We start from the raw sequence: 57,203 nt of genomic DNA, 5'->3' as shown, positions 1-57,203 counted from the left end.
TTTGGTACCACCTCGCGGCCGAGACGGCCGACTGCGGCGCGAACGCGCCGTCTCCGGTATCCGACGGAGCGTTCGTGCGACGGTTCGGTACAGCGCTGGGGATCGGGAAAACCGGACCGACGGCGAAGCGGCGGCCGCGGACGCGCTCGAGTGCTGCGGCTACGACGACGACCTCGCGTCCGAACGGCTGGTTCGTCCGGTCCGTCTATGACGATACTGTCGGGTCAATGCTCCTATAGAAAACAATTGCTTACCGATCCATCAAACCGACCGACAGCCCGGCAGCCAAACCCGATTCGTGGGCTGAGCAACCGGTTACTCGGTAGTTCAACTCCGTTCTGAGATAGAAAACATAGGCTGGATCCGCTTCTTTTACCACTCCATAGCGACGAGAGGATATCAGCATATTTACAGCAGTATTTTTGTAATTCATTTCGGTCCCGTCCGTATCAGTGCCGGATATTCTGAAATAGAGAACCCGAGCGAGCAAACTGTACTGATTTGTCATCCTGGTCCGACCGATCGCCGTTCGGTTCGTCGGCACTGTCGCTTCGCGGAGGCGAGTTCCGCCGAGAAGAAGGGAAAATCGGTCGTGCAGCCGCTCCGCCGCGGCGAGTGCGTGTTGATCCGTTAGTCGAGCGATTCGACGAGTTCGACCTTCCGTCCGTCCGGATCGTAGACGAACGCCGTTCGGGCGCCCGCTTCGGGCTGGTCGCCGGGCTCCTTCTCGACGCCGTAGTGGTCGATCTCGTCGAACACGCTGTCGACGTCGTCGACGCCGATCGCGAGGTGGTCCCACGACGACCCCTCCTCGAAGCTCTCCTCGCCATCGGTGTCCGATAGCTGGAGTTCGACGCCGTTCTCGTCGGCGATGTAGCGGTTCTGGGTCTCGCCGTCGGGCGTCTCGAACTCCCAGCTCTCCTCGAAGCCAAACTGTTCGTAGAACGCGATCGTCTCGTCGGCGTCGGCGACGTTGATGTTGATATGGATGAGCTCCATACCGTTTTCCCGGTCGACCACGGTATTAAAGTCACTGGATGCTACCGATCGACACTCCGGGTTCGCAGAATGCAGGGACACTCGTCAGGTGGACGAGGAATCCTTGACCCTTTCCGAGTCTTTTTGATGGTCGAGCGGTATCGGTTCCCATGGCATACGAGATAGCGAGTATTCCAGGTGACGGTATCGGTCCCGAGGTCGTCGACGCGGCCCGGCCGGTGTTCGAGGACGTCGCCGAACAACACGGGTTCGAACTCTCACTAACGCGGTACGACTGGGGAACCGAGCGACACCTCGAGGAGGGGGCGATGATGCCCGAGGACGGCCTCGATGAACTCGAGGGGTACGACGCAATTTTGCTGGGGGCGGTCGGCCACCCCGACGTCCCGGACCACGTCACGCTGAACAACCTCCTCCTGCCGATCCGCAAGGGGTTCGACCAGTCGATCTGCAAGCGTCCCGCGATCCTGTTCGACGGCGTCGAAAGCCCGCTCGAGGGGTACGACGGCGGCGACATCGAGTTCGTCGTCTACCGGGAGAACACGGAGGGTGAGTACGCCAACATGGGCGGCCAGGAACACCCCGGCCACGACCACGAGGTCGCGATCCAGAGCGCGGTCTTCACCCGAACCGGAACGGAGCGCATCGTCCGGGCAGCATTCGACGCGGCGACCGAGCGCGAGGGTCACCTGACGAGCATCACGAAATCGAATGCCCAGGCTCACAGCATGGTTTTCTGGGACCAAATCGTCGAGGAGGTCAGCGAGGAGTACCCCGACGTCACCGTCGAGCGCCTGCTCGTCGACGCGGCGAGCATGGACTTCATCCGCCGTCCCGAGGAGTTCGACGTCGTCGTCGCCTCGAACCTCTTCGGCGACATCCTGACCGATATCGGTGCGATCATTACGGGAAGTATGGGGCTCGCACCCTCGGCCAACATCGACCCCTCGAGGACCTATCCGTCGATGTTCGAGCCCGTCCACGGCAGCGCCCCCGACATCATCGGTGAGGGCGTCGCGAATCCGATCGCGACGGTCCTCTCCGGCGCGATGATGGTCGACTACCTTGGCGAGGAAGCGGCCAGCGACGACCTCTGGGACGCCGTCACCGACCAGCTCGCCGACGCGGACGCTCCGCGAACGCCCGACCTGGGCGGCTCGAGCGGAACCGAGGACGTAGTCGAGAACCTCCGCAGTCGCCTCTAACGGATCACCCGGTGTCGTCACGGTCGCCGCGAAAACAGCAATTTTTGTCGGCGCTACTCGTTGAGCCAGAGGTCCAGACCCGTCGTCTCGTCGAAGTTCCGGACGAGGGGCTCCTCGAACGCGCGGAGGTGGACCTCGCCGGCGAAGACGGTCCCGCCCTCGAGGTGGCCGGCGAGGGTCTCGCCGTCCCGTCGGGAGAGGACGGCGTGGGTGTGAGCGAACACGTCGCCGTCGAGTTTCGCGACGTTCCCGACGCAGGCGGCGACCTCGAGCGGTTCGTCAAAGGAGACCGACTGGTACTCCTCCTTGTCCTGGTCGTAGAACCAGATCTCGGCGTCCTGGACCGCGCCCATCGCGTTGAACCAGCCCGCCTCGACCTCCTCCGCCCGGGCGAGGCTCTCGATCTCGTCGCGCCAGTCCTGTCCGGTCTCGAGTCGCGCGAGGAACTCCCGCGTCGCCTCCACTTCCTGGTACTCCATACCGCAACACGCGCAACGTTGCTCAAAAAAGATTGCGGTGACGGCGACGCGAGCGTCGCGTCCCGGGATCCGTGCCAACTGTATTCACTCTCTCGAGGTGCTGAATAATACGCAACATTCAATTCCCCTCCACGGAAGGAGTAGCGTATGACCGAGCGCCACGAGCTCGAGCAGCTGTACGTCCACGAATCGGTCGAAAACGTGATCCCGCCGGAAGCGTTCGTCGAGGCGTTCGACGACCTCCCGATTCCGGCCGAACTGGTCGGCGACGGCCGCGAGTACGGTCCGACGGACGCGGTGGCGACCTACGTTCCGCGGCCCGAGTACCTGGACGCGGGCTGGGTCCACTGCATTCGCGCCGGCTACGACGAGTTCGACACCGACGAGTACGAGCGGGAGGGAGTTCCGCTCACGAACAGTTCGGGGATCCACGGTTCGACGGTCAGCGAGGTCGCGCTCAACTGCATGCTCTCGCTGGCGCGACTGGGCCATCGCTACCGCGACCACCAGAACGACCGCGAGTGGTGGGAGCCGCCGTACGAACGACCGTTCACCCTCGAGAACGAGCGCGTCTGCGTGATCGGCCTCGGCACGATCGGCGAGGCGACCGCGACCCGCTGTGACGCCCTCGGCATGGACGTCGTCGGCGTTCGTCGCTCCGACGAGCCGGTGCCCGGCGTCTCGGAAATCTTCTCGCCCGATCAGCTCCACGAGGCGATCGAGGACGCCAGGTTCGTCGTCCTCACCGTCCCGCACACGCCGGCTACCGACGACATGCTGAGCGACGCGGAGTTCGAGGCGATGCGCGAGGACGCCTACGTGATCAACGTCGCCCGCGGCCCCGTCGTCGACGAGGACGCGCTCGTCGAGGCCCTCGAGAGCGACGAGATCGCCGGCGCCGGACTCGACGTCTTCGAGACCGAACCGCTCCCGGAGGAGTCGCCACTGTGGGGCTTCGACGACGTGATCGTCTTCCCGCACAAGGGGTCTGCGACCAATCGGTACCACCTCGACATCGCCGAACTCGTCGCGGAGAACGTCGAGCGCTACCAGTCGGGCGAGGAGCTGAAAAATCGCGTCGCCTGAGACCCGGGTCGATCAGTTCTCCGTTCGCTGTGCGTCGACGACCGCTACGGCCGCGAGGTTGACGATATCCTTGACCTCGTCGCCTCGCTGGAGGACGTGGACGGGTTTGTCCATCCCCGCGAGCATCGGCCCGGTCGCCTCGGCGCCACCCAGCCGCTGGAGCAGCTTGTAGCCGATGTTACCCGACTCGAGGTTCGGGAAGACGAGCACGTTCGCGGGCTCCTCGAGTTCCGAGAACTCGTAGGTGCCGTTGAGGATTTCCTCGACGACGGCGGTGTCGGCCTGCATCTCGCCGTCGACGGGGAAGTCGACGCTCGGGTCGGCCTGCAGCCGCTGGGCGGCCTCGCGGGAGGGTCGCGTGCGCTCGTTGTCGACGCTGCCGAAGTTCGAGTACGACAGCATCGCCGCGCGGGGCTCGACGTCGAACCGGCGGGCGACGTCGGCGGTGTGGCGGGTGACCTCCTCGAGAACGTCCGCGTCGGGATCCTGGTTGACCGTCGCGTCGGCGATGAAGACGACGCGGTTCTTGAACGCCAGCATGTAGACGCCGGCCGCGTAGTCGGCGTCGTCGCCGGTGCCGATCACCTCGAGGGGCGGGCGCAGCGCGGAGGGGTAGTGGTGGGTCAGCCCCGTCAGCATGGCGTCGGCGTCGCCGACGTCGACCATCACGCTGCCGAGGTAGTTCGGATCGCTCCGGACGAGTTCGTCGGCCTCGTTGCGGGTCATTCCCTTGCGCTGGCGCTGCCCGTAGAGGTGGTCGGCGTAGGACTCGTAGTCGCCGGTCGACGGATCGACGATCTCCGGTTCGAACTCGAGGCCGAGCCGGGTGACCGTCGTCCCGATCTCGTCGCGGTCGCCGAGCAACACCGGCGTCGCGATCCCCTCGTCCTGGATCTGGTAGGCCGCCCGAATCATCTTCTCGTCTTCCCCCTCCGAGAGGACGACGCGCTTGGGGTCGCTCTTGGCCTTATTGAGGACGACCCGCATCATCTCGCGGGACTTGCCCAGCCGGGCCTCGAGCCGTTCCCGGTAGCTCTCGGGATCGACCTCGCTGCGGGCGGCCCCGCTCTCGACCGCCGCCTCGGCGACCGCGGGCGCGATCTCGAACAGGACGCGCGGATCGATCGGCTTCGGCAGGATGTACTCCGGACCGAAACGCAGCGGCTGATCCCCGTAGGCCTTGATGACGGCGTCGGGGACGTCCCGTTTCGCCAGGTCGGCCAGCGCCTCGGCGCAGGCGACTTTCATTGCCTCGTTGATCTCGGTCGCGCGGACGTCGAGCGCACCGCGGAAGATGAAGGGGAAGCCGAGCACGTTGTTGACCTGATTCGGGTAGTCCGAGCGTCCCGTCGCCATGATCACCGTATCGTCGCGGGCGGCTTTCGCCTCCTCGTAGCCGATCTCGGGATCGGGGTTGGCCATCGCGAAGATGATTGGGTCGGCGGCCATCGAACGAACCATCTCCTGGGAGACGATGCCCGCTGCCGACAGCCCGACGAGAACGTCGGCGCCCTCCATCGCGTCCGCGAGTCCCCCCTCGGGCAGGTCGCGGGCGAACTCGCGTTTGTACTCGTTGACGTCGCCCGCCTCGGCGCGCTCCTCGGTGATGATCCCGGTCGAATCACACATCGTGATGTTCCCCTTCCGGACGCCGAGCGAGACGTAGAAGCGAGCCGTCGCGATCGCGCTCGCGCCCGCCCCCGAGAAGACGACCTCGAGGTCCTCGAGGTGTTTCCCCGCGAGTTCGGCGGCGTTCAGTAGCCCGGCTCCGGAGATGATCGCGGTGCCGTGCTGGTCGTCGTGGAAGACGGGGATATCCATCCGCTCGCGGAGTCGCTCCTCGATCTCGAAGCAGTCCGGCGCCGCGATGTCCTCCAGGTTGATCCCGCCGAACGTCGGCTCCATCGCCGCGGTCGCCGCGACGATCTCGTCGGGATCGTCGAGTTCGAACTCGAGGTCGAAGACGTCGATGTCGGCGAACCGTTTGAACAGGACACCCTTCCCTTCCATCACCGGCTTTGACGCCTGCGCGCCGATGTCGCCCAGCCCCAGTACGGCGGAGCCGTTCGAGACGACGCCGACGAGGTTCCCCTTCGCCGTGTACCGGTAGGCGTCGTCCGGTCGCTCGTCGATGGCGCGGCAGGGGCCGGCGACGCCGGGCGAGTACGCCAGCGAGAGGTCCCGCTGCGTGCTCGTCGACTTCGTCGTCGCGATCTCGATCTTTCCTGGCGGTTCCTCCTCGTGGTACTCCAGTGACTCGTCCTCGAGGGACATATGCCATCATATATCGTACGGATCGTAAAGCTGTTTTTACTACCAACAATTATGTATAACCGACGACGGACGCGGGAGCCGCGGGCGATCCAGGAAAGCTACATACCGCGGTCCGTCCATTGGAACGTATGGTCACGATTGCGAACCGCGACGCGCTCGAGCGATCGCGCGCCCACGAGGTGGCACTCGACTGTCTCGTCGCCGGCCTCGAGGCCGCCCATCCCGAGCGGATCGTCGACGAGACGCTAACCGTTCGCGAGGGCGTGCTCGCGGTCGAGAACGCCGCCGGAGACGAACGCACCGAGTACGATCTGGACCGCTACGAGAACGTCTTCGTCGTCGGGGGCGGCAACGCCGCGGGCCACCTCGCCCGGACCCTCGAGGACGCGCTCGGCGACGCGCTCACCGGCGGGGTCGTCGTCACCGACGATCCGGCCGGCACGTCCGTCGTCGAGGAACACCCCGGCGACCACCCCATCCCGAGCGAGGACGGCGTCGAGGGCGCCCGGCGAGTGCTCGAGGTCGCCGACGGTGCCGGCGAGGACGACCTCGTGCTGGCCTGTATTACCGGCGGCGGAAGCGCCCTCCTGCCGGCTCCCGCCGGGTCGATCTCGCTTGCCGACCTCCAGTCGGTTACCGGGTCGCTGCTCGAGTGTGGGGCCTCCATCGACGAGATCAACGCCGTTCGCAAACACTGCTCGTCGATCAAGGGCGGCAAACTCGCCCGCCGGGCGGCGCCGGCGACGGTCGCGACGCTCGTCCTGAGCGACGTCGTCGGCGACGATCTGAGCGTGATCGCCAGCGGCCCGACCGCCCCCGATGCCTCCACCTACGCGGACGCTCTCGAGGTGCTCGAGCGATACGAGCTGTCGGTTCCCGAAACCGTCTCGACGTACCTGGCGGCCGGCGAGCGCGGCGAGAACCCCGAAACGGTCTCGCCGGACGATCCGCTGCTCGAGTCCGTGCGGATCCACGTGCTCGGAAGCGGCCGGACCGCGATCGAGGCGGCCCGCGAGGTGGCAAGCGAGCGGGGGTATGATCCGCTCGTCCTCTCTTCGAGAGTCCGGGGCGAGGCCAGCGAGTCCGCGATCACCCACGTCTCGATCGCCGAGGAGTGCGCCGAGACCGGTGATCCGATCTCGCCGCCCGCGGTCTTGCTCTCCGGCGGGGAGACGACCGTGACGCTCGCCGAGGATCACGGCAAGGGAGGCCCGAATCAGGAGTTCGTGCTCAGTGGTGCCGTCGAACTCGAGAGCGACGAGGTCGTCGTCGCGAGCGTCGACACCGATGGGATCGACGGCGCGACCGATGCCGCCGGCGCGATCGCAGCGGCTGGCGACGTCCCGGCCGCAGAGGGTCGGCGTGCGCTCGCGCGAAACGACGCCCTGCCCGCGCTCGAGGACGCCGACGCCATCGTTCGGACCGGACCGACCGGAACGAACGTCAACGACCTCCGGATCCTCGTCGTCGAACCCGAGGACTGACTGCCGGATTTTCCTCGTAAGGCAAGCCTTGCGGGAACCGCCAGTTCGTGTGAGTGTCTATCGGATTTCATGGGGAGGACAGACACAGGATTTATCATAATCGATCCCTGAGGGTCGGGTAATGGCTGTTGAAAAGCCACGCGGTGGCTTAGCTAACTACGAGGAGTTCCGTGACGAACTCGATCACGAGTACGACGACGTCGACGAGTACGTGGAACTCGCGAGGGATCTCCGATCGGTCGTCACGGGCGAGGTTCGGTTCGACGAGTACGCCCAGGTCCTGTACGCGACCGACGGCAGCATCTACAAGGCCAAACCCGCCGGCGTCGTGCTTCCGCGAGACGCCGCCGACGTCCAGAACGCGGTCCGCGTCGCGGCCGAACACGACGTGCCGATCATGGCCCGTGGCGCGGGCTCGTCGCTCGGCGGCCAGGCCGTGGGGCCCGGCTGCGTCGTGCTCGATATGACGACCTACATGGACGACATCCTGGAGATCGACGCCGACCGCCAGCGGGCGCGGGTCCAGCCCGGCGTCGTCCAGGACCACTTCGACGAGGCGGCCAGGGAGTACGGACTCAAGTTCGCTCCCGACCCGGCCTCCTCGAACCGTGCGACGATCGGCGGCGGCATCGGGAACAACTCGACCGGCGCCCACTCGGTCCGGTACGGCATCTCCGACGCCTACACCGAGGAACTGGACGTCGTGCTCGCGGACGGCTCGCTGATCCATACTCGCGAGGTCGTCCTCGACTCTCCCGAGTGGGAGGAGATCGTCTCGAAGAACGACCGCGAGGCCGAAATTTACGAGACCGTCCGCGGCCTCGTCGAGGACAACCGGGAGGAGATCGAGAAGCGCTACCCCGATCTCAAGCGCAACGTCTCGGGCTACAACCTCAACAAGGTCGTCTACGAGAACGACGACGGCGAGGAGGTCATCAACCTCTCGAAGCTGTTCGTCGGCGCCGAGTCGACGCTGGGCGTGATCGTCGAGGCCGAGATCAGCCTCGTCACCCTCCCCGAGGAGACCGCGCTCGTGCTGTACTGTTTCGAGGACCTCATCGAAACCCTCGAGGCCGTCCCCGAGGCCCTGGAGTTCGAACCCAGCGCCGTCGAGCTGATGGACAGCGAGGTGTTCCGGCTCGCCCGCGAGTCCGAGCAGTTCGCCCAGTACGAGGAGCCTATTCCCGACGGCACCGAGGCGACGCTGATGCTCGAGTACGACTCCGAGCTCCACGACGACTTCGAGGAGGCCATCGGTCGGACGAACGAGCACTTCGTCGAGAACGGCGACGCCTTCGACGCTCTGGAAGCGTACACCGAGGAGGATCAAGCTGACATCTGGAAGCTCCGAAAGGCCGCGATCCCGCTGCTGATGGGCCTCGAGGGCGACCCGAAGCCGTACCCCTTTATCGAGGATGCGACGGTCCCCCCCGAGGAGCTCGCCGAGTACGTCGAGAAGTTCATGGACGTCCTCGAGGACCACGACACCTCCGCCGCCTACTTCGCCCACGCGGGCAGCGGGACCCTGCACATCCGGCCGATCCTCAACCTCAAGGACGACGGCGGGATCCAGACGATGCAGTCGATCACCGACGCCGTCACCGACCTCGTCCTCGAGCACGAGGGATCGTTCTCCGGCGAGCACGGTGACGGGCTCGCCCGGACCGCGTTCAACCCGAAGATGTACGGCGAGGACCTCTGGCAGGCGTTCAAGGACGTCAAGTCCGTGTTCGATCCCGACTGGCGGATGAACCCCGGCAAGGTCGTCTACACCGACGAGGAGCCGACGGACATGCGCGAGAACCTCCGCTACGGGCACGCCTACGCCTCGATCGAGCCCCAGACGAAACTCGACTTCTCCGACGAGGGCGGCTTTTCGCACCTCGTGGAGCTGTGTAACGGCTGTGGGACCTGCCGCCAGACCGACGACGTGATGTGTCCCACCTACCGCGGGATGAAAGACGAGATCGCGACGACCCGCGGGCGGGCAAACATGCTCCGGTCGGCGATCTCGGGCGATCTCCCCGAGGAGGAGATGTACTCCGAGCGGTTCCAGAAGGAGGTGCTGGATCTCTGTGTCGGCTGTAAGGGCTGCAAGAGCGACTGCCCGACCGGGGTCGACCTGGCGAAACTCAAGGCCGAGACGAAACACCAGTACCACGAACGGGAGGGGATCGGCCTGCGCTCGCGGCTGTTCGGCAACATCGACACCCTCTCGAAGGTCGGCAGCGCGCTCGCTCCGCTGTCGAACCTCGGACCGAAACTCCCCGGAAGCCGTCTCGTCATGGAGAAAGTCGCGGGAATCGCCGCCGATCGGGAGCTTCCCAGCTTCCAGCAGGAGTCCTTCCAGGACTGGTTCGCGAAGCGGGGCCCGCGGGTCGACCCCGACGCGGCCGACCGGAAGGTCGTCCTGTTCCCCGACACGTACACGAACTACAGCTACTCCCGGCCCGGAAAGGCCGCCGTGCGCGTCCTCGAGTCCGCGGGCGTCCACGTCACCGTCCCCGAGGACGTCGGACCGAGCGGCCGCGCGGCGTTCTCGGTCGGCATGCTCGATGACGCCGAGGAGCGCGCGGTGGCGAACATCGAGCGGTTCGCCGACTACGTCGACCGCGGATACGAGATCGTCTCGCTCGAGCCCTCCGACGCGGTGATGTTCCAGGACGAGTACCTCGATCTGGCGCCCTCCGCGACCGCCGAGAAGGTCGCCGGCCACTCCTATGGCATCACCGAGTACATGGACACCTACCGCCTCGTCGAGGATCTCCCGCTCGAGGAGACCGACGAGACGCTGGCCTACCACGGCCACTGCCACCAGAAGGCGACCGGCAAGGACCATCACGCCGTCGGCATCCTCCGTCGGGCTGGCTACGCCGTCGATCCGCTCGACAGCACCTGTTGTGGAATGGCCGGCTCGTTCGGCTACGAGGCCGAGCACTACGACCTCTCGAAGTCGATCGGCGAGCGACTCTTCGAGAAGATCGACGAGAGCGAGGGGAACCCGGTCGCACCCGGTGCCTCCTGCCGGAGCCAGATCGGCGACCGCGACGAACCCTCCGAAAAGCCGCCGCACCCGATCGAAAAGGTCAACGAGCTGCTTCCGGCTCGATAACGTCAGACACCTTGCAGTTTTTCTCACTGTTCGAGAAGCGATAGCTTCTCGTTCGGGTGCCGGCCCACTTCCATCCCGGACTCGTATCCTCCTACTGACACCCAATAGTCAGATTATAAATAGAACCATTTATTATACTTTGTGATATACGTGATCACGGGACGTTCATGACACAAAAGGACGGTGCGACGCGACAGGAAACCGGGCAGGGGAACGGACGAACGGTGGCCATACGCCAACACAACCGGGGTGAACGGGACAGATGGTAGTGGACATCATCGTTGCGGCGCTACCGCTCGTGATCGTCGCGGTGTTGCTCGTCGGGCTGTTATGGCCGGCGACGAGGGCGATGCCGATCGCGTGGATCGCCGCGCTCGCCGTCGGCTACATCTGGTGGAACAACCCGCCGGACTACCTGGCGGGGTCGTCGTTCGTCGGGGTGATGACCGCACTCGAGATCCTGTGGATCGTCTTCGGCGCGCTGGTCCTGTTGTACACGCTGATGCAGGCCGGCGCGTTCGATCGGATCAACAAGGGATTCACCGCGGTCTCCGACGATCGTCGAGTCCAGATCGTGTTGATCGCGTTCTTCCTCGCGACGTTCATCGAGGGTGCCGCCGGGTTCGGGACGCCGGCGGCGGTCGTGGCGCCCCTGATGCTGGCGCTGGGATTCCCGGCGCTGGCCGCCGTCATCGCGGCGCTGATCGGCCACATCATCGCGGTCACCTACGGCGCGGTGGGGACGCCGATCATCGTCGGGATCCAGGATCCGCTGATGATCTACGAGGACCAGATCGTCAACGACGGCGGAATGAGCGTCGTCGAGTACTCCCACGAAGTCGCGGCGTGGGCGGCGACCTACCACGCCCTGACGGGCTTCCTGATGCCGCTGTTCGCGGTCGGGATGGTCGTCTACTTCTTCAGCCCGCCGGACGAACGCTCGCTCAAGCCGGCACTTAGCGTCTGGCCGCTGTGTCTGTTCTCGGGGTTCGCCTTCGCGATTCCCTACTGGATCTCCGCGTGGTTCCTCACCGCGGAGTTCCCGGCGCTGATCGGGGCGATGGTCGGCGGAGCGATCACCGTCTCATTGCTCCAGCGAGGATACCTTCTGCCGGACGACGAGTGGCACTTCCCGCCGCGAGAACAGTGGGCCGACCACTGGGTCGGCGCGATCGAACCCGGTAGCGAGGAGGCGGACGGACCCGTTCCGAACGGCGGCGAGCAGATGTCGCTGCTGAAGGCGTGGTCCCCCTACATCGTGCTCATCGTCCTGCTGGTCGTTACCCGCGTGATCGACCCGATCTCCGAGACGATCACCGACGCGGACCTCGGTGCCGATATCGCCGTCGCCGGCCTCGGCGAGTTCACGGTCGGCGTCGTGATCGTGTGGAACGAGATGTTCGGCTACGATCTCGCCGCCGATATCGAGTGGGTGAACGCACCGGGCTTCTGGCTGTTGCTCAGCGCGATCATCGCGATCGGTATCTTCGGAATGTCGGGTCAACAGGTGAAAGCCGCCTGGGCCGAGGCTACACAGAAGCTCGTGTCGCCGTTTATCGCGCTAATCTTCGTGATCGCGATGGTGCAGGTGATGATTCAGTCCGGCGGCGCACCCGGCGCGCCCGAGGTGGGTAGCATGATCGAGATCCTCGCGATCGCGACTGCGGACGCCACCGGGCCGCTGTATCCCGCGCTGGCGGCGCTTATCGGCGCGCTCGCGGCCGCAATGGTCGGTTCGAACACCGTCTCGAACATCACCTTCGGCGGATTCCAGTTCACGGCCGCACACGAACTCGACCTGCCGAGCCAGATCGTCGTCGGAACGCAGGCCGTCGGCGGTGCGATCGGTAACCTCGTCGCGATTCACAACATCGTCGCGGCGCTGGCGACCGTCGGTCTCGTCGGCCAGGAGGGTCGGGTCATCAGGCTGAACCTGATCCCCCTGTTCTACTACGCCACCGTCGTCGGCATCTGGGCGCTGCTGTTCGTCTACGTCATGCCCGACGTGCTCCCGTCGGTGTTCGACGTCTACTGAGCGCACGTCTTCTCTCTCGTTTTTCTCGGCGCGTATCGATAACCCCCCGACGGGCAGCTGCTATAAGATAACGGACACTGGCTAGTTTAGCACGTCCACCGGCGTCCGTCCGTTGAGTGACTGATGTGGTCGTCGCGTGTTGTAGTAGTGTACAAACTGTTCAAGTCTTTCTCTGACGTTCGCCTGACTGTCCACCCACGAGTTATGAAAGCGGTCGACCCGCATTTTGGGGGTATAAAACCACGTTTCAATTAGGTTTCTCTCGACGTAATCCAGCTGACCGCCCACTCCTCATCGTGAGATGGCGGTCAAATATAGTAACAACTGAAACTGTTTGCACACTGATCGCACGACGGCTGTGCGATCGGGTGCGCACTGACTTTCAGTGGCTACTATATCCGTAGCCATCAACAAGAAACACTGCGTCGTCGAGATCGTGTTTCTCGGTCGATCGATGCAAGAACGCAGCAGCTGGATCGGTGACTCTTCGTCCGAAGATTGCGACAGCAGGAACGAGCTGTGAGTCTGGGTTTGTTGCAGCGTGTACCCAAGACAGGCGCCGTTAATTCTGACAGCGTCTCACTCCTATTTTCACTCTGGTTCGATAGTGATCTTGTCAAAATCGATCCGACGCGAGCCTTCTATAACCTCGTCATCTACATATACTGTCACTCTCATACTGTATGTTCCGACAGAGAGGTACGCAGAATCGAGGTAGAGTCGATAGTTTTCCGTCACCGATGCTCCACCTGGTACTTCCCCATGAATGTGCCTATCACTAGCACTCTGAACCGAACGATGCCGCGTTGTCGTAACCCCATCAGTTTCTTCGTAACTGTCGGTCCACAGCGTAACCGGCTCCATCTCGTTATCGTCATCGTCCTCGTCGTCGTTATCACCCTCTGGGAGCAACATGCGGACACCGAACGGCCACGGAGGGCCATTAGCACGGAACAATAGTGTTTGATCACTAGCGTTTCTCAGGCCGATCGAAAGCCGCGCAGGGTCGTCTTCAGCAATCCGTCTATCATCAACCTCGTACGAAAGTTCGACTGGGAACTCGTCGGGGTCTGAATCTTCCGTCACCTCTTCGACGGTGAGTAGATGGGGGCCCTCAAGCGGTTCAGGTATGTTCCCGAGCCGGCGCAGTGTCCAGTCAATGCAGCCAGCAAGTGAGACGACCCCCAGACAACCACCAGCCTGGAGGAACGCCCGCCTCCGACTGCTATTGGGTCCCATAGTAACGGATAACGGATAGTTGATAAAAAGGTTGGCAAGCACCGTCTAGTTTAGCACCTCCGCTGGCGTCTGTTCGTTAAGTGACTGATGCAAACGAAGAATCGCTTGTGCCTCTCGGAGCGAACCTCTGGTTGCGTGGAGGCGGACGGCAAACGCCCTAACGGGCGTCGCCGTCCGTTCATGCTCCCAAACTTCATCAAATTCCGTCGTATAACACTCGCTGAGCAGGTCTGCGAGCTTCATGCCAAATTAACTCTACGACCTGCTCGTTTCTCAAACTGGCCTAGCTATAGTAACAACTGAAACTGTTTGCACACCGATCACACAGCCGTCGTGCGATCGGGTGCGCACTGACTTTCAGTGGCTACTATAGACACTGCCCAAGAACGACCGCCGACAGGTTATCCGGCCGCTTTCGCTCGTCTGGTCGCGGCTGCAACGAACGGTGATCGAATCGGTTCGATCGGGAGTTCTTTCCCTGGAACTCCTTCATAAGGACCTGACCGAGCGGCAAAGAGTCTTCGATACCGTTATATCAGCCTCGCTCGAGAAATGTGGTATGTCGTGGCAACACACTGTCTACGCGTACCCGATTCTTTTCGCGACGGCGCTCTCGGTCGCCCTGGGTACGTACGCGGTTGCCCGCATTTACCCCCGCGGACGATCACCGACGTTGCTCGCGTTCGCCGCCATGACCGGTGCGATCGCGATCTGGACCGGGTTTTCCGCGCTGAAACTCCTCAGCACCGACCCGACGGTCCAGCTCCGGAGCTATCAGTTGCTTCACGTCGGCAGCGCCGCCGTCGGGCCCCTCCTGTTGCTGTTCGCGCTCGCGTACACCGATCGCTCCCGCTGGCTTACCCGTTCGCTCTCCGTCGGCGTGTTCGTTGTGCCGGTCGCGTTCGTCGCGCTCCTGTTTACGAACCCGTACGACGTCGCGATCATCGACACGCGGATCGTCGACGCCGACGGACTGGTCGTCTGGCGAGCGGATCGCGGCCCGGCCCACGTCGCCCTGAGCTTCGTCTACGCCGCGCTCATGGCCGCCCTCACGCTCGCCGTCGTGCTCTCCGAGTCGGTTCGTACCGGCCGAACGTACTACCCGCAGGCCGCCCTCCTGACGGTCGCGGTCGTCGCTCCTATCGGGGCGAGTTTCCTCACGATCGCAGGGGTTCCGCCGTTCGGTCGGGAGGGCGTGAACCTCGTCCCCGCGGCGGCGGGCCTCTCGGTCGCCGCACTCGGGGTCGCGACGTTCCGGTACCGGCTGCTGGATCTGCCGCCGATCGCGTACACGACCGCGATGCGCAACTCGCCAGACGGCGTCCTCGTTCTCGATTCGAACGGGCGGGTCGTCCACTCGAACGAGAGCGTCGGTCAGCTACTCGGCGTTTCGCCGCCGTTGACCGGGAAACCCGTAGACGCCGTCCTTCCGGAGCTGTGTGACGAAACGGACGATGTGCGGACAGTCGAGACCGAGACGCCCGAGAGCGATCGAGTCCTCGAGCTCCGCTCGCAGCCGTTGCGCTCCCAGGAGACGACCGTGGGTCGGGTGATCGTCATCCGAGACGTCACCGCCCAGAAGCGCTACGAACGGTCGCTCGAGTTGCGAAACGAGCAGGGAGAGCTGTTGAACCAGCTGGTTCGCCACGATATCAGAAACGAGATGGGGCTCGTTCTGGGGCTGTTGCGTCGGGTCGAACCCGAACTCGAGCGCCTGCGCGAGGACAGCTCCGAGGTCCACGATCGGCTCGCGGCGCACACCGACCGCATCAGATGGAACTGCGAGCACGTCGTCGACCTCACGGAGACCGTCGGCGACCTCCTGCGGACGATCGATCGGCGCGAGCGCGAACCGCAACCGATCGAGTTCGCGCCGATTCTCGAGGCGGAACTCGAGGCCGTGGCGACCGCGTTCGAGGACGCACGCGTCGAGATAGTGTCCGACCTCCCGGATGCGACGGTGTACGCCGACGAGATGCTCTCGTCGGTGTTCTACAACCTCCTGACGAACGCGGTCGTCCACAGCGACGACCCTCAGCCCGAGGTGACCGTCACCGTGACCGAGTCCGACGACCGAATCCTCGTCGCGATCGCCGACGACGGTCCCGGCCTCCCCGAGGGACCGACGGATCTGCTCACCGGGAAGACCCCCCTTTCGGAGTACGAAGGTCCGGGCTACGGGCTCTACATCGTTCGATCGCTGATCGAGGGGTACGGAGCCGAACTCTCGGTCGCGGAGAACCGGCCAACCGGATCGATCGTGACCGTTCGACTGGCACGCGCCGACGGCGACCGTAAACCGGCGGCCGCACAGACCGTCACGGTTCCCGATTCCGCCCCCTCGGACAAAACCGGGGCGGTGATCGAGAGCGAACGCTCGTCGGACGAAATGACTGGGTGGTCGAATGACTGAACCGCCGACCGACGATCGCGGAGGAGAGCCGTTCCTCGAGACGATCGACGTCCTGCTCGTCGACGACAACGAGCGGTGGGCGACGTTCATGGCCGACGAACTCGAGCGGCGCGATCCGTCGTTCCGGGTCGAACTGGCCCTCGGTGCGAACGAGGCGCTCTCCGCGCTTCAGGGGGCGGACCACGACTGCCTCGTCGTCGACTACCGGATGCCGGAGGCGGACGGGATCCAGCTGATAGAGCGCGTTCGAGAGCGTCGCCCGGAGCTGCCGGTCATCCTCGTGACGGGCGAAGGAAGTGAGACGATCGCGACGCGGGCCATCGACGCCGGCGTAACCGACTACCTCCCGAAGGATCCCAAGGTCGACCAGACGCCCGTTCTGGCCGGCAAAATCAGAAGCGCGGTCGAACGCCGCGCACTACGACGGGCGATCGAGGACAGCGAACAGCGCTACCGGACCGTGATCGAGCAGAGCCGCGACGCGATCGTGATCCTTCGAGACGGCCGGATCCTGTTCTGTAACGAGCGCTTCGCCGAGTTCACCGGCTCGAGCGTCGACGACCTCGTCGACACTTCGTTCGTCGACGCCTTCGTCCACGAGGCAGACCGGGAACGGTTTCGCGGGATCGACAGGGAAATCCTCACGGACGGCGTTCACCGCTTTCGGTTGGTGACCGGCGAGGGGACGACCGCTCACTGCGAGTACACGGGATGTGAACTCGTGTACGACGGCGCCCCGGCGACGATGCTCTCGATCAGGGACGTTACGACGAAGCGACTGAAGGAGGTTCGCCACCGGCGAGAGCGAAACCTCAACAGACACCTCCAGCGAGCGCTCGTGGCGTCCCGAAACCGGGAGAAGCTCGAGGACGCCGTCGTCACCGAACTCGCCGACCAGGGGTACGATCTCGTCTGGTTCGGGACGGTCATCGACGGGACGCTCCAGCCGCGCGCCGTCGCCGGAGACCGGGGGTACGTCGACGAGGTCGAACTCTCGCTCGAGCGAGCGGAGCACGAGTGCGAGCCCAGCGTCTGGGCGACCCGGACCGGAACGACGCAGCTGATCCCCGACCTCGAGGCGCTGTTTTCGGCCGACTGGCGGGGACTGGCCCTCGAGCGTGGCTTTCGGACGGCGATCGCGCTTCCGGTCGGCTACGAGGACGTCACCTACGGCGTCCTCGCGGCCTACCGAACCGAACCCGACTCGATCGACGACGCAGAGCACGAGTTCCTCCGCGACCTCGCGGCGACCGTGGGCTACGCGATCCACCACATGGACGCCCGGAAGGCGCTTACGGCCGACCACGGCGTCGGGGCTCGGATCGAACTCCGGGACGGAACGCACTACCTGAGCGAGATCGCTGCCGTCGCCGGAGGCGACGCGTCCACCCCGGAGGTGACCGTCCACAGCACCTACTCGAACGGCGGCGGAGAAGTCGTCCAGTACGTCACCCTCCACGGCGGCGCTTCCGAGACGTTTCGCGACGCCGCCGCGGATCATCCGATCGTCCGGACCGTCGTTCCCGTCCGACAGACCGACCCCGATTCGTTGCGGCTGACGGTCGGCGGGGAGACCCCGGAGTCGACGCTCGCTCCGTTTAACGCGCGCGTTCGATCGACACAGGTCACCGCCGACCGCGCCGTGCTTCGGATCGAACTTCCCTCGAGGGAGAACCTCGGCGCGCTGATCGACCGCCTCGAGGACCGGTACGGGAACGTGTCGGTACAGTCGCTCGCCGAACGGGAGTGGGGAGATCACGCCGGCGGACTCACGGTCGATACGAGCGCGCTGACCGAAAAGCAGGCGGCCGCGCTCGAGGCGGCTTACCGTCACGGCTACTTCGAGCAGCCGCGTCGCTCGTCGGCGACCGATATCGCGAACGTCCTGGATATCTCTCACTCGACGTACCTCCAGCACCTGCGCGCGGCCCAGCAGAAGGTGTTCGAAGCCTTCTACGGCGACTGAGAACGGTGTCGATGATCGATGGCTTCGGCAGTCCGGCTCCTCGACGGAACAGGCGGAGTCGGTGTTCGCAACGGCGATCGTGCGGACCGCCGACATCGCACGTACAAAACGACGGTACCTTCATATGTCGAATTCCGGTAGCTCAGCACGGACTCTCGCCCGTGCGGAGCGACCGCCGGTACGGCACATGCCGTGGTAACATTTCTTATACACGAGTTGCAACTGTGTAATACAGCGTGAACGTCTTCCCCACAAATCTGTCGGTAAATGCGGCCTGTATCCGCAGAACGCGATGGGGTGGGTGGAAGACTCGGTCGCAGCCGCGGTGACCGACCGGTCACCGGGGACGCGGTCCGACACGCATCGGTTCGATGGCCCGTTCCTCGAGAGTGGATGGGCCAGAACAGCGATACGGAGGAGAAACTAATGGCAACAGACAACACCGACATCGACGAACAGCTATCGACCAGCGGACCCGACCCCGTCCCCGCGGAGACCGGATCGACCAGTACGGAGCCGGCAGTCGCCGACCCCGATGCCGAGGACTCGACGGCTGCAGAGGATGCCGTCGTCGGCGGCCTCAGCGAGAACGTCGCAGGAGCGCTCGTCTACCTCTTCGCACCGTTTATTGCGGTGCTGTTCTACCTTCTCGAGGATCGAAACGAGTTCGTCCGCTTTCACGCCGCACAGAGTATCGTCGTCTTCGGCGGCTTCTTCGCCGTCGGAATGGGCGTGTTCATGATGGGGTTCGTCCTCGAGTTCCTGCCGTTCGTGGGCTGGATGCTGTCGCTGGCGATCTCGATGCTGACGTTCCTGGTGCTCGCTCCGCTCGGGTTCATCCTCTGGGTACTGCTGACGTACAAGGCGGTTACGGGTGAGCGATACGCCCTCCCCGTCGCCGGCGAGATCGCAGAGAGGTACGTCTGATGGGAGTGCGCCGGCGTTCGTTCGTCGCGATCGCCGGGCTCACTGCGCTGAGCGGTTGTCTCAGCGTCGACGACATCACGAACCGGGCGAGAAGCGAGGCCGGCGATCGGGCGGGCGATGAGCTTCAGGATCGAACGGGGATCGACGTCGAGACGCCGGAGGAGCCGCCGGAAACCGACGAGGAGTGGCGGCTGTACGAGTTCGAACCGGGCGAGCGCTACGAGTACCGCATCGACACCGAGGAGGACGGCCCCGGAACCTTCAGCTGGATCGTCGAGGACGCAGGGGAGGATCGGCTCGTCGTCGACACCGAGCTGGCGTTCGAGAGCGGAGACGAGTTCGCCCGGACCGTAACCGGCACTCAGGACGAGGTGTTCTCGGAGCTGCTGGCGACGCCGGCGGCGATCTTCATCGGCTCGGGGCTGCACTCGCCGTACGTCGTCGCTGACGAGGGTGTCTATGTCGGCTACGAGTGGCGCGTCGCGACCGACGAGGGGAGTTTTCGCTACGCGGTCGATGACACCGCCTCCTACGTCGGACGGGAGTGTTACGTGGCCACGACCGAGGTCGACGGCGCGGTCGTCCACGAGAGCTGCCTCTCGCCCGAACTGGCGTTCCCGGCGTTCGTCGCGTACTACGACGAGAGCGGCGAGCAACTGCTCGAGATGGAGCTGCTCGAGTACGATGTGCCGAACGAGGGGAGTTGAGAGAGAACGACACCGACCGAACTACGGAAACAATGACGATACCAACTCAGAGGGATAGCGGGGGAGTTGACCGGCGAACGGTCCTTCGAATACTGGGCGCCGCGAGCGTCCCACTCGTGAGCGGTTGCCTCAGCGGAGACGAGGACGAAGGTCACGACGAGACGGAGGAGACGAACGACGAGCCGTCGGACGACGGTGGCGACGACGAGAGCGGGGAAAGCGTCGGAACCGCCGAGATTACGTTTCTGGACGAGACGTACACCTACGACGACGCCTCGTGTGAGGAGAGCAGGACCTTTCCACCGGAGAACGAGATGATTCGCCATCGAGATGTGGATGACGAGATCGAGTTCTGGGTCGAACGTCACGATCCAGCCGAATCCGATGTCGTCGACGTCCACGTCTCGTTTCCGACCGGCGACCCGAACGAGACGATCGGCGAAGTAGAAGCCTACGACGCCCAGACGACCGTCGACGAGATCGAGTTCGAACTCGGCAGCGGCACGTCGGGCAGCCTCCACCTCGAGCCCTCGTCCTACATGAACGACGACGTAGAACACGACCCCGCCGGCGGGGAGGTAACCTGGGAGATAGCATGCTAACACGAGAGACACCGACAGTACGGAACCGCACGACGACTTCGGCAAGGGAGTCCTCGTCGTCACTGACGAGCCGGCGGAGGGCGTAGCGATGGTCCTGCACTTCCTGAAGGCGACGAACGTCTTCCTCAGGACGCTCCCGTTCGTCGCGCTGCGGATCGCCGTCGGGGCGCTGTTCGGGCTCGTCACAGTGGTCTACTTCGGCGTCGTCGGCTGGCTGGTGCTGACGCTGCTCGACGCGGGGACCGTCTCCGGACCGATCGGGGCGGTCGGGTTGCTCGTCGCGACCCTGCTCTTCCTGGCCGCGATGCGCTTCGCCCGTCGGTACGTCCTCTACATGGTCGCCGCGGGCCACGTCGCCGTCATCGCCCATATCGTCGAGACCGGCGAGACGCCGCGAAATCAGCTCGCGTTCGGGACCGGACAGGTGCGGTCGCACTTCAAAGAAGCCAACGCCCTGTTCGTCGTCGATCAGCTGGTGAAGGCGGCGATCCGGCAGTTCAACAACACCGCCATCTCGCTGTCGAATCTGGTGAGCTTCGTTCCGACGCTTTCGAACATCCTCACCGTCCTTCGGAAGGCGATCGGGCTCGCGGCATCGTACATCGACGAGGCGATCATCGCCTACGTCTTCATCGCCGAGGAGGAGAACAACTGGCGAGCGGCTCGGGACGGCGTCGTCCTCTACGCGAAGACCTGGAAGTCGATCCTCGGTTCGACGCTGGCGATCATCCTCGGGATGTACGCGGTGGCGTTCGGACTGTTGCTGGCGCTGACGCCGCTGGCCGCCGTCTTCGGGAGCCTCTCGCCGACGTTTGAGATCCTCGGCTGGGTCGCCGTCGCCGGGATCGGCCTGACGGTCTACCTCGGCGTCCTCAGACCCTGGGTGAAGACCGTCGTGATCACGACGTTCCTGATCGAGTCCCGCGAGCTGACGCCGGACAGCGAGACGGTCGACTTCCTCGAGCGCCGTTCGAAGAAGTTCCGTGAGCTGACGGCGAAGGCCGACGCCGAGGAGGCGGAGTCCTACCCGACCGAGGGCTCGTCGGACGGCGACGTTCCGAGGAGGGAACCCACCTGAAACCACGTCGCCGGACGATAGGGAGCCGGCACGACCCGCCGAGGCCTGCAAAAGAGCGACACCGTATTTCCGATGAATTTTCGAGTCGCCGGTCGGCGTATTCACACCGGTCTCTCGCGTCGTCCCGTCGGTTCGGTACGAGTTCGAGACCGTTCAGTATGTGTGTGAGTATCTTACGGAAAGCATATTAGCGACTGGTGTCGTTCGTATTACATGGCACAATACGCGACCGACCGATGTACCGACTGCGGTGGACGAAAGATCGCTCGGGCCGACAGCTCCGTCTGGTGTCCGAACTGCGCCCTCTTCCGTCCCGATACGTAGCCGTCTCCGGCCGGATCCGACCGGTCAGGGCGAGTCCGCGATCGAGCAGACACTAGTCCGAAGAACCTGCTCGAGCCGAGGGAGACGCGCCTCGCGTCTCACCTTCGAGCGAGCGCACGAGTGCAAACCACGGTTGTCCTCTCAGAGACCGTCGCTGGGTTGGGGCGTTCGGCTCTCGCTCAGCAGATGCGTAAGCGTTCGCTTGACTCGTTCCGGGTTCGGAACGCTGCGAAAGGTGACGTCGTCGGTCGACGTTCCGGCCGTGTAGACCACGACGTCGCCGAACGAGAGCGCCCGCTCGAGTGCCGATTGGTTGTACGCGGTGTTTTGGACCCTGTCGAGGCGAACCTGCGTGACGTCTCGAGAGATGAGCCCGTGTTTGACGTAGATCTCCTCGTCGGTGATGACGTACAGCAGCCGGATCCAGTTGAGGTACGTCGCGCCCACCTGTCCGGCGCCGGCCAGGACCAGTACCAGCGGCAGATACGCCACCCAGGACGGGACGGTCTCGCCGGTGATAACCCCCGAAAGCCAGACCGTAAGCACGATCCCGAGCACCGCGACACCGATCCCGAACGCGACCGAGGCTGCGATCGTGAGCCACGAGGGACGGCCCGCCCACTGAACCTGCTCGTCGTCGGTGAGGTGAAGCCAGTCCGCAGCCGCGAGGTCGTCGTACGACTCGTGCGTTTCCTCCATCGGTACTACGTTTCGTCTCTTCGATACTGGTCCTTTCGGACGATGAGGTCGTCTCCAGACCACCGGCGGTGCTCTCGACCCCATCGATCCGCGAAAACGACACCCTATCCGTTACACTGAGACGGATTTCGGCTTCCCGTTTTCCTCGCGATTTCACGTTACCTCGTACGCTGTGTGAGTCGTGCGCCGACGAGTTCCCCTTCCGAGGCCCCAAACCGTCGAGACAGTCAGTGCATGAGCATGCCGTACTCGGCTTTCATGCATCGATCCTGAACAACTTTAATTCCGGCGCGCTCGGCCCGCCGTGTGGCCGTCTCGTTACTGATACCGAGTTGCATCCAGACCGCCTGCACGTCGTCACGCTCGAGTACCGCATCGACAATGTCGTCGACCTCGTCGCTCGGGCGGAAGATCTGCACGATATCGATCCCCGTCTCGACGTCGGAGAGTGAGGCGTAGGCGGGTCGTCCAAATACCTCCTCGGCGTAGGGGTTGACCGGAACGATCTCGTAGCCCTTTCGCTGAAGGAACGCGGGGACGATGTGGGCAGCTTTCTCGTAGTCGGTGGACGCTCCGATCACGGCGACTCGCTCTAGCTCGAGGATCCCCCGGAGTTCGTCGTCGTCTTCGACTGGCATACGGTATGTTGTCGGGTCAACCGGTTGAGTGTACCGACACTGGGTAGCTTGACAGCAGTACCTCACAGGTCGGCAACCGCTTCAACGTTCGCGGACCTCTTCAGGTGACGTCCGGACTGCCTTGACCCCGGAATCGTCTTCGAACATCGGTGATGAGTTCGCCCATGGCCATTCGATACCCACAGTTCCGGAATCGAACGGTCACAACTACTCGTCGCTGGAGAAGCCGATCTCGTCGTGTGATCCGTCACAGAACGGCTTGTTCTCCGACGCACCGCACCGACAGAGCGCGACGCGCGTGTCCTCGAGCACCGTCGTCTCGTCCGGAGTCACGATCTCGATATCGCCGCGGAGATACAGCGGTCCATCGGGCCAGACGGTGACGACGTTCGTCTCCGGAACCCGTTCTTCCGGTCCGCCGTCCGTTCGGTCGAACTGTAGTGCCCCTGTCGGACACTCCACGATCACGTCCTCGAGGTCGTCGACGTCGGCGTTGTCCGGTTCGATCCACGGTCGCTTGTCGGGGTCGAACACCTCCGGAAGCCCGCGAACGCACTCCCTGGCGTGAATGCACCGGTTGATGTCGTAGCGGACTTCGATTCGATCTCCGGAGTAGGTGTGAACGTTCTCTTCCATAGAGGTCCTCCCGTCAAGGATATCCGTATTCGCCACGCTAGAGCATATCACTGTTGGTGGGGAATGAAGACCGGTGTTCGGAGACAGTTGGTGAGAGACGTGGATCAGGTTCGGGTTACGGTGAAAACTCCGATATACGGAGACTACGACGGACGAAGTCGTCGTCCGTTTCGGACGCAGCGATAGCGCTTTCGTGCTTTCAGAGACCTTTCTTCGTCCGTCTCGTCCGAGTGTAGCGGACTCGAGATTCGGCTCGCCGAGTCCCTGCCACAATTGAGACGCTCTGTGACCGACCGTGTCCGTACCGGTTCTCGATCCCCGGAGAGGTCTGTGGCCCCAGCTACGTCCCGTTCTCGTCGTCCCCCTCACCTTCATCACCCTCGTCTTCGGTGCCAGTATCGCGGCCGTACCCCTCTACCTCCTGAATTTCGGCGTCGTCGTCTCCGTTGTCGGTTTCGCCCCCCTCGTCGTCGCCGCCGTCGTCATCCTCACTTTCGTCGTCGCCGGTATCGTCCCCCGTTTCGTCTTCGTCCGTTCCGCCGTCTTCGTCCCCGTCAGTGCCCGTTTCCTCTCCCTCGGTCTCTTCCGGCCCTTCGTCTCCGAGGTCTCCGCAGCCTGCCAGTCCCACTACTGCACCTACGCCAACGAGAGATACTGTCCGGCGGCGGGTCAGGGTTCGATCTGTCATAGTGCAACTCAGGTACGGCCGAATGGGGTAATAAGGGCGACCGATAGTTCGAACGATCAGTATGGATTAGGCGTACTCCGGCTGAATTAGACATTTGATGGATGTAACTAAATCAGTTAGCCGCACCGTACTCGTTTCTCGCCACGAGGTATCGAAGCTGAAGTCCATGCTTTCGGTCGTCGACAGCCGTTACTATGGTTCCGTAACCACGAGTAGGGAGTACCGAACGGCAAGCCGAACGACCTACCTGGCACCGTCTGGCCGGGTTGGTTTGCAGAACGGACGGGACGCTGGACCGACTCGGCCGGTACCCGCAAACACTCCTCGGAAGCTGCAACGTAAGCGACTGACACTGCCACGAGCGTAACGAACCCCGTTATACCCCACCCCGCGCTCTGAGGGCGGATATAACGCCACTGAGTGGCGTCTACCTGTCCTGTCTTATCATCCCTTGTTCCCACATCCACTTCGAGATGAACATTGTCCCGAAGACGGCGATAATGATAACAGCGTAGATCGGATCGCCCGGAAGGAACGCAAAGTAGCCAAACTCTAGAAGCAGGTTCGCAACGAACGCCAGCGAGAGAGCGATAGCCGCGACTTTGGGGAAGTCCCTCCCGAACTGGGCGAATATCGCACCGAAGATTGCCGGAACGAGATAGAGCTCGAGCGCGTTCTGCCAGAGTTCCGGGAGGGCCTGAAACACCGAAACGAGCCCGAGAACGCCGACGGTGAGGATGGAGATATTGACAAATATCGAGCCGGCGATTCCCAGTGTAGAGATGATATCCCCTTCGGGCGTGCCGATTTCGACGTCAGCAGCTTCCTGTGCTGCCGCAGAGCTCGGCAGTCGGAGGTTGGAGATGTTTCCCGACAGAAACGCCATGTACGTCCCGGAAACGCCAAGAACCGGGTAGTAGGAGATCGGCTCGACGAGCCAGAAGGCACCCCAGGCGCCGACCACGGATATGAAACCACCCAGGATAGCACCCGCTGGCGGGAGAATTCCGTACACGCTGAGCAGGACCAGAGCCGGTCCGAACGAGAGCGCAACGGCGAGCAGATTCGTTCGCCGTCCCCATTTGTTGATATACGGAACGAACTCCTCTTCGTACACTTCCTCCGTCGAGCGATCCGTAGAACGTTGTTGGGTTTGTTTTCCAGCCATCTTACCACAACCCGCCGAGCGTTACCTGCGTCAGGACTCCTGCAAACAATCCCACGATCATCGCCGTTCCGAGAGCCCACTCTCGTATCCACTGAACGTCCCTCGAGTCGGCGATGTGCAGTAGTGCAAGCATCATGAGCCCGCCAACGGCGACGGAAGCGGTAAACGGACTTCCGGACATTACTTCTCCAGTGGCGAGGTACCCAAAGGCACCGAGCATAGCCGCGGCGCTGATAACGGGAAGCAGTGATTCCCTCCCGTCGCCGATCCGCTGTCGTATCGTTTCCATATGAGGGGTGAACAGTCCCGAAATAATGAGCCAGCCAACTGCGCCGAACGTCATCACCCAGACTGCGTTCGCGTAGGCAACCTCCGTGAGTTCCTCATCACCGAGAGAGTACCCCAGTTGCTGTGTTCCGAACTCGGCCGCTGAGAGTTCGAACATCACAGAACCGATCGCGGAGAGACGCATCCAGGCGATCGCGCCACCGACCGTCGCGACTAGCGCCATCATCCCGATCAGGATCGCCACTGCAGGACCGACGGCCGAGATCATTCCAGCTCGCAGTCCCGTCTTGAGTTGTTCTTCGTCCATTCCCATTTTCTTCCCCGATCGGTACGCACGCCGCATGAAGAGCGCCGCCTGAGTGAGTACCAGTAGAACGACGACACCCGCAGCAGCCCACATGTATACGCTGTTCGCGATGTCCATATACAGGGGGACGTTCGGAGTATCTGTGTGTGGTATCATACCACTCGAAATCCACCCGGCAACTATCTTTATTCTTTGGAAGTAGATGTGTGCAGGTTCTGTTCGATAGGACGATTCAGCTATAAAGAGAGCAATATCAGTAGTTTGACCGCAACTGCTGTAGAGTCTGACATTTCTGCCCTCTTTCTGTCCGCAGGCTTAAAATAGCGTACTTGAGAATCGTGTGTTATGGTACCGAATATTAACCCCCCGGACGACGAGTATCTTACCGAACTCCGACGCGAGTTTCATCGACACCCGGAACCCGCGTGGCGCGAATTTTGGACCACCGCACGAATCGTCGACGAACTCGAACAAACCGACGTCGACGAGATACACGTCGGTCCCGACGCGATCGATCCAGCGGAACGACTGGGCGTTCCCGACGAGGCAGAGCTATCGTACTGGTTCGAGCAGGCTCGAGAGAGCACGGACCGGCCAGACGTTCTCGAAAAGCTCCAAGGCGGCACCACGGGAGTCGTCGCGGTTGTCGAGAAGGGTGATGGGCCAACCGTCGGACTTCGGGTCGACATCGATGCACTCCCGATCGAGGAGTCGACCGGCGAGAGCCACCTGCCCGCTACAGAGGGCTTTCGCTCGGAACACGACGGAGCGATGCACGCCTGCGGACACGACTCCCACGTTGCCTTCGGACTCGGAACACTCGAGACGATTCTCGAGAGCGAGTTCGAGGGAACGTTCAAGGTCTTCTTTCAGCCCGCCGAGGAGGTTCTCGGTGGCGGTAAGCCCATGGCTGCTGGTCCGCATATCGATGATGTCGACTATCTCCTCGGTGTCCACGTCGGCCTGGATCATCCGACGGGAGAGGTAGTCGCCGGTATCGACGAAGCACTGGCCTTCAGTAAGCTCGGCGTGGAGTTCGAGGGCGAGTCGGCACACGCCGGTCTGGCGCCCAATCAGGGGCGCAACGCAGTACAGGCGCTCGTAACCGCTGCTGGAAACTTGTACGGTATTCCTCGACACGGAGACGGAAGTACGCGCGTGAATGTCGGTAACCTTCGCTCCGAAAACGCCTCGAACGTCGTCGCGGATCGAGCCTCGGCCGATGCCGAAGTGCGTGGTGAAACCACTGCCCTGATGGAGTATATGCGAGATGCGTCAGTGCGGGTCCTCAACTCCGCCGCTGAGATGCACGATTGTAGCGTCGAGACGTCGATCAAGGGACAGGCACCGCGGGAGGACTGTGACGAAGAAGTCGTCGATCTCGTCGCGGATCTCGCCGAGAATCATACGGACGCCGTTTCCTCGGTTGTCCGCCGGGGTACCCTGGGTGCCAGCGAAGACTTCACCCACCTTCTGCAGGCCGTCAAGGCGAACGGCGGCGCCGGAACGTTCGTCGGGATCGGCACCGATCACCCCAGCGGCCATCACACTCCCACCTTCGACGTCGACGAAGACAGCCTCTCGATTGGAGTGGCCGTCCTTTCGAGTGCGGCGCTCGAGCTCCTGGCTTAGCGCTTCAGTTCGGCTTTTCGAAATCCAGTTCAGGGGCGATCGGACGAGACTGCATCAAAAAGTTCACGCGGAACGTAGGCTACGGCCTCCCTCGAGAAAGTTGATACTGAACCGTCACAGCTTGTCGTTGGCCAGTTTGAGCGCGGCTCCGGCCAGCGTATCCGCTGCGCTATAGCAGTCCGCCCAGCTGGTGTACTCTTCTTCTGTATGACTCTTGCCGCCTTCGCTAACCGCAAACACCATTCCCGTATCACACACGCTATTCACGTGAGTGGCATCGTGAACACCGCCACTGAACACGTCCATGGAATCGTACTGCAGGTCGCCAGCTGCCCCTCGGACGGCATCGACACAGCGATCCTCGAAGTAGACAGGTTCCGCGTTAGCACGATCCTCGTGTTCGAACGTTACTCCCTCGCGTTCGGCCGCAGCCTTGGCCTCTCGGAGTACGCGCTCTTCTGCCTCCTGAAGGGTCCGGGCGTCCGAATCGCGAAAGCCGTACGTAAACGAGACTTCGCCCGGAATCACGTTGATCGAATCCGGTTGGACATCGACGGAGCCGACGGTGCCGACCGTTCGCTCCCCGAGTGTACTGGGAATCCGTCTGACCTGCGTGATCACGTCGGCCGCCGCGACCATCGCATCGCTGCGGTGGTGCATCGGGGTCGCGCCCGAATGGTTGGCTTCCCCAAAGAAGGTGATTTCACCCCATGTTAGTCCGACGATGCCGGTAACGATACCGACGTCCTTGTTATTGTCTTCGAGATAGGGTCCTTGCTCGATGTGAAGCTCCAGGTACGAATCGTAGTCCGTCGCCGGCTTCGCTGGATGGTCCCCCTTGTAGCCAATCCGCTCGAGCTCTGCTTCGACGGAGAGGCCGTCCTCGTCGGTTGCCGCGTGTTGTACGTCTAACTCGAGAGCTCCGGACCAGACGCCACTTCCCTGTAGTGTCGGTTGGAACCGTGAGCCTTCCTCGTTGGTCCAGTTGACGATTTCGACCGGACGTTCGGTCGTGATCTCTCGATCGTTCAACTCCCGGACGAACTCCAAGGCAGCGATCGTCCCCAGTGCGCCATCGTAGATACCGCCGTACGGTTGGGAATCGAGGTGTGAACCAACCAAAATCGGCTCGAGATCGCGTGCACCTTCACGCCGGCCGAACATATTCCCGAACTCGTCAACTCGGACCGTCAGACCGGCTCGTTCCATCTGCTCGTAGAACCAGTCCCGAACCTCCTTGTCTTCCTCAGAGAGGGCCAGTCGGTGCAGTCCACCGTTCTCCGTAGCGCCGATCTCCGCCTGTGTCCGCATCGTTTCTACGAATCGATCCCGAGTCAGGCTAAATTCCATACGCTACCCTTTCTCTCTGGTTCATTAAAGTCACGACTGTTCGGACAGTCATCTACGACTGCCACGGTCGAACGACGGACGGCTGTGGTCTCACTGCATGCCGGCGATAGTACGCCCTCGAAGTGAGCCGAGCGAACACGGAGATGGCGCTGTAACCCACGACAGGTACGGTACGCTCTCGGCGGCATCGAGAGTCGATTTTCGAGTGAAAGCACCGGCGCATCCGTCCGACGATCCGACCATCTGTACGATCTCGAGCGAAACTTCGAACGGGTGCTCGGTGGGACTATCCCTGCTGTTCTACGGAGATACAGCGAAAGTGCCTCCGAGGCTTGCCCCCGAGGTACTTCACGATTCAGGGATCGGGTGGGGTCCCACCTGACAGCTGAACGTTCACTTAGACACTGGTATAGCCAGCGAGATCCAGGTACGGCGTTACCACGGATCGTTCGACGGCCAGTTGCACCGACTCGCTCTCTCGATCGTAGTCGACGAGGTTCATCTCCTGCAACAGCGGCAGGTGATGGTGTGCCAGATCGGTGAGGATCCGCTCGTACCACTCGTACGACGGGTTCTCCTCCTTGATCGCGATGTACTCGGCGAGATCCCCGAGCGAAATAGCCGCAGCCTTCTGTGACAGGTAGGCGACCGTCTTCTGACGACGTGCGTGTGAGAACGCGACGAAGAGTTCCGTCGGGGTGATTTCGGAACGGTTCTCGTCAGGTCGGTTCGGACCGTGAGCGTGGGGCATCATAGGCGAGTGAGGTACTACACCGATACAGCGCGAGCCAACATCTCTCGAAAGCCAACATCAGTAGAGTACGTCTACCCTCGGATGGGCGAAGCGTAATTATAACCTTTGTCGTTGGACCCACTGCTCAAGCGGAGCGCGTGACTTTGGTTGACAAACTTTCCCAAAACGACAATTTACTCTTCGAGAACGGTCGGCTCGAAGCGGCGGTCGTCCGGCGTATCCTTCTCGATCGTTACGCCCCAGTTCGGAGCATCAGCGGCCGGAGAGACGATTTCCCACGTTCCCTCGACGGCCGCTCCGTGTCCGAACGCGGTGAGAACCAGGTCTTGGAGTTCGTGCTCGAACGCTGCTGTTACATCCCTGGTGGAGTGAGGAGAGTGATTTGATTCCATGATAGGTGAGAGAGCGGAACGACGCGTGATCGCTGTACTCTCACACCTTTCAAGCTCCGAACATTAATAACGGTGTCGTTCATCTCGAACGACCAGTGTTACTCAGCGCCCGCCGACTCGGCGGTCGAACGAACCAGCTCCGGCGAGAGGGAGGACAGCGGGACGCGTTCGCCGCCGGCCTCGTCGGCGACGAGCCCCGAGAGTCCGGCACGGGGGTCGTCACCGGCGTCGACGACGACGAGCTCCGCTTCAGTACTCCTGAGCTGCCGGGCCGCCACCCGCGTCGCGTCCGTTGGGCTTCCGTCGGCGACGTTCGCCCTGCCGTCGGTGACGAGGACGACGACGGCAGCCTCCGACGTCGAGCGCTCGAGGACCGCCCGGGCGGTCTCGAGGCCGGCGGGCAACGGCGTTCGGTCACCTGACGGCAGCTCCTTGAGATGACGTGCAGCGAGGGAGACGCTGTCGGTCGGCGGAAGCAACACGTCGGCGCCGTCGCCCGCAAACGCGACGAACGCGACCTCGTCGCGGTGCTGGTAGCTGTCCCGCAACAGCTCGAGGACGACGCCCTTGGCGGTTCGCATCGCGGGTCGCATCGACGCGCTCGCGTCGACGGCGAAGACGATCGTCGTCGACGTTTCCCCCGTCCGAACGGACCGTCGCAGGTCGTCCGTCTCGACGTCCGACGCGCCACGGGCCGCGGCGGACCGGACCGACGCCGCGGCATCGATCGGGCCGTCGTCCGACGCGGGTTCGGTCCTGACGCGGGCCCCCCGGTTCTCGGTGTTCGGTGCGGCGGTCGTTCGGCTCCCTTCCGTACGGGCACGGCGGTCGCCCGTGGCCTCGGACGCCTCGAGCGCCGGCGCGCTCGCGTCGCCGATCTCGGCCCGACGGCCGGGAACGAGCGGTCGAGCGTCCCCACCGTCCTCGTTCGGTTCGGTATCGGTGCCGTCGTCGTTCGATTCTGTGCGATCCTCGTTCTCACCGTCCGATCCGTCACGATCGCCCCCGGTCGATCGTCCCGCCTCGGCCGAAGCCGAACGGTCGTCGTCGCTCGGTCGCCGTCCGCGCTCCGTTCCGTCGCGCTCGTCGTCGTTCGTGCCGTCCGAGCGATCCGAGCTGCCGTCGGTCTCATCGGGCTCGTCGCGGTTGCGGTCGTGGCCGTCGTCGGCGTCGGGTCCGTCCTCGCGGGCGTCCTCGGATTCGGGTTCGCCCTCGTCGTCCCTGTCGCCCTCGTCGCTTCCCTCCGTCTCGTCGGACAACTCCTCGTCGAACCGGTCCTCGAGCAGCTCCTCGAGCTTCGGTTCGTCCTCGAACGGCGTGCTCCGGAGGCGATGCGGGAGCGCGTAGGTGATCGCCTCGCGGACGTCCGACTCGATCACGGTCGTTCGACCCTCGAGGGCGGCCAGCGTCCTCGCGGTTCTGGCGGTCGCGATGTCGCCGCGGTGGCCGTCGACGCCGGCCTCGAGGCAGAGTTCGGCGATCTCGGTCTTGAACTCGTCGGGAAGCTCGACGCGGGACAGGCGGTCGCGCGCGCCGGTTACCGTCTCGCCGAGTCGATCGACGGCGTCGGCGTACTCCGTTGGATTCGGATCGGTGCTACTGCCGATCGCCTGGTCGATGATCTCGATCCGATCCGCGACGTCTCGGCAGCCCTCGACGGTCGTCCGAAGGGCGAACCGGTCTCGGAGCTGCGGTCGAAGCTCGCCCTCCTCGGGGTTCATCGTCCCGATCAGCGTGATGTTCGCGGGATGAGCGACGCTGACCCCGTCGCGCTCGACGGTGTTGACGCCGCTGGCTGCCGCATCGAGGACGACGTCGACGAGGTGGTCCTCGAGCAGGTTGACTTCGTCGACGTAGAGGATGCCGCGGTTCGCGCGGGCCAGCAGCCCGGGATCGAACTCGGCCTCGCCTGCGAGGGCGTCCTCGACCGAGAGCGTTCCCACGATCCGGTCGCGGGTCGCCCCGAGCGGGAGCGTGACCAGCGGCACGGGACGCGTCTCGACGGGCAGCTCGTCGGAATCGCGCTTTCGACAGCTCTCACACTGCAGCGTCGGATCGTCGGGCGCGCAGCCGTACCGGCAATCGGCGACGACGCGCTGTTCGGGGAGGAGATCGCCGAGTCCCCGGACGGCGGTCGACTTCGCCGTGCCCTTCTCGCCGACGATCAACGCCCCCTCGAGTGCGTCGTTCGCAGCGATCGTCAACAGCGCGCGCTTGAGCTCCGACTGGCCGACGATCGCCGGAAACGGGGTCGACGACAGCTTTTTGCCCCCGGCGTTTACAACCATAGTTGCGCTAATACAATAGAGGTTTAAAAATTCGATGGCACGAATCGGGATCTATACCGCGACGGAGAACGAGCTCGGATCGATCGGACGCGCGGCGAAGCGTCTCGAGGACGTCGAACTGGTCGTCCGCTCGGAGAGCGACCTCGAGGACGAAGCCGCGATCGAGGCGTTCGTCGAGGAACTGCGCGGCGTCGACGCAGCGATCTTCTGGCTGCACGGCGCCGAGGACAGCATGCCGGGTTACGACTACGCGACGGGCGCACTCGAGGAGGCGAGCGTTCCGCTGATCGTGAAGGCGACCGGCGACGCCTTCGCCCTCGAGGATACGACAGTCGGCGCCGAGCACCGCGAGCGGGTCTGTGAGTACCTCGAGCGGGGCGGGACGATCAACGCCGAGAACTGCTGTCGGTTCCTCGCGAGCGAGTACGGCGACCGCGACCTCGCGTACGAGGAGCCGACCGAACTCCCCACGGAGGGGGTCTACCACCCCGATTATCCGGGTGTCGGCTACGAGGAACTGCTCGAGACCCACGACCCGGGGAAGCCGACCGTGGCGATCTGGTTCTACGAATCGCACTGGACCCACGAGAACACCCGCTACGTCGACGCCCAGGTCCGGGCGCTCGAGGAGCAGGGGGTGAACGCCCTGCCGATCTTCTGTAACCCCGCCACGGATACAGATGAACAAGAGGACGCGGAGTGGGTGACGGATGAATGGCTCATCGACGACAGTGGCGAGCCTGTCGTCGACGCCGTCCTCTCCTCCTTCATGTTCTCGCTGTCGATGGACGAGCGCGGCCGTTCGGCGAGTGATGAGGGCCAGAGTGCCGAGGACGTCTTCCTCGACCGACTCGGCGTTCCCGTTCTGCAGACGGTCACCACGATGCGGTCCCGGTCGCGCTACGAATCCAGCGACACGGGCGTCATGGGGTTCGAACTGGCGCTCTCGGTCGCGCTGCCGGAGTTCGACGGCAACGTCATCACCCACCCCATCTCGGGGAAGGAACGGACCGACGACGAGGCCGGAATCGGGTCGGCGCCGAAACACCACTTCCCGATCGAGGATCGGATCGATCACGCGACGCGGCTGGCGGTCAACTGGGCCCAACTCCGGCACACGCCTAACGAGGAGAAGCGGGTTGCGGTCGTCCTGCACAACTACCCGCCGAGCGACGACGGGATCGGGACGGCGTTCGGGCTCGACAGCCCGGAGAGTACGGTGAACCTGCTCGAGGAGCTCGACGCCAGGGGTTACGACTTAGGCGGCGAGCTGCCCGAGGACGGACGGACGCTGGTCGAGAAGCTCACCTCGCAGCTGACCCTCGAGGACCGCTGGGTCGCGCCCAAGGACGTCCGCGAGCTCTCGGTCGACACGGTCGCCCCCGAAACGTACGAGGACTGGTTCGAGTCCGCGGACGAGCGCTTCCGGGAGAACGTGCTCGAGGAGTGGGGTGAAGTTCCGGACCGGCCGTTCGCGGTTCCGGGTGTCGAGTTCGGCAACGTCCTCGTCACGGTCCAGCCCCCGCGCGGCTTCGGAATGGATCCCTCGAAGGTGTACCACGACTCCGACCTGCAGCCGCCCCACGACTACTACGCGTTCTACGGCTGGCTGCGCAACGAGTTCGGCGCCGACGGCGTGGTCCACCTGGGCACCCACGGCAGCCTCGAGTGGCTCCCCGGCAAGACCGTCGGGCTCAACGGGGAGAGTGCACCCGACCAGCTGATCGACGACCTGCCGAACGTCTACCCCTACATCGTCAACAACCCCGGGGAGGGGACCCAGGCCAAGCGACGGTCGTACGCCGCGATCGTCGACTACCTCACGCCCGTCATGCGGGCCGCGGGGACGTACGACGAGCTGGCCGAGCTCGAGGAGCTCGCGAACCAGTACCGCGAGGCCGGGATGGAAGACGCCCGCGCCGATAGCGGCGAGCACCTCGAGGACCTCATGCGGGAGACGGTCGACGAGCTGGATCTCACGGTCGAACTTGGGATCGAGGGGTCGATCGACGAGAAGGCCGACGTTCGCGGTCCCGAGGAAGCCGGCTCGACGCTCGCCGAGGGCGAGGTCGAGGGCGATCGGGTCGACGTCGACGTCCTCGTCGAGCGGATCCACGAGTATCTCACCGACGTCAAGTCGACCCAGATCCGGCTGGGGCTCCACACCATGTCCGAGCCGCCGGCCGACGACCGCCTCGTGGAGTATCTCGTCGCGCTCACCCGCCTCGAGAACCCCGGCGCGCCGAGCCTGCGCGAGAGCGTCGCCGGCGTGCTGGGCGTGGACTACGAGAAGATGCTAAACGCGCCCGGCGAGTACGACGAGGCCCTCGGGATGACCTACGCCGAGGCCGCCGACGAGGTGCGGGCGACGAGCCTCGAGCTGGTCGCGACGCTGGCCGAACACGGGTTCGACATTCCCGAGTCCGAGCGAGGTGCTGGACCGGAGGACGAGGTGAACATGAACCTGCTCGTCGTCGACCTCGAGACGATCGGCGACGCCCGCGCGACCTCGAGGGCTCACGACGATCTGCGGGAGGTGCTGGCGTACATCTGCGAGGAGGCCCAGCCCCGCGTGCAGGGGGCAGAGGACGAAGTACCCCGGACTGCCGACGCCCTCTCGGGCGAGTACGTGCCGCCCGGTGGATCCGGCGCGCCGACCCGCGGCGGCGTCGACCTGCTGCCGACGGCGCGGAACTTCTACACGCTCGATCCCCGGAAGGTGCCCGCCAGGCCCGCCTGGCAGGTCGGTAGCGAGGTCGCCGAGGGTGTCCTCGAGCGCCACCACGCGGAGAACGGCGAGTACCCCGAGGAGATCGGCGTCGTCGCCTGGGGGACCCCCACCGTCCGCACCCGCGGCGAGACCATCGCCCAGGTGCTCGCGATGATGGGCGTCGAACCCGTCTGGACCGACGCCGGCCGAATCGACGACGTCGAGCCGATCCCCCTCGAGGAGCTCGACCGACCCCGAATCGACGTGACGACGCGGGTCTCGGGTCTGTTCCGGGACGCGTTCCCCGCCGCGGCGGGGGTCATCCACGACGCCGTCGACGCCGTGGTCGATCTCGAGGAGCCCCACGAGCTGAACTACGTCAAGAAACACGTCGAGGAGGAGGCCGAGGAGCTCGAGCAGGACGCAGGGCTCGAGGAATCCGATGCCCGCACGGCCGCCACACACCGCGTCTTCACCACGAAACCCGGCGGCTACGGCGCCGGAACGAACAAGGCCGTCGACGAGGGTAACTGGGACGACCGCTCGGACCTCGCCGAGGTCTACGTCCAGTGGGGCGGCTACGCCATGGGCTCCCGCGGTCGGGTCTCGGACGCCCACGACGCCTTCGAGCGCCGTCTCTCGAGCGTCGACGCGACGGTCAAGATCGAGGACACGATGGAGCAAGACGAGTTCGACTCCTCGGACTGGTACGCGTTCCACGGCGGGTTCATCTCGGCCGTCAGCGAGATCGCCGGCGAGGAGCCCGCCTCCTACGTCGGGGACTCCTCGGACCCGGACAACGTCGACGTCTACACGAACGAGGAGAAGGTCCGGAAGGCGATGCGCTCGCGGGTGCTGAACCCCGACTGGCTCGAGTCGATGGAGGAGCACGGCTACAAGGGCGCGGGCGACCTCTCGACGACGGTCGACGTGACGCTCGGCTGGGACGCCACCACGGGGGTCGTCAGCGACACCCTCTGGACCGAGGTCGCCGAGAAGTTCGCCTTCGACGAGGATCGCCAGGAGTGGATGCGCGACGTCAACCCGTGGGCCCTCGAGTCCATCACCGACACGCTGCTCGAGGCGGTCGAGCGAGACCTCTGGGACGCCGACGACGAGACGGCCGACCGCCTGCGCGACCTGAACCTCACCGCCGAGGGCGACCTCGAGGCGCGGACGACCAACGAGGTCGTCGGCGCGGAGGTGTCCGACGATGACTGAGGGCGAGTACGACGAGGAGTACGCCGATCTGGGCGCAACCACGCAGAACGCGATGGAGATCGCCGAGACGAGCATGGACATCGTCCGGGGGTTCGTCCCCGACGAGACGCTCGCCGATCGGGTCCGCCAGAAGTCGGTCCACTCGATGGGCGACATCGAGTTCCAGCATCTGCTCGAGTTCACCGGCAGCGACGAGATCAGGGACGACGAGGACGCCCCCGTCCGTGCCGGCGCCCGCGCGGTGCTCGAGGAAGCGCCCATCGTGACCGACATCACGATGGCCAAAGCCGGGGTCACGGGTCGGGGCCACGACTGCGAGACGCGCAAGGCGATCGGAAACGGCGCCGAACTCGCAAAGGAGACGGGGATGACCCGAACAGCGGCGTCGGTGCTCGAGCTCGACAATCGGGGCGTCTACGACGGTGCGATCGCGGTCGTCGGCAACGCGCCGACGGCGGCGTTCGCGCTGGCGGACTGCCTCGAGAACGGTACCCGACCGGCCGTAATCGTTGCGACCCCCGTCGGCTTCGTGAAGGCCGAGGAGAGCCGCCAGCGCGTTCGCGAGGTCAGCGCGGAGTACGGTGTGCCGGCGATCACGAACGTCGGTCGCCGCGGCGGGAGCGGCCTGGCGGCCGCGCTAACGAACGAGCTGATCCACGTCGCGAGCGACGTTCGAACGGGCGAGCTCGAGCTGGATCGGACGGCATCCGATCGGGCGACCCGGAGGGACGAATGAGCGACGGGTACGACCTCGATTCGGGTCCTGACCCGGCAACGTTCGCGGCCGGGCACCCGGAACCGGACATCGACGAGGAGATCGACGATCCCGTCTACGCAGTCGGCGTCGGGCCCGGGAATCAGGAGTTCCTCACGCCGCGCGGCGAACGGGCGATCCGGGAGGCAGACGTCGTCGTCGGCTTTACGACCGTCGTCGAGTTCGTCGCGGACCTGACCGATGCCGACCTGCTGACCTGCGGCTACAAGGACGAGGCCGCAGCTCTCGAGACGTTCGGCGAGCGCGTCGCCGCCGGCGAGTCCGGAACCGCCGTGGCGATGGGCGACCCCAACCACTCGGGCTATCAGTTCGTCGGGAAGGTCCAGGACGCCGTCGAGCAGAGCTCGACGAGCCCCGACTCGCACACTCGTCGGGATGCTGCGGAACGAGCGACCGCCGAGCCCCCGATCCGAATCGTCCCCGGCATCTCCTCGCTGCAGGTGGCCGCGAGCCGCGCCCGGGTCCCGATGGAGGACGCCGAGTTCGTCACGCTCCACAAGAGCGGCGACCTCGAGGGCGACGTCGACCGACTCGCGAGGGCCGTCGTCGAGGACGACCGCTACCTGCTCGCGCTCCCGCGACCGTACGATCGGATGCCCGGCGACCTCGCCGCATTGTTGCTCGAGTGCGGCGCCGACCCCGAACTCGAGGCGCTGGTCTGTGAGAAACTCACCCACGAGGACGAGCGGATCCACCGGTTCACGCTGGCCGAGCTGTCGGACCACGCGGGCGGCGACGGCCGGGAGGACACTCCGTTCTCGGATCTGGTTGTGCTCGCGGTGCGACAACCCGTGTAGCGGTCGCCCGCACCGCTTTCCGGTTCCGACGCCCGTCCTCGCGTTCTCCTCAGTCACCCCAGGAACACAACGAAATTTTCGCTACCGAAACTCAGAATGCCCAATAGTAGTTGATCTAAACCAACCACAATTGTTTTAGTGGAGGCACCAGTCATCCACGGGTAATGGCACCGATTGCGCTGCCACACGACGCGAAGGCCGGGCCGACGAAGGCCGAAGTTCGGGCCGTTACCCTCTCGAAGCTCGCGCTCGAGGCGGACGACCACTTCGTCGAGGTCGGCTCCTGTACGGGCGCCGTCACGATCGAGGCCGCGCGACGGGCGAAGCGCGTAACCGCCCTCGAGCGGAAGGCCGAACGGCTCGAGACGACCGAAAAGAACCTCGCGGCGAACGCCGACTCGGTGCGGGCCGACGTCGAGCTGCGCAACGCCGAGGCCCCCGAGGGGCTGCCCGAGGACGCCGACGCGCTCTTTCTCGGCGGGAGCCGCAACTTCGAGGGCGTTCTCGACCACGCCGCGGAAGCCGGCGTCGATCGCGTCGTGATGAACATCTCGCGCCTCGAGGTCGCCGGTCGGGCGACCGAGGCGTTCCGCGAGCGGGACCTCCTCGAGGAGGTCGTCCAGTTCCAGGTGAGTCACGGCTACGAGCTCGCCGGTGCGACGAGCTTCGACTCGGAGAACCCGGTGTACATGCTGGTCGGCAGCGCGACCGACAACGACGCGGACGGAGACGACGGAACGCGAGTCACCGCCGACGGTGGGGGATCGCAGCGATGACCCTCTACGGCGTCGGACTCGGCCCCGGCGAGGCCGACCTCGTGACGGTCCGAGGAAAACGGATTCTCGAGGACGCGGACGTCGTCTACTCCCCGGGCCGCCTCTCCCGAACGGTCGCGCTCGAGCACGTCCCCGAGGAGCGGATCGGCGACCTCGACTTTCCGATGACGAGAGACGAGGAGAAGCTTCGGGCGGCCTGGAAGGAGGCCGCCGCGGAGATCGCGCCCAACGCTCGCGAGGGCGACGTCGCCTTCGTCACGCTCGGCGATCCGAACGTCTACTCGACGTTCGGCCACCTTCGGCGGACGATCGACGCCTTCCACCCCGACGTCGACCTCGAGATCGTCCCCGGCGTGAGCGCGGTGACGGCCTTCGCGACCGCGCTGGGCGTCGAGATCGAGGCCGGCGCGGGGCTCTCGCTCCGGGAGGCGGCCAGCGGGGCCAGCCCCACGGGGCCGGATCGGATGATCCTGTTCAAGGTCACCGACGCGCCGGCGACCCACGCGGGGCTCGTCGAGGCGGGCTACGAGGTGACCTACGGCCGTCGGCTGTTCATGGAGCAAGGCGAGACGTTGGTGACCGACGACCCCGCCGAGACCGACGAACGGGACTACTACACGCTGGCCTACGCCGAGAAGGCGGATCTCGAGATCGAGCGGGCGACGGCAGCCTTCCGAACCGACGGAACGGACGCTCGCTCGAGCGACGGCGATACCGAACCCGACGACGCAATGTCGAGCGACGAGTCGATCGCGGACGGCGGTAGCGAGTCGACCGTCGCGGGGCGATCGTCGGCGAACGGACCGTCGTCCGGACGCGAACGAGGTGTCGAGTTTCGTTCCCTTCCGGAGGATTCGGACGTCGACGGCACGCTCGTCGACCTCGAGCGCGTCGAGGGCTGCGAACACGGCGACTGTAGCGAGCGCTGGTACTGATGCGTGAGACGACTGAAATGGACGACGACGGAACCTCGGACGACGGCGACCCCCAGAGCGCGATCGACGCGCAGGGGGAGCGTCGCCGGGAGGAACTGGACGACCGGGTCTTCGACCACAGCGCCGGCGACGAACAGGAGGGAGTTCCCTTCGTCGGCGCCGGCCCCGGCGATCCGCGGCTGCTGACGGTAGCCGGGAGGGAGCTGCTCGAGGAGAGCGACCTCGTGGTCCACGCCGGTTCGCTGGTCAACAGCGAACTGCTCGAGGCGTACTGCGACCACGCGGAACTCGTCAATTCCGTGGGGAAGGACCTCGAGGAACTGATCCCCCTGATGCGGGACGCCCACGAGGAGGGTCGGAACGTGGTTCGCCTGCACAGCGGCGACCCCGCCATCTACGGGGCGGCGCTCGAGCAGATGGACGCCTTAGAGCACGAGGGCGTGCCGACGTACTTCGTTCCCGGCGTCACCTCGGCCTTTGCGGCCAGCGCCACCCTGCGGACGCAGCTGACGCTCAACGAGGTCGCGAACCACGTCGCCTTCACCCGCCCGCAGGGCAAGACCCTGAGCGCCGAGGAGGACCACATCTCCGAGTTCGTCGAGATGGGCGACGTGACGACCTGCATCTATCTCGGCACTCACGCCGTTCGGGACACGATGGATCGGCTGCTCGAGGACGGCCACGACCCCGAGACGCCCGTCGGCGTGATCTACCACGCCTCCTGGCCGGACGAGGACGTGATCGTCGGCTCGATCGGCGATATTGCCGACAGGGTCGAGGAAGCGGGGTATCGGGCCTCGGCGCTGGTCGTCATCGGCGACGCCGTGACCGGTGCGGGCTACGAGCGCTCGTATCTCTACGGCGACTGGGCCAATCGCGGTTCTTCCGGAAGTACGGGTGAGACGGAGGCGGGCAATGACTGAGACGACTCGGCCTCGAGACCGCGAACACGGTGAAATCCCCCAGCCCCGTCAACTCGGGGGCCTCGCTGCGGTCCTCGGCCGTTGGCCTGCGGTCCTTACGTCGGCCGCCTTCGCCGACGGGGCTGGCCCCTTTCAGTCCCACCCGCGCGGTGGTCCGATCGGGTCGATTCGGCGTGGAACGGACGAGTTCGGTACAATGGAGGTTCGACAATGAGTTCAGGAACTGAGAACGCGGACGGCACGGACGACTCGAGTACAGACTCCGACGGCGGCCACTGTTCGACACCGGATTCGGACGGCGAGGTGGCCGAGGAGATCGCGATCGTCTCCTTCGAGCGCAAGATGGAGACCGCCGAGGAGGTCAAAGCCGAGATCGGCGATCGGTACGAGTCGATCGAGATCCTCGAGTACTACGGCGACGTCTTCGCCGACCACTGGGGCGAGTACGACTGCTTCGTCGGCCTGATGGCTTCAGGGATTGCGATGCGCAAAACTGCAGGCCTGCTCGACGACAAGTGGGAGGATCCCGCGATCTGCGTCGTCGACGAGGAGTTAACCTGGGCGATCCCGATCACGGGCGGCCACCACGGCGCCAACCAGGTCGCCCAGGATCTGGCGACGATGGGTGCCGTCCCCGCGATGACTACTGCCAGCGAGGCGGCGGGCAAGCAGGGCGTCGAGTCGAAGGCCAAGGCGATGGACGCCCACGTCGTCAACGGCGACTCGACGGTCAAGACGAACCTCGCCGTGCTCGACGACGAGCTGGGTCCCGTCGCTCGGCTCGAGGGCCCACGGGCGGTGCTGGTCGGCGACGACGTCACCGTCCTCAAGCGCAACAAGCAGAGCGGAATCGTTCTCGGTACGGGCAGCGTCTCCGGCGCCAGCAAGGACGCGTTTCTCGCCGCCTGGGAGGAGGCCCTCGAGCGGACCGAGTACGACCTCGAGGACGTCGAGTTCGTCGCCACCGCGACCCGGAAGGCCGAGGAGGAGGGACTGCTCGAGGCCGCGCGGGAGCTCGATCTGGGCGTCGTGGTTTTCGACAAGGAGACGCTGCTCGAACACGAGGGACCGACGCCCTCGAAGTCCAAGGAGCTGATCGGCTGGCCGGGCGTCTCCGAGGCGAGTGCGATCGCCGGCGGCGCCGAGCGGGAACTGGTACTCGAGAAGCGGGGGTACGAAAACGAGGTCACGGTGGCGATCGGTCGATGAGTTCGGACGCCGACGCCGCGGACCCAGTCGCGACCGAGACAGCCGGCGGCACCCCCGACGACCACGGCACCCTCTCGGTCGTCGGCATCGGCCCCGGTCTGCCGGATCACATGACGGTGAAGGCCAAACGGGTCATCGAGTCCGCCGACGTCGTCATCGCCTCGACCCTCTACCAGGAGTTTCTACGCGACGACGGGACGATTCCGTCCGAAGAGCGGACGAACGACGAGGGGATCGCCACCCGTAAAGACGGTTTCGAGCAGGAGATCGTTCGCTCGACGATGGGTCGACAGATCGAACTCGCCCGCGCGGCGTTCGACTACGTCCGCGAGGGAAAGGACGTCGCCCACGTCTCGGGCGGGGATCCCTCCGTCTACGGCAAGTCCGATCTGATCTTCAAGATGGCCGACGAGGAGGATGCGACGGACGTTCCGATCGAGATCGTCCCCGGCATGACGGCGGCACTGGGCGGTGCAGCCAACGTCGGCGCGCCACTGTGTAACGACTTCTGTACGGTCTCGCTGTCAGACAAGTGGCGCGGCTGGGACGAGATCGAGGAGAAGCTGCGCGCGGCGGCGATCTCCGATTTCGTGATCGTGCTGTACAACTGCTGGCGCAACTACGAGAAGGCGGTCGAGATCGTTCGCGAGGAGCGGACGGACGACGCCCGCGTTGCGATCGTCAACGATGCGGGTCGGGCCGACGCCGGCCGCAACGGCGAAAGCGAGTTCATCACCACCCTCGGCGAGGCCGCCGACCACGACGACAGGGTCTCGGGAATGGGCACCTCGCTGATCGTCGGCAATCACGAGACCGAGACCTGGAGCAACGACGACCGAACGTACCTCGTCACGCCCCGCGGCGGGCGCGACGTCGAGGATTTCTGACTTACAACCATGAGCACGGATACGAACGCCGAGACGGACGACGAATCGACTTCGAACTGCGGCTCGACGAGTACGACCGAGACGACGGCGGAGTCATCCTCGAGCACGTGTGGCGCCTCGAGCACCACCGACGACTCGAGTTCGAACTGCGGGGCCTCGAGTAGCTCTTCGTCCTCGGGGAGCAAGTGTGGCGCCTCGAGCTCGGAGGACGAATCTCACGAACAGGAGGTCGGCGCCACCGTCGCGGACTTCGACGCCGATCCCGGTCAGCTAACCGCCGTCGGACTGGGTCCCGGCCACGCCGAGGGAATGACCGAACGAGCGAAGACGGCGCTGCTCGAGGCCGACCACATCGTCGGCTACACGACCTACATCGAACTTATTCCCGACGAGATCACCGAGCAGGCCGACGAGATCTACGACACGCCGATGTGCGGCGAGGTCTCGCGAACCGAGGAGTCGATCGACCGCACGCTGGCGGGCAACGACGTCGCCATCGTCGGCAGCGGCGACCCGAACGTCTACGCGCTCGCGGGGCTCGCACTCGAGATCCTCGAATCTAAGGGCGCGACGGCGTCGATGGTCGAGTTCGACGTCGTTCCGGGCGTTCCGGCGGCCCAGTCCTGTGCGGCCCGGCTGGGCGCCCCGCTGGTGAACGACACCGTCTCGGTGTCGCTGTCGGACCACCTCGTGCCGATGCCCGAAATCGAGTCCCGGCTGCACGCCGTGGCGAGCGAGAACTTCACGATCACGATCTACAACCCCTGGAGCCGCAAGCGCCGGGAGAACTTCGAGAAGTGCTGCGAGATCCTGCTCGCGCATCGGGACCCCGAGACGCCCGTCGGCATCGTCCACGGCGCGGGCCGCGAGGACGAGCAGGTGCTGATCACCGAACTCGGCGAGCTCGAGGACCTCGGCGAGAGTGAGATTATCGACATGACGACCACGATCCTCGTCGGCACCGAGGACAGCTACGTCTGGGACGATCGGATGGTGACGCCGCGGGGCTACGAGACGAAGTACGACTACTAACGACGAAACAAACCAATGCCACGCTACGAAATCACCATCGAGAAGGACGCCTGCGACGGCATCTTCGCCTGCCTGACCCGCGATCCGCGCTTCGTCGAGGGCGAGGATGGCCTCGCAACGGTCGACCCCGACGCGGATCCGATCTACGACTGCGAGGGCGAGGTTATGGATACCGAACAGCAGGTCGTCGCGACGTTCGACGACGACCGCATCGACGAGGCGAAGCAGGCGGCTGCGGCCTGCCCGACCGACGCCATCGTCGTCGAGGAGGTGGACGGATGAGCGAGTCCGTAACTCCCGACGATACGGACCCCCTCGAGATCGAAGTCCCCGCGGATCCGCTGGCGGGCCATCCCTCGAGCGCGTACTTCTGGGGGCACGTCGCCGGGAGCGGTGACGTCGTTGATAGCGGTATCGAGGTCGTCACCAACGACGAGCGCTCCGCACGGGTGCTCGCAGCCGTCGCCGGCGGCGACCTCGAGTACGAGACGACGAGCCGCGAGTACGCCCACGACGCGTCGATCACCCGAACCGAGGACGAGTACACGCTCTCGATCGGGGACGACGAGGAAGAGAGCGGCGAGGGCCACCAGGACGGTACCAGGGGATTGCTCGGCCGCAGCAACGCGCTTAGTCTCCCCGTCGACGGCCGCGGGAACTACCGCTTTGGGGCGTTCTCGAGCCACGACCGCGAGCTGCTTCGAGGACTGCTTGAGGGCTGCGGGACGATCTGTTTCAAGTCGAAGAGCGGCACCGTCGGTATCTCGTTCGTCCACGACGACCGCGATCTGCTCGAGTTGACTCGCGAGCTGATCAGGACGTGTTCGGTCGAGGCGTCCGTCGACGATCTCTCGGAGACCTCCTCGGGCGGCTACTGGTTCGGGATCGACGATGACGACGCACCTGCGTTCGGAACGTGGCTCTACGAGGACTGCGAGGCGACCGGAGTCTACGGGCCCAGCCGTCGTCGAAAGCTCGAGCGAAGCCTCGAGCAGGCCGAGGCGTACGACGAGCCGTAACCGACGATCGAGATCCGATCATGACCATCACCGACGAAAGACCACCTACGAGACCAAGATGAGTACGCCAGACGACACTGCGCCCGCGGCGGCGTTCGACGACGAGGCGGTCCTGCTGATCGGTCACGGCTCCCGCCGGGAGAAATCGAACCAGCAGGTGCGAGAGCTGGCCGCCGACCTCGAGTCGCAGCTCGGGCTCCCGGTCGACGCCGCGTTCCTCGAACTCGCGGCACCGGCGATCGACGAGGCGTTCGCGGAACTCGCGACGCTCGTGTCGCGGGTGACGGTCGTCCACTGCTCGCTGTTCGCCGCGAGCCACGTCAAAAACGACGTGCCGCTGGCGATCGAGCGAGCGCGAGCGGCACACGACGTCGAGATCGACAACGGGGCACACCTGGGGATCCATCCGGCGATACTCGACCTGCTCGACGACCGGGCTCGCGCGGTCGAGGCCGAGCTGGGCGTCGACCGGACGACGGACGACGTCGCCGTCGTCCTCTGCGGACGGGGCTCGAGCGACCCCGATGCGAACGGCGACGTCCACAAGCTCGCCCGGCTGCTGTACGAGGGGCGGGCGTTCGACCGCGCCGAAGCAACGTTCGTCGGCGTCACCGAGCCCACGCTCGAGGACACGCTGCACGGGCTCTCGAAGCACCGCCCGGACGCGGTCGTCGTCCTGCCGTACATGCTCGGAGACGGCGTTCTCACGCAGCGCGTTCGGGACTGGACGAGCGAGTTCGACGACCAGTACCCGTACGTCGACGCGCTCGCTGGCGATCCCCTCGGGACGGACTCCCGGCTGCTCGACGTCCTCGCTGATCGCTGGCAGGAGGCCAGGACGGAGAGCGTCGAGATGTCCTGTGATACGTGCAAGTACAAGGTCGATCTCGAGGGCTACGAGGAGGACGTCGGCGGCGCGCGAGCCATGCTGCGCGCGCTTGCCCACCAGGAGGCACACGCCGATCGGGACGACGTCGACGACGAACCCCACAGCCACGACGCCCCGGAAAAGCACGTCACGGTCTGTACGAACCGGACCTGTGCCGACATGGGGTCGTCCGCGGTGCTCGAACGCATCCGTCAGGAGGCTCGCGACGCCGAGCACTGTGACGTTCGCATCACCCGCTCGTCGTGTCTGGGTCGCTGTGGCGACGGGCCGATGGTCGCGGTCTACCCCGACGGGATCTGGTACGGCGACGTCGCGGCCGAAGACGCCGATCGGATCGTGTCCGACCATCTGGAACGAGGGCGTCTCGTCAGCGATCTCGTCGACCAGACCCTGTAGAACACCTCTCGAACTCGGTACCGAACCGCACTCGAACCAACGGAACCGCCGAACCACTACACACCGACCACATATGAGCTGCTACGAAATCGAAGCGCTTCGACTCGGACTGATGACCGTCCTCGGCGTCGAGGACGAGCACGCCCGCGACCACGCGGAGAAGGAACTCGAGGGCCACCTCGAGGGACCCATCGAGGGACTCGCCGATGCGGAGAGTCTCGCGGAGATCGAACGCCACCTCGACGCCGCGCTCGTCGATCTCGAGGAGACCGTCGCGTCGATGGACGCCGACGACCCGGAGTACGATTACACCCGGGGTCGGCTGCTGGCCGTTCGCGATGCCGAGCGCGCCGTTCGTCGGCTACGAGTCCAGGGCGAGAGCGTCGTCGACGGTCTCGGCGACGCACACGATCTGCTCCACGAGACGTTCCCGACCGAAGGCTGAACGCGCCCGCCGAACGACCGAACCGGCTCGGGAGCCGGCGACTGTAGACGCGCTCGGGGGACGAACCCATCTGCACGAACCGGGCGTTTCCGACGCTCCTTTCGCTGCGAGTACAGCTGCTGGATCGCGCCGGCGAACGTGGTGTTGTTACTGCTGGGGAAGCCCTGTCGTCTCGAGTCGCTGTATGCTATCCGAGAAATAATCTTAGAAATCTATCTTTGCTAAGATTCTTATCTAAGATATACCCGCTAAGCAGATCCACCGGAAGGCAGCTGCAAAGTGGATCCCTGGAACCGGTACGGTACAGTAGCGTGCTCGTGGACTCGAGGACACAGGTCCAGAGTTGTCAAGAGATCCTCGGACTGCAGGCTCTGCGTTGCAGTCGCTGGGGAAGCGGGTTAGTCATCCATCCAAAAGGAAGGAGATACTGCAGTTCGGGGATACGGTCAGCGACCACTGCTGGCGTCGCCATCGAGACGCTAATCGTCCGCGTGAGGCTTCTCCGGTGTGAACGTTACTCCGTCGATTTCGATTTCGTCCGGGAGACGACCGGTATCGTGGACCCCGACTGGGGGAACGTTCACGTCCGCCGCGGGAGACGAATCGAGATCGGTTTCGTCGTCGATCGTGGTCATTTCACCGTCGGTGTTTCGCGCATCCTGATCGATTCGCATCGAGCAGAACTCGACGCCACACATCGAGCAAAACCGAGCGTCTTTGTAGTTGTCTCCCGGGAGCGTCTGATCGTGGAAGGCTTGCGCGCGTTCGGGATCGAGCGCGAGATCGAACTGTCGCTGCCAGTCGAACTCGTAGCGCGCTTCCGAGAGTGCGTCATCCCAATCGCGTGCTCCGGGGAGATCGCTTGCAACGTCCGCAGCGTGGGCGGCAATTCGATACGCTGCGAGTCCCTCTCGAACGTCTTCTTTATCCGGGAGGCCCAGGTGCTCTTTCGGCGTGACGTAACACAGCATTGCAGCTCCGGCTCGAGCAGCTTCGGTCGCGCCGATCGCGCTTGTGATGTGATCGTATCCCGGTGCGACGTCAGTGACCAGCGGTCCGAGGACGTAGAACGGAGCCCCGTCACAGACCTCCTGCTGTCGTTCGACGTTGTCTGCGATCTGATCCAGTGGAACGTGGCCCGGTCCTTCGACCATCACCTGCACGCCTCGGTCCCATGCCGTCCGTGTGAGTTCGCCGAGCGTTTCGAGTTCGGCGAACTGGGCTTCATCGCTTGCGTCCGCTAGACAGCCTGGTCGAAGGCCATCGCCCAGCGAAAACGTCACATCGTGCTCTGCGAAGATACTGCAGATCTCCTCGAACTTAGCGTAGAGGGGATTCTGCATTCCGTTCTCTTCGATCCATTGAGCTAGAATAGAGCCACCTCTCGAAACGATACCGGTCTTGCGGTCGTCAGTTAGCGGCAGATGCTCCATCAACACGCCCGCGTGGATCGTCATGTAATCGACCCCCTGCGTTGCCTGCTTCTCGACGATCTCGAGTAACAGCTCGTGAGTAATGTCAGCGGGACTCTCGGCACGCTTGACTGCCTCGTAGATTGGAACCGTTCCGACTGGAACGGGCGAGTGTTCGATATTTGTCGTTCGGATCTGATCGAGGTTTTCTCCGGTAGAAAGGTCCATGACAGTGTCTGCACCGTAGTGAACGGCTGTATGGAGCTTTTGCAGTTCGCCTTTGATATCACTCGTTGTGTCGCTGTTGCCGATATTCGCGTTGACCTTCGTCGAGAACTCTTGCCCGATAATCATCGGGTCGAGGGAGTCGTGACCGTGATTGGCCGGGATGACTGCCTGGCCGGTAGCGACCTGTTTTCTCACTGTCTCTGGCCTGCGGTTTTCTCGTTCGGCGACTCGTTCCATAGCGGCAGTAATCTCTCCCGCACGGGCCCGCTGGAGTTGTGTCTCAGGCATCGATTACCTAGTTATACCACCTATTAATATAAGTTGTGGACAGTAGATCTGCAGACGATAACGTAGCGATACGGTAGACCGTTCAGTTGGAACGGTGAGGGGATATCCGAATCCGCGGACTGAGATCTCACGAGCAGTCGGTGTGAGTGAACGGAATCATAGACACGTTAGCGACTCGAGCGCTGGTTCGAACAGGTCGTTCTCGGCGGAGAACCTGCAATAGGAGTTTCCGTCTGCTGCTTCGTCCGCGTACGTCGGCGTTTCCGTGATCCTCGAGAAGCTCGTCGGTGCCGCCATCGATCCGGCTGACGTTTATGGTTGACCGCTGGGAACGGTAGCTATGGGACTGGTGTTGCCACAGGAGATCGTTACCGAGCGGGTGTTACCGACACTCCGGACCGAGCTCGCGACGGCGCTGCTCGAGCGCGGGTGGACGCAGCGAGCTGTCGCCGAGCAACTCGGCGTGACACAGGCTGCAGTGAGCGGATACGCGAGCGGCAAGGGGACCGTAGACGAACGTCTCACCGACGACCCGCGATTTGGAGAAACCGTCGATCGACTCGTTGCGGGCTTCGATTCGGACGATCTCGACGAGTACGAAGCGATGACGGAGATCATCGAGTTGATCCGAAGCTTCGAAGACAGGGGACCGATCTGCGCGATTCACGAAGCGGAGATGCCCGCACTCGAGGGACTGGGCTGTGATATCTGCGTACGGGGGGCAGACGACGCCGTCGCGGCCGACCGAGAGACGCTCGCGAACGTCCGTCGGGCGACTCGCATGCTTCGGACGTCCGATTCGATCGGTGCGTTCGTCCCGAACGCCGGAACCAACCTCGGGATGGCACGTCCCAACCCGGTCGGTCCCGCCGACGTCGCTGCAATTCCGGGACGAATCCATTCCGTTCGTGGCCGAATCGAGGTTCCTGGAAACCCGGAGTTCGGCGTTTCAGAACACGTTTCGCGGATGATCCTTGCAGCTAACGAGGTGGACCCGACGGTTCTGGCGGCGTGTAACCTGCGGACGGACGAGCGGCTGCTGGAGGCTGCTCGCGAACGAGGATTCGAGACGTTCGCGTTCGATGCGGACTACGAGGACCGAACCGAACGGCTCCGGTCGGCGTTCGAGACGCGTGCGACCGTTCCTCGCATCGTCTACCACGAGGGGGCGTTCGGAATCGAACCGATCACGTACGTGCTCGGCGAAAGCGCCGTATCGGTCGTCGACGTCGTCGCCGATCTCGTCACCGCTGAAACTGAGCCCTGATTGGGTTCGTACGCATCTCTCTTGATCGGAGCGACTGATCGAATCGGTGGACAGTATCGGACCCGATGTCGTCACCGCGACGAACTCGGTGGCCGGACGGTACGGTACCGAGCGAGTCCTCGGATCAACGTACTGCTCCGATCCCGGACGTGAGGAAACTGGTAACTTTCCGCGCCCCCGCAGACCCTTCTCTTCTGGAGAGAGCTGGCAATCTTCTCTGTCTCCTCGACCTTCGAGTCTCGCCTACGAGATTCGCCACGTGGAAGGCTGGAAGTCGAATTTGGCCGCCAGTTACTGGCCGACCGTCGGGAGGACGATTTTCGTCACCAGCGGCTGACGTCCGACGGATACCAAAGTTTGTATGGTTATCTCGGTCCTTCGGATGGACAACGATGGTACGGACGAGCGTTATTGGCTGTGGCAACATGGGTGGAGCCCTGATCGAGGGGCTCTCGAGCGCCGGCGGTCACACGGTAATCGCGTGCGACCTCGACCCCGACGCGCTGGAGGCGGTCGCCGAGTACGCGACACGGACTACTGCGGAGACCGCCGAGGCGGCCGACGCCGACGTAATCGTCGTCGCCGTCAAACCCGACATCGTCGGAGCGGTACTCGAGGAGCTCGATCTCTCGCCCGAACAGACGCTGGTGTCGATCGCCGCGGGCGTGCCGACCGACTTTCTCGAAGCCCGAACCGATGCGAACGTGGTCCGGCTCATGCCGAACTTGGCGGCCAGAACGAGAAACATGGCGGCGGCGGTCACCGGGGAGGAGATCCCCGACGACGTCAGGATACTGCTCGACGACGTCGGCGAGTACGTCGAGGTCGAGGAGGCGCAGATGGACGTCGCGACCGCGGTCAACGGCAGCGGCCCTGCATTCGTCTTCTACCTGATTCAGGCGATGACTAACGCCGGCGTGGCGGGCGGTCTCGACCCCGAAGACGCTCGGGTGTTAGCCGCCCAGACGTTCAAGGGAGCCGCCGAAACCGTCCTTCGTTCGGACGGTGAACTCGACGGGCTGATCGACGCTGTCTGCTCTCCGAAGGGAACGACTATCGAGGGGATGGAGGTGCTCCGGGACAGCGTCGCCGATGAGGCGGTCGCTGGGGCCGTCCAGGCAGCCGAAGAACGCTCTGCGGAGCTGGCTACCGATGGTTGAGCCGGTCCCCGATGCCGAGGTGACCGCGGCGAGACAACTCGGAGCCGACGCCGACCGCGTTGTCGTCAAAGCCGGGACCAACTCCCTCACCGACGAGGAGTCGAACCTGGACATGGAGAAACTCGACAAGCTCGTCGACGATCTCGAGGCCTTGCTCGAGCGGGACAAGGGGGTCATCCTCGTTTCCTCCGGAGCGATCGGCGCCGGCACCGGCCGGATCGACCAGCCTACCGGGACCGTCGAGGAGTCCCAGGCGCTGTCGACGGTCGGCCAGAGCCATCTCATGCACCGCTACACCGAGAGCTTCGCTCGCTACGACCGGAAGGTAGCCCAGCTGTTGCTCACTCAGCACGACCTCGAGAACCCCGAGCGCTTTACGAACTTCCGCAACACCGTCGAGACGCTGCTCGAGTGGGACGTGGTGCCAATCATCAACGAGAACGACGCGGTCGCGACCGCCGAGATCCGAATCGGCGACAACGACATGCTCTCGACCTCGACTGCAATCGGCGTCGAGGCGGACCTGCTGGTAACGCTGACCGACGTGGGCGGCGTCTACACGGGTAACCCGAAGACCGACGACGACGCGGAGCTAATCGAGGCGGTCGGGGAAAACTACGATTCGGTCGAAGAGATCGTCGCCGGCGGCACCGGCGAGGGCGTCGGCTTCGGCGGGATCGAGACGAAAGTTGCGGGCGCCCGCGACGTCAGCGAGTACGGCGTCCCCGCGATAATCGCGAAGTCGACCGAACCGAACGTCCTGGAGAAGATCGCCACCGCCAAATCCGTGGGGACCATATTCGTCCCCATCAACGGCGTAACCGACAACCGAACCGAGACCCCGTCCAAGCTATGACGAACACTGAAACCGAACGGAAGGTCGAGACAGCACAGACCGCAGCCCTACAGCTGGCACAGCTATCCGACGAGCAGCGACGCACTGCCCTGCTGGACGTCGCCGACGCGCTCGAGGCGCGAACCGACGAGATTCTCGCGGCGAACGAGCGCGACGTCGAGGCCGCAGAGGAGCTTCTCGCCGACGGCGAGTACACCCGGGCGTTCGTCGACCGACTCACCCTCTCGGTGTCGAAAGTCGAGAGCATCGCCGAGATGGTCCGCAGCGTCGCCGACCAGGACGATCCCCTCGAGAAAACCCTCGAGGCGCGCCGACTCGACGAGGGACTCGAGCTGTACAAGGTTGCCGTGCCGATCGGCGTCGTCGGCGCCGTCTTCGAATCCCGCCCCGACGCGCTCGTCCAGATCGCTGCGCTCGGACTCAAATCCGGCAACGCGGTGATTCTGAAAGGCGGCAGCGAGGCGCTACACTCGAACAGGGCGCTGTTCGAGATCATCACCGACGCCACGGCGGACGTTCCCGACGGTTGGGCCCAGCAGATCGAAGCCCGGGAGGACGTCGATACCCTGCTCGAAATGGACAACGCAGTCGACCTCCTGATGCCCCGTGGCAGCTCCTCGTTCGTCAGCTATATCCAGGACAACACGAGTATCCCCGTTCTCGGCCATACGGAAGGGGTCTGTCACGTCTACGTCGATGCCGACGCCAACCTCGAAATGGCCGAAGACATCGCCTACGACGCGAAAGTACAGTATCCTGCCGTCTGTAACGCCGTCGAGACGCTGTTGGTCCACGAGGATGTTGCCGAAGCGTTTCTTCCGGCGATCGTCGATCGCTACGAGGCCGCCGACGTCGAAGTTCGGGGCGACGAAGCTACCCGCGAGTTCGTCGACGTCGAGGCCGCGACCGACGCCGACTGGGACACCGAGTACGGCGACCTGATCGTCTCCGCCCGGGTGGTCGACTCGCTCGAGACCGCGTGCAGTCACATCACGAGCCACGGCTCGAAGCACACCGAATCGATCGTCACCGAGGACGCCGATCGCGCGGAGACGTTCATGCGCAGCCTCGACTCCGCGAGCGTCTTTCACAACGCCTCGACTCGGTTCGCCGACGGCTACCGGTACGGCCTCGGTGCCGAGGTCGGTATCTCCACGGGCAAGATCCACGCCCGCGGTCCCGTCGGCCTCGAGGGGTTGACGACCTACAAGTACCACCTCGAAGGTGACGGCCACCTCGTCGCCACGTACGCGGGCGAGGACGCGAAACCGTACCGACACGAGGAGTTCGACGGCGAGTGGACGCCTGGTCGACTCGCTGGAGAGTGAATTCAAACAGCGAGAGAACCCCTGCCTAAGGCCGGGTGAGGAATTGCGTCGCTTGATTACGCTGTCCACCGCTCGATCGTCACTCTCGGGATCCAACTTCCGCTGAGCGTAAAGTAACACTCCGTTCCAGTCAAACCGTGGTGCTCTTTCCTCTCTTTCAGGCTTTGATCAGAAAGGAATAGCGTCCGTGAATGCGGCTACTCGCCGCAGAACATCCCTGCGTCAAAATCAGTTTCCCATCGCGGGCGTTCTGGCCGGGGCACCTCATCAGCATGACCTCCCAGTTCGGTCATCGTTGTCCGGGGGCACCGTCTGGATCTGCACCTCCTCGATCGGCGTCTTTCCGTCGAGAGTTTGGTGCGGTCTCTGGCGACTGTAGTAGTGCATGAAAACGACCAGTCGCGTGCACTCGCCCGACCGCCCACCCACGAGTTGTGGAAGCGGTCGATGCGAATTTTGGATTCGCGTGCTGGAAACGAAAGGACTCGCGGAGATCCAGCACCAGCAGATGACGACGAGGAAGTGTCACACGAGGTCTGGGCGCTGACGGGGCAGACGGCGATCGCAACTCGCACCCAGCAACTCATTGATGGGGCTGGAGAGGAGATCGTGTTCGTCGTAGGCCGTGAAGAGGTTCTCACGGCGGAGTTGGTCGTGCACCTCCAAGCGACCCAGGAAACGGGCATCACGGTCGTCATCGGGACCATCTCTGAACATCTCCGTAATACCGTTCAGCAGGCACTCCCCGACGCTAACGTGTTCGTTTCCGAACTGGAGTGGCTGAGCAGTACTCCGACAGACAACACTGATGACACGACGATCAGCCGACTAATCCTGATCGACCGGAAGACGATTCTGGTCAGTACGGTGTACGAGGCTGCTTCGGAGGCGGCTGAAACTGAAAGAGCAGTGTTCGGCAGGGGTTTCACCAATGGCTTGGTCGTCATTGCCCGGCGGCTGATGGCGACGGGCTTGGAGACAGGTGATGATCCCAAGATATCCGAGGGAAACTAACCAGCACCGTCAGGAGTTGAAACGATTGAGGGGCCGTTCCCCCGTTGATGCTACTGCACACTACTCCTGCGTATTGTTCGTCGTCTTCACTCTCTTATTGAAACGATCTGGGTGAACAAGGATTGATAACGGTTGATCAAGACTACAGTGTAATCGGCGTTTCGAGCGAGGAATCGGCATCAAGGATAGTAGACAGGGTCGGCTGCATCAGATCTAATTGCTCGGTCGGTTCCACGAGTTGGCGCTCTGGATCATAGTTTATGAGTCCTTCCGAGGCCAATTTCGGGAGGTGGCCATGATATAACGAGAGGCGAATTTCCGCTAATACGTCCTTAGACGCCTCTGTAAGTGGCGTCTGATGATTGTACTTAAGGACGCCCTTCGTAAGGTCGTTGAGCGTTAATGACCGCTGTTCTTCTGCGAGCATCCCCAGTACGATCCGACGGTGCTGGTTTTGACACAGGTCGAGTACCGAGTCGAAAGCGATAGAATCCCCACTCATGGTACGAATGGAGCCGATCGCCGGCCATCACACTGGCTTTTTCATGTACAAACCTGTTTTAAGTCCTAATCAGGATCGGACTGGGTGGGTGGAAAGCGTGCTCCCAAGGACGTGCTTGATCCCTCCTCGGAGGCGGGAACCGACGGCCTGCTGTGAGATACCGAGTTCCTCGCCGAGGGCTTCCAACGTAACCTCGCGGGGGGACTCGAAGTAGCCACGCTCGTAGGCAAGCACCAGCGCCTCTTGCTGGGTGTCAGTGAGGGTAGCTTCGGTCGCCGTCTCAACCGGCGTCAGTGCGTGCAACTCCGTCAACGTGAGCGGGATGCCCAGCTCTCGACACCGTCGTTGAAAGGCGGCGATATCACTTCGATCATCACCGCGAATCTCGAACGTCCACTGTTGGTTAGTACCGGTAGCTTCGATCAGTGGAACCTCTGTCTCCGCCAGTATGGTTAGCACGTCGTCGTAATCCACCGCCCACTCGACGCGTAACAGGTACTCGTCCTCAACGGAGTCAACAAGGCGGATCTCCTTCGCACCCGGGTGCTCGCTGAACCCACTCTCGATATCGTCAACTTCAGTTCCCCGCACCCAGAAGTAGGGTACCACCGCGTCCTGTGCGGGGATAAGTCGCTCCAACTCGACCGTCACATTCGGTAGTTGATTGAACACTGTCCCTAAGGGAAACTGGTCTGACGGAACCGTGAACGTCGCCTCAGTAGCCATACCTGAACCGATGCGTTCTACCGGGAAAGGGGTGATGTCAGTACACTCTCTATGGTGAACTGCCCGAAGTACTGACCTGGCCGACACGTGTGTCTCCTGTATGGAACGACGGACCGGCTAATTTGGTCGGCACAATTCAACAGCTGTGCTACGTAGAACTGCCCACGTACCTTTTTCCGCCTCGGGATTCCTCACTGCGTTCGGAACCGCTCGGCGCAAAAATCTACGCTAAAAAGGCCGCTCGCTCCCGTTGGTCGCTCGCGGGTGCCGTGCTTGAACCGCACCGCAGCGTTACCTGCTTGACTTATACGTAACAGGCGGTTCATCAAAATCTCGACTGGCAGATAGAGAACGGCGGAGAACTCGGACGTTCAGCTGACAACATAACACATCACATAGGGAATCACAAGAGAATAACGGTTACGCTGTTTTATCAGAGGGAGGAATTCTCCGGATTCCGCTACATGGAGATATTTACTGACCGCGCTATTCAGTCGTCGGTGATAACCAACTTGTCTCCATCAATCCAAGCTCGATACTCGTTACGGGTAAACGAAATTGTGATGTGGCTGTCGGTAGCCACAAGCGCATCAAGTGCTTCGGGATCGATGTGATTGTGAAGTGCCACCGAAATGTCAGTCGGCTCAACGTTTTCAAGAGCCGCAATGGCGTTGATGACAGCAATACTCGGTCTGCTGGTTGACCAGTCGTATTGACCGTGAACTGCGTTTGCACCGCTATCTAGGGTGCCCATGCTACTTACACTCCATGTTGCTGATACAGTACTTGTTATAATGTGGGAGACATCCTAACGGGCAAATCTATCAGCTGTCTGTAACAGATATTTCCCCAAAAATCGATCACGAATAGAGAACTACGGAGTTTGCTACAAACGCAGATATTCGACTGACAGTGTGACATTCCACCTGAGGAGGTTACGAGAGAATGGCGGTTAGAGCTTACTGCTTCACCCGATAAATGGGAGTTCTTTCCGGATATTTCTATGCCAAAGCAGCGATCCCCTACACGAAGATTCGAATGAACCGGTGCAGACTAGGTCACCCACTTAATCAAAAACATAATCAGCATGAAAATGTCGCTCTTTAATGCAGCTTCCAGTTGTAGGTTGAAACATGGCAGAAAAGCATCTCGACGTCTGTCTTCGAATCGTCTCGGATAGACAGCGTCGAAGAATCGTCTACCGATTACGGGAAGAGTCCAATGGCAAGACAACGATCGAAGACCTCATTGATCAACTGCAGAGCAGTAGTTCAGCGTCTACCGACACCCGTCTGGACCGAGACCAACTTGCCATCCAACTGGCCCACAAACACTTGCCGAAGCTGGCCGACCACGGCATCATCGAAGTCGATTCCGAAACGGATATTGTCCGGTACCAGCCTGACGAGCAGATCGAGGCGGTACTAGACTCACTTCCGGAGCAAGTAGTGCAGACGAATTCCTAAATGACGGTTCCTCTTCCTCCCTGACCAGCCGGTGTACCGTCGTTTTTCGTTAGTCCGAATCAATTGTATTGAGTCGCCACGTGAAAATTGCCTTCAGGACCACGACGAGACTGTTCGCCTCACCCTCGCCCCAGATAGCGGTTTCCGAGCGCGGATCGGAGACGCTCGCGTT

General features: G+C 63.7%; 49 protein-coding genes and 4 pseudogenes. 31 read left to right on the top strand and 22 right to left on the bottom strand.

Features of this window, described 5'->3' with window-relative positions:
- Positions 1–630: 630 nt before the first annotated feature.
- Positions 631–999 carry a VOC family protein gene (locus tag ACFEMD_RS18690; RefSeq protein ID WP_005557441.1) on the bottom strand — a complete coding sequence of 123 codons (369 nt, stop codon included), beginning with the start codon at positions 997–999 and terminating at the stop codon, positions 631–633.
- Positions 1,000–1,148: 149 nt separating this feature from the next.
- On the opposite strand from ACFEMD_RS18690, the gene ACFEMD_RS18685 reads away from it, so the two are divergent.
- Complete coding sequence (locus ACFEMD_RS18685) at positions 1,149–2,204, top strand: isocitrate/isopropylmalate dehydrogenase family protein (protein WP_394742809.1); 1,056 nt, start codon at positions 1,149–1,151, stop codon at positions 2,202–2,204.
- A gap of 53 nt (positions 2,205–2,257) precedes the next feature.
- Here the strand turns inward: ACFEMD_RS18685 and ACFEMD_RS18680 are convergent, their stop codons facing one another.
- Positions 2,258–2,683, bottom strand: a complete 426-nt coding sequence (locus ACFEMD_RS18680) for a PPC domain-containing DNA-binding protein (protein ID WP_394742808.1) — start codon at positions 2,681–2,683, stop codon at positions 2,258–2,260.
- A gap of 147 nt (positions 2,684–2,830) precedes the next feature.
- On the opposite strand from ACFEMD_RS18680, the gene ddh reads away from it, so the two are divergent.
- The gene (gene ddh, locus ACFEMD_RS18675; protein WP_394742807.1) at positions 2,831–3,769 is read left to right on the top strand and encodes a D-2-hydroxyacid dehydrogenase; all 939 of its coding nucleotides are present in this window, start codon (positions 2,831–2,833) and stop codon (positions 3,767–3,769) included.
- A gap of 12 nt (positions 3,770–3,781) precedes the next feature.
- On the opposite strand, the gene ACFEMD_RS18670 is transcribed toward ddh, so the two are convergent.
- Complete coding sequence (locus tag ACFEMD_RS18670) at positions 3,782–6,043, bottom strand: NADP-dependent malic enzyme (protein WP_394742806.1); 2,262 nt, start codon at positions 6,041–6,043, stop codon at positions 3,782–3,784.
- A 128-nt stretch (positions 6,044–6,171) separates the two neighbouring features.
- Between ACFEMD_RS18670 and ACFEMD_RS18665 the strand changes: the two genes are divergently transcribed.
- The 3 genes from ACFEMD_RS18665 to ACFEMD_RS18655 all read left to right on the top strand — a co-directional run bounded on the left by ACFEMD_RS18665 (position 6,172) and on the right by ACFEMD_RS18655 (position 12,674).
- Entirely contained in the window at positions 6,172–7,527 is a 1,356-nt protein-coding gene (locus ACFEMD_RS18665) for a glycerate kinase type-2 family protein (RefSeq protein WP_394742805.1), read from the top strand.
- A 121-nt stretch (positions 7,528–7,648) separates the two neighbouring features.
- A complete protein-coding gene (locus ACFEMD_RS18660; protein WP_394742804.1) occupies positions 7,649–10,639 on the top strand; it encodes an FAD-linked oxidase C-terminal domain-containing protein in 2,991 nt (996 codons plus the stop codon).
- Positions 10,640–10,901: 262 nt separating this feature from the next.
- Entirely contained in the window at positions 10,902–12,674 is a 1,773-nt protein-coding gene (locus ACFEMD_RS18655; RefSeq protein ID WP_394742803.1) for an L-lactate permease, read from the top strand.
- Between the two features lie 81 nt (positions 12,675–12,755).
- Here the strand turns inward: ACFEMD_RS18655 and ACFEMD_RS18650 are convergent.
- The 3 genes and pseudogenes from ACFEMD_RS18650 to ACFEMD_RS18640 all read right to left on the bottom strand — a co-directional run.
- Positions 12,756–13,250, bottom strand: a pseudogene (locus tag ACFEMD_RS18650) (integrase core domain-containing protein); the annotation flags it as partial.
- A gap of 15 nt (positions 13,251–13,265) precedes the next feature.
- Positions 13,266–13,913, bottom strand: a complete 648-nt coding sequence (locus tag ACFEMD_RS18645) for a hypothetical protein (RefSeq protein WP_394742802.1) — start codon at positions 13,911–13,913, stop codon at positions 13,266–13,268.
- 90 nt (positions 13,914–14,003) lie between these two features.
- Positions 14,004–14,156 (bottom strand): annotated as a pseudogene (locus ACFEMD_RS18640) (IS6 family transposase); the annotation flags it as partial.
- 316 nt (positions 14,157–14,472) lie between these two features.
- Between ACFEMD_RS18640 and ACFEMD_RS18635 the strand changes: the two are divergent.
- The 6 genes from ACFEMD_RS18635 (at position 14,473) to ACFEMD_RS18610 (ending at position 21,606) form a co-directional block, all read left to right on the top strand.
- Positions 14,473–16,326: a histidine kinase N-terminal 7TM domain-containing protein gene (locus ACFEMD_RS18635; protein ID WP_394742801.1), complete on the top strand. Its 1,854-nt coding sequence runs from the start codon at positions 14,473–14,475 to the stop codon at positions 16,324–16,326.
- Positions 16,319–18,292, top strand: a complete 1,974-nt coding sequence (locus ACFEMD_RS18630) for a bacterio-opsin activator domain-containing protein (RefSeq protein WP_394742800.1) — start codon at positions 16,319–16,321, stop codon at positions 18,290–18,292. The genes ACFEMD_RS18635 and ACFEMD_RS18630 overlap by 8 nt, the downstream gene beginning before the upstream one ends.
- A 426-nt stretch (positions 18,293–18,718) precedes the next feature.
- Complete coding sequence (locus ACFEMD_RS18625) at positions 18,719–19,219, top strand: DUF4870 domain-containing protein (protein WP_394742799.1); 501 nt, start codon at positions 18,719–18,721, stop codon at positions 19,217–19,219.
- Complete coding sequence (locus ACFEMD_RS18620; protein WP_394742798.1) at positions 19,219–19,926, top strand: hypothetical protein; 708 nt, start codon at positions 19,219–19,221, stop codon at positions 19,924–19,926. Before ACFEMD_RS18625 ends, ACFEMD_RS18620 begins: the two co-directional genes overlap by 1 nt.
- Before the next feature lie 116 nt (positions 19,927–20,042).
- Positions 20,043–20,528: a hypothetical protein gene (locus ACFEMD_RS18615; RefSeq protein ID WP_394742797.1), complete on the top strand. Its 486-nt coding sequence runs from the start codon at positions 20,043–20,045 to the stop codon at positions 20,526–20,528.
- A gap of 88 nt (positions 20,529–20,616) precedes the next feature.
- Positions 20,617–21,606: a hypothetical protein gene (locus ACFEMD_RS18610; RefSeq protein ID WP_394742796.1), complete on the top strand. Its 990-nt coding sequence runs from the start codon at positions 20,617–20,619 to the stop codon at positions 21,604–21,606.
- Between the two features lie 465 nt (positions 21,607–22,071).
- Here the strand turns inward: ACFEMD_RS18610 and ACFEMD_RS18605 are convergent, their stop codons facing one another.
- From ACFEMD_RS18605 to ACFEMD_RS18580, 6 genes are all read right to left on the bottom strand, one after another.
- Positions 22,072–22,629, bottom strand: a complete 558-nt coding sequence (locus ACFEMD_RS18605) for a PH domain-containing protein (RefSeq protein WP_394742795.1) — start codon at positions 22,627–22,629, stop codon at positions 22,072–22,074.
- A gap of 227 nt (positions 22,630–22,856) precedes the next feature.
- Complete coding sequence (locus tag ACFEMD_RS18600; protein WP_394742794.1) at positions 22,857–23,267, bottom strand: CoA-binding protein; 411 nt, start codon at positions 23,265–23,267, stop codon at positions 22,857–22,859.
- A gap of 207 nt (positions 23,268–23,474) precedes the next feature.
- Positions 23,475–23,903 (bottom strand): (4Fe-4S)-binding protein, encoded by a 429-nt coding sequence (locus ACFEMD_RS18595; protein WP_394742793.1) that lies wholly within the window; start codon positions 23,901–23,903, stop codon positions 23,475–23,477.
- Between the two features lie 340 nt (positions 23,904–24,243).
- Complete coding sequence (locus ACFEMD_RS18590) at positions 24,244–24,531, bottom strand: hypothetical protein (protein WP_394742792.1); 288 nt, start codon at positions 24,529–24,531, stop codon at positions 24,244–24,246.
- Positions 24,532–25,018: 487 nt separating this feature from the next.
- Entirely contained in the window at positions 25,019–25,759 is a 741-nt protein-coding gene (locus ACFEMD_RS18585) for a hypothetical protein (RefSeq protein ID WP_394742791.1), read from the bottom strand.
- A 1-nt stretch (position 25,760) separates the two neighbouring features.
- Positions 25,761–26,510 (bottom strand): DUF5058 family protein, encoded by a 750-nt coding sequence (locus ACFEMD_RS18580; RefSeq protein WP_394742790.1) that lies wholly within the window; start codon positions 26,508–26,510, stop codon positions 25,761–25,763.
- A 189-nt stretch (positions 26,511–26,699) separates the two neighbouring features.
- Here ACFEMD_RS18580 and ACFEMD_RS18575 point away from each other — a divergent pair, with 189 nt between their 5' ends.
- Positions 26,700–27,986, top strand: a complete 1,287-nt coding sequence (locus ACFEMD_RS18575; RefSeq protein ID WP_394742789.1) for an amidohydrolase — start codon at positions 26,700–26,702, stop codon at positions 27,984–27,986.
- A gap of 114 nt (positions 27,987–28,100) precedes the next feature.
- Here ACFEMD_RS18575 and ACFEMD_RS18570 read toward each other — a convergent pair whose 3' ends face one another.
- From ACFEMD_RS18570 to ACFEMD_RS18555, 4 genes are all read right to left on the bottom strand, one after another.
- Positions 28,101–29,336: a Zn-dependent hydrolase gene (locus ACFEMD_RS18570; RefSeq protein WP_394742788.1), complete on the bottom strand. Its 1,236-nt coding sequence runs from the start codon at positions 29,334–29,336 to the stop codon at positions 28,101–28,103.
- A 397-nt stretch (positions 29,337–29,733) separates the two neighbouring features.
- Positions 29,734–30,087, bottom strand: a complete 354-nt coding sequence (locus ACFEMD_RS18565; RefSeq protein WP_394742787.1) for a DUF7344 domain-containing protein — start codon at positions 30,085–30,087, stop codon at positions 29,734–29,736.
- A 176-nt stretch (positions 30,088–30,263) separates the two neighbouring features.
- Entirely contained in the window at positions 30,264–30,482 is a 219-nt protein-coding gene (locus ACFEMD_RS18560; RefSeq protein WP_394742786.1) for a hypothetical protein, read from the bottom strand.
- Between the two features lie 98 nt (positions 30,483–30,580).
- On the bottom strand, positions 30,581–32,770 hold the full coding sequence (locus ACFEMD_RS18555) for a VWA domain-containing protein (RefSeq protein ID WP_394742785.1): 2,190 nt from the start codon (positions 32,768–32,770) through the stop codon (positions 30,581–30,583).
- Positions 32,771–32,804: 34 nt separating this feature from the next.
- On the opposite strand from ACFEMD_RS18555, the gene cobN reads away from it, so the two are divergent.
- The 13 genes from cobN (at position 32,805) to ACFEMD_RS18490 (ending at position 46,784) form a co-directional block, all read left to right on the top strand.
- Positions 32,805–36,701, top strand: coding sequence for a cobaltochelatase subunit CobN (gene cobN, locus ACFEMD_RS18550; protein WP_394742784.1), 3,897 nt, complete (start codon positions 32,805–32,807; stop codon positions 36,699–36,701).
- A complete protein-coding gene (locus ACFEMD_RS18545) occupies positions 36,694–37,437 on the top strand; it encodes a precorrin-8X methylmutase (RefSeq protein WP_394742783.1) in 744 nt (247 codons plus the stop codon). Before cobN ends, ACFEMD_RS18545 begins: the two co-directional genes overlap by 8 nt.
- Positions 37,434–38,273, top strand: a complete 840-nt coding sequence (locus tag ACFEMD_RS18540; RefSeq protein ID WP_394742782.1) for a cobalt-precorrin-7 (C(5))-methyltransferase — start codon at positions 37,434–37,436, stop codon at positions 38,271–38,273. The genes ACFEMD_RS18545 and ACFEMD_RS18540 overlap by 4 nt, the downstream gene beginning before the upstream one ends.
- 164 nt (positions 38,274–38,437) lie before the next feature.
- Positions 38,438–39,049, top strand: coding sequence for a precorrin-6Y C5,15-methyltransferase (decarboxylating) subunit CbiT (gene cbiT, locus ACFEMD_RS18535; protein ID WP_394742781.1), 612 nt, complete (start codon positions 38,438–38,440; stop codon positions 39,047–39,049).
- Positions 39,046–39,984 carry a cobalt-factor II C(20)-methyltransferase gene (locus ACFEMD_RS18530; RefSeq protein WP_394742780.1) on the top strand — a complete coding sequence of 313 codons (939 nt, stop codon included), beginning with the start codon at positions 39,046–39,048 and terminating at the stop codon, positions 39,982–39,984. The genes cbiT and ACFEMD_RS18530 overlap by 4 nt, the downstream gene beginning before the upstream one ends.
- The gene (locus tag ACFEMD_RS18525) at positions 39,984–40,907 is read left to right on the top strand and encodes a cobalt-precorrin-4/precorrin-4 C(11)-methyltransferase (RefSeq protein ID WP_394742779.1); all 924 of its coding nucleotides are present in this window, start codon (positions 39,984–39,986) and stop codon (positions 40,905–40,907) included. The genes ACFEMD_RS18530 and ACFEMD_RS18525 overlap by 1 nt, the downstream gene beginning before the upstream one ends.
- Before the next feature lie 210 nt (positions 40,908–41,117).
- The gene (gene cbiG, locus ACFEMD_RS18520; RefSeq protein ID WP_394742778.1) at positions 41,118–42,116 is read left to right on the top strand and encodes a cobalt-precorrin 5A hydrolase; all 999 of its coding nucleotides are present in this window, start codon (positions 41,118–41,120) and stop codon (positions 42,114–42,116) included.
- Complete coding sequence (locus ACFEMD_RS18515; protein WP_394742777.1) at positions 42,113–43,003, top strand: precorrin-3B C(17)-methyltransferase; 891 nt, start codon at positions 42,113–42,115, stop codon at positions 43,001–43,003. Before cbiG ends, ACFEMD_RS18515 begins: the two co-directional genes overlap by 4 nt.
- Before the next feature lie 9 nt (positions 43,004–43,012).
- The gene (cobJ, locus tag ACFEMD_RS18510; protein WP_394742776.1) at positions 43,013–44,035 is read left to right on the top strand and encodes a precorrin-3B C(17)-methyltransferase; all 1,023 of its coding nucleotides are present in this window, start codon (positions 43,013–43,015) and stop codon (positions 44,033–44,035) included.
- A gap of 15 nt (positions 44,036–44,050) precedes the next feature.
- Positions 44,051–44,317, top strand: a complete 267-nt coding sequence (locus ACFEMD_RS18505) for a ferredoxin (protein WP_394742775.1) — start codon at positions 44,051–44,053, stop codon at positions 44,315–44,317.
- Complete coding sequence (locus ACFEMD_RS18500; RefSeq protein WP_394742774.1) at positions 44,314–45,054, top strand: cobalamin biosynthesis protein; 741 nt, start codon at positions 44,314–44,316, stop codon at positions 45,052–45,054. The genes ACFEMD_RS18505 and ACFEMD_RS18500 overlap by 4 nt, the downstream gene beginning before the upstream one ends.
- Before the next feature lie 58 nt (positions 45,055–45,112).
- Positions 45,113–46,339: a CbiX/SirB N-terminal domain-containing protein gene (locus tag ACFEMD_RS18495; RefSeq protein WP_394742773.1), complete on the top strand. Its 1,227-nt coding sequence runs from the start codon at positions 45,113–45,115 to the stop codon at positions 46,337–46,339.
- 73 nt (positions 46,340–46,412) lie between these two features.
- Positions 46,413–46,784: a DUF3209 family protein gene (locus tag ACFEMD_RS18490; protein WP_394742772.1), complete on the top strand. Its 372-nt coding sequence runs from the start codon at positions 46,413–46,415 to the stop codon at positions 46,782–46,784.
- A gap of 479 nt (positions 46,785–47,263) precedes the next feature.
- On the opposite strand, the gene thiC is transcribed toward ACFEMD_RS18490, so the two are convergent.
- Positions 47,264–48,712, bottom strand: a complete 1,449-nt coding sequence (thiC, locus tag ACFEMD_RS18485; RefSeq protein WP_394742771.1) for a phosphomethylpyrimidine synthase ThiC — start codon at positions 48,710–48,712, stop codon at positions 47,264–47,266.
- A gap of 340 nt (positions 48,713–49,052) precedes the next feature.
- Here thiC and ACFEMD_RS18480 point away from each other — a divergent pair, with 340 nt between their 5' ends.
- The 4 genes from ACFEMD_RS18480 (at position 49,053) to ACFEMD_RS18465 (ending at position 53,323) form a co-directional block, all read left to right on the top strand.
- Positions 49,053–49,979, top strand: coding sequence for a thiamine-phosphate synthase family protein (locus ACFEMD_RS18480; RefSeq protein WP_394742770.1), 927 nt, complete (start codon positions 49,053–49,055; stop codon positions 49,977–49,979).
- A 392-nt stretch (positions 49,980–50,371) separates the two neighbouring features.
- Positions 50,372–51,139 (top strand): pyrroline-5-carboxylate reductase, encoded by a 768-nt coding sequence (proC, locus tag ACFEMD_RS18475; RefSeq protein WP_394742769.1) that lies wholly within the window; start codon positions 50,372–50,374, stop codon positions 51,137–51,139.
- Positions 51,132–51,995, top strand: a complete 864-nt coding sequence (proB, locus tag ACFEMD_RS18470) for a glutamate 5-kinase (protein WP_394742768.1) — start codon at positions 51,132–51,134, stop codon at positions 51,993–51,995. The genes proC and proB overlap by 8 nt, the downstream gene beginning before the upstream one ends.
- Complete coding sequence (locus tag ACFEMD_RS18465) at positions 51,992–53,323, top strand: glutamate-5-semialdehyde dehydrogenase (protein ID WP_394742767.1); 1,332 nt, start codon at positions 51,992–51,994, stop codon at positions 53,321–53,323. The genes proB and ACFEMD_RS18465 overlap by 4 nt, the downstream gene beginning before the upstream one ends.
- Before the next feature lie 267 nt (positions 53,324–53,590).
- Here the strand turns inward: ACFEMD_RS18465 and ACFEMD_RS18460 are convergent.
- Positions 53,591–53,781: pseudogene (locus tag ACFEMD_RS18460) on the bottom strand (hypothetical protein); the annotation flags it as partial.
- A gap of 151 nt (positions 53,782–53,932) precedes the next feature.
- On the opposite strand from ACFEMD_RS18460, the gene ACFEMD_RS18455 reads away from it, so the two are divergent.
- Positions 53,933–54,337 (top strand): hypothetical protein, encoded by a 405-nt coding sequence (locus tag ACFEMD_RS18455; RefSeq protein WP_394742766.1) that lies wholly within the window; start codon positions 53,933–53,935, stop codon positions 54,335–54,337.
- Between the two features lie 142 nt (positions 54,338–54,479).
- On the opposite strand, the gene ACFEMD_RS22085 is transcribed toward ACFEMD_RS18455, so the two are convergent.
- From ACFEMD_RS22085 to ACFEMD_RS18445, 3 genes are all read right to left on the bottom strand, one after another.
- Positions 54,480–54,839, bottom strand: a complete 360-nt coding sequence (locus tag ACFEMD_RS22085; protein WP_449560127.1) for a DUF7344 domain-containing protein — start codon at positions 54,837–54,839, stop codon at positions 54,480–54,482.
- A 69-nt stretch (positions 54,840–54,908) separates the two neighbouring features.
- Entirely contained in the window at positions 54,909–55,565 is a 657-nt protein-coding gene (locus tag ACFEMD_RS18450) for a helix-turn-helix domain-containing protein (protein ID WP_394742765.1), read from the bottom strand.
- Between the two features lie 490 nt (positions 55,566–56,055).
- Positions 56,056–56,319, bottom strand: coding sequence for a HalOD1 output domain-containing protein (locus ACFEMD_RS18445; RefSeq protein WP_394742764.1), 264 nt, complete (start codon positions 56,317–56,319; stop codon positions 56,056–56,058).
- Between the two features lie 379 nt (positions 56,320–56,698).
- Here ACFEMD_RS18445 and ACFEMD_RS18440 point away from each other — a divergent pair, with 379 nt between their 5' ends.
- Positions 56,699–57,031, top strand: a complete 333-nt coding sequence (locus tag ACFEMD_RS18440; protein ID WP_394742763.1) for a winged helix-turn-helix domain-containing protein — start codon at positions 56,699–56,701, stop codon at positions 57,029–57,031.
- 49 nt (positions 57,032–57,080) lie between these two features.
- On the opposite strand, the pseudogene ACFEMD_RS18435 reads toward ACFEMD_RS18440, so the two are convergent.
- Positions 57,081–57,203: pseudogene (locus ACFEMD_RS18435) on the bottom strand (TrmB family transcriptional regulator); the annotation flags it as partial.

It is taken from the genome of Natronococcus roseus (genome assembly GCF_043677095.1).
In the GTDB taxonomy this organism is placed as follows: domain Archaea; phylum Halobacteriota; class Halobacteria; order Halobacteriales; family Natrialbaceae; genus Natronococcus; species Natronococcus roseus.
The sequence above is the reverse complement of the archived record's forward strand: the minus strand, read 5'-3'. Positions and strand labels throughout refer to the sequence as shown.

Excerpts from the sequence above, each read along its gene's own strand:
- ACFEMD_RS18585 (WP_394742791.1), bottom strand. The coding sequence starts at position 25,759 with ATGGCTGGAAAACAAACCCAACAACGTTCTACGGATCGCTCGACGGAG.
- ACFEMD_RS18670 (WP_394742806.1), bottom strand. The coding sequence starts at position 6,043 with ATGTCCCTCGAGGACGAGTCACTGGAGTACCACGAGGAGGAACCGCCA.
- ACFEMD_RS18570 (WP_394742788.1), bottom strand. The coding sequence starts at position 29,336 with ATGGAATTTAGCCTGACTCGGGATCGATTCGTAGAAACGATGCGGACA.
- ACFEMD_RS18445 (WP_394742764.1), bottom strand. The coding sequence starts at position 56,319 with ATGGGCACCCTAGATAGCGGTGCAAACGCAGTTCACGGTCAATACGAC.
- cbiG (WP_394742778.1), top strand. The coding sequence starts at position 41,118 with ATGAGTTCAGGAACTGAGAACGCGGACGGCACGGACGACTCGAGTACA.
- proB (WP_394742768.1), top strand. The coding sequence starts at position 51,132 with ATGGTTGAGCCGGTCCCCGATGCCGAGGTGACCGCGGCGAGACAACTC.
- ACFEMD_RS18495 (WP_394742773.1), top strand. The coding sequence starts at position 45,113 with ATGAGTACGCCAGACGACACTGCGCCCGCGGCGGCGTTCGACGACGAG.
- proC (WP_394742769.1), top strand. The coding sequence starts at position 50,372 with ATGGTACGGACGAGCGTTATTGGCTGTGGCAACATGGGTGGAGCCCTG.
- thiC (WP_394742771.1), bottom strand. The coding sequence starts at position 48,712 with ATGCCTGAGACACAACTCCAGCGGGCCCGTGCGGGAGAGATTACTGCC.
- ddh (WP_394742807.1), top strand. The coding sequence starts at position 2,831 with ATGACCGAGCGCCACGAGCTCGAGCAGCTGTACGTCCACGAATCGGTC.
- ACFEMD_RS18690 (WP_005557441.1), bottom strand. The coding sequence starts at position 999 with ATGGAGCTCATCCATATCAACATCAACGTCGCCGACGCCGACGAGACG.
- ACFEMD_RS18655 (WP_394742803.1), top strand. The coding sequence starts at position 10,902 with ATGGTAGTGGACATCATCGTTGCGGCGCTACCGCTCGTGATCGTCGCG.
- ACFEMD_RS18545 (WP_394742783.1), top strand. The coding sequence starts at position 36,694 with ATGACTGAGGGCGAGTACGACGAGGAGTACGCCGATCTGGGCGCAACC.
- ACFEMD_RS18685 (WP_394742809.1), top strand. The coding sequence starts at position 1,149 with ATGGCATACGAGATAGCGAGTATTCCAGGTGACGGTATCGGTCCCGAG.
- ACFEMD_RS18620 (WP_394742798.1), top strand. The coding sequence starts at position 19,219 with ATGGGAGTGCGCCGGCGTTCGTTCGTCGCGATCGCCGGGCTCACTGCG.
- ACFEMD_RS18490 (WP_394742772.1), top strand. The coding sequence starts at position 46,413 with ATGAGCTGCTACGAAATCGAAGCGCTTCGACTCGGACTGATGACCGTC.
- ACFEMD_RS18630 (WP_394742800.1), top strand. The coding sequence starts at position 16,319 with ATGACTGAACCGCCGACCGACGATCGCGGAGGAGAGCCGTTCCTCGAG.
- ACFEMD_RS18665 (WP_394742805.1), top strand. The coding sequence starts at position 6,172 with ATGGTCACGATTGCGAACCGCGACGCGCTCGAGCGATCGCGCGCCCAC.
- ACFEMD_RS18600 (WP_394742794.1), bottom strand. The coding sequence starts at position 23,267 with ATGCCAGTCGAAGACGACGACGAACTCCGGGGGATCCTCGAGCTAGAG.
- ACFEMD_RS18450 (WP_394742765.1), bottom strand. The coding sequence starts at position 55,565 with ATGGCTACTGAGGCGACGTTCACGGTTCCGTCAGACCAGTTTCCCTTA.
- ACFEMD_RS18500 (WP_394742774.1), top strand. The coding sequence starts at position 44,314 with ATGAGCGAGTCCGTAACTCCCGACGATACGGACCCCCTCGAGATCGAA.
- ACFEMD_RS18635 (WP_394742801.1), top strand. The coding sequence starts at position 14,473 with ATGTCGTGGCAACACACTGTCTACGCGTACCCGATTCTTTTCGCGACG.
- ACFEMD_RS18610 (WP_394742796.1), top strand. The coding sequence starts at position 20,617 with ATGGTCCTGCACTTCCTGAAGGCGACGAACGTCTTCCTCAGGACGCTC.
- ACFEMD_RS18575 (WP_394742789.1), top strand. The coding sequence starts at position 26,700 with ATGGTACCGAATATTAACCCCCCGGACGACGAGTATCTTACCGAACTC.
- ACFEMD_RS18480 (WP_394742770.1), top strand. The coding sequence starts at position 49,053 with ATGGGACTGGTGTTGCCACAGGAGATCGTTACCGAGCGGGTGTTACCG.
- cobN (WP_394742784.1), top strand. The coding sequence starts at position 32,805 with ATGGCACGAATCGGGATCTATACCGCGACGGAGAACGAGCTCGGATCG.
- ACFEMD_RS18625 (WP_394742799.1), top strand. The coding sequence starts at position 18,719 with ATGGCAACAGACAACACCGACATCGACGAACAGCTATCGACCAGCGGA.
- ACFEMD_RS18525 (WP_394742779.1), top strand. The coding sequence starts at position 39,984 with ATGCGTGAGACGACTGAAATGGACGACGACGGAACCTCGGACGACGGC.
- ACFEMD_RS18505 (WP_394742775.1), top strand. The coding sequence starts at position 44,051 with ATGCCACGCTACGAAATCACCATCGAGAAGGACGCCTGCGACGGCATC.
- ACFEMD_RS18465 (WP_394742767.1), top strand. The coding sequence starts at position 51,992 with ATGACGAACACTGAAACCGAACGGAAGGTCGAGACAGCACAGACCGCA.
- ACFEMD_RS18560 (WP_394742786.1), bottom strand. The coding sequence starts at position 30,482 with ATGGAATCAAATCACTCTCCTCACTCCACCAGGGATGTAACAGCAGCG.
- ACFEMD_RS18580 (WP_394742790.1), bottom strand. The coding sequence starts at position 26,510 with ATGATACCACACACAGATACTCCGAACGTCCCCCTGTATATGGACATC.
- ACFEMD_RS18555 (WP_394742785.1), bottom strand. The coding sequence starts at position 32,770 with ATGGTTGTAAACGCCGGGGGCAAAAAGCTGTCGTCGACCCCGTTTCCG.
- ACFEMD_RS18565 (WP_394742787.1), bottom strand. The coding sequence starts at position 30,087 with ATGCCCCACGCTCACGGTCCGAACCGACCTGACGAGAACCGTTCCGAA.
- ACFEMD_RS18515 (WP_394742777.1), top strand. The coding sequence starts at position 42,113 with ATGAGTTCGGACGCCGACGCCGCGGACCCAGTCGCGACCGAGACAGCC.
- ACFEMD_RS18680 (WP_394742808.1), bottom strand. The coding sequence starts at position 2,683 with ATGGAGTACCAGGAAGTGGAGGCGACGCGGGAGTTCCTCGCGCGACTC.
- ACFEMD_RS18540 (WP_394742782.1), top strand. The coding sequence starts at position 37,434 with ATGAGCGACGGGTACGACCTCGATTCGGGTCCTGACCCGGCAACGTTC.
- ACFEMD_RS22085 (WP_449560127.1), bottom strand. The coding sequence starts at position 54,839 with ATGAGTGGGGATTCTATCGCTTTCGACTCGGTACTCGACCTGTGTCAA.
- ACFEMD_RS18605 (WP_394742795.1), bottom strand. The coding sequence starts at position 22,629 with ATGGAGGAAACGCACGAGTCGTACGACGACCTCGCGGCTGCGGACTGG.
- cbiT (WP_394742781.1), top strand. The coding sequence starts at position 38,438 with ATGGCACCGATTGCGCTGCCACACGACGCGAAGGCCGGGCCGACGAAG.
- ACFEMD_RS18660 (WP_394742804.1), top strand. The coding sequence starts at position 7,649 with ATGGCTGTTGAAAAGCCACGCGGTGGCTTAGCTAACTACGAGGAGTTC.
- ACFEMD_RS18440 (WP_394742763.1), top strand. The coding sequence starts at position 56,699 with ATGGCAGAAAAGCATCTCGACGTCTGTCTTCGAATCGTCTCGGATAGA.
- ACFEMD_RS18645 (WP_394742802.1), bottom strand. The coding sequence starts at position 13,913 with ATGGGACCCAATAGCAGTCGGAGGCGGGCGTTCCTCCAGGCTGGTGGT.
- cobJ (WP_394742776.1), top strand. The coding sequence starts at position 43,013 with ATGAGCACGGATACGAACGCCGAGACGGACGACGAATCGACTTCGAAC.
- ACFEMD_RS18595 (WP_394742793.1), bottom strand. The coding sequence starts at position 23,903 with ATGGAAGAGAACGTTCACACCTACTCCGGAGATCGAATCGAAGTCCGC.
- ACFEMD_RS18530 (WP_394742780.1), top strand. The coding sequence starts at position 39,046 with ATGACCCTCTACGGCGTCGGACTCGGCCCCGGCGAGGCCGACCTCGTG.